The organism is Rhodococcus sp. NPDC076796, assembly GCF_040702765.1.
In the GTDB taxonomy this organism is placed as follows: domain Bacteria; phylum Actinomycetota; class Actinomycetes; order Mycobacteriales; family Mycobacteriaceae; genus Rhodococcoides.
In genome coordinates this window covers 113,434-171,104 of sequence record NZ_JBFBMS010000007.1, presented here as the reverse complement: position 1 = coordinate 171,104, position 57,671 = coordinate 113,434, and the positions used below count along the sequence as shown (strand labels likewise).

Here is a 57,671-nt window from a genome sequence, read left to right as displayed (position 1 = left end):
CCGGCATACATGATCTACACCTCCGGATCGACCGGTCTGCCGAAGGGCGTCGTGGTCACCCACGCCGGACTGAGCAACTTCTGCGAGGAGCAGATCGATCGCTACTCGCTCACCGAGCAGTCGCGAGTGCTGCACTTCGCATCACCGAGCTTCGACGCGTCCGTACTCGAACTTCTGATGAGCATCGGCCGGGGTTCGACGATGATCGTCGCCTCTCCGAAGATTCTCGGTGGAGACGATCTGGCTGCGCTCATCCGCGCGCAGAACGTGAGCCACGCCTTCATCACCCCTGCAGCACTGGCCTCGGTGAATCCGGCCGACACGAACACTCTGCACACCGTCGTCGTCGGCGGCGAGGCCTGCCCACCCGAGCTGGCGAACCGATGGGCACCGGGCCGCCGCTTCTTCAACGGGTACGGGCCCACCGAAACCACGATCATGACCAACATCGGCGGACCGATCGCCGAGAACGAGCGCGTGACCATCGGCGGCCCCATCCGCGGCGTCAGCGCGTACGTTCTCGACGCTTCTCTCAACCCAGCTCCCGACGGGGTGGCAGGAGAGCTGTACCTGGCCGGACCGGGACTTGCCCGCGGCTATCACCAGCGACGTGGACTGACCTCGGATCGCTTCCTCGCCTGTCCATTCGGCGAGGACGGTGCGCGGATGTACCGCACCGGAGATGTCGTGCGCTGGCGGGTGGTCGAGGGCGAGCGAGTGGTCGAATACGTCGGCCGCAACGACTTTCAGGTCAAGATTCGCGGCTTCCGCGTCGAACTCGGCGAGATCGACGCCGTTCTGGCAGCCGACGACAACGTCGAATTCGCCGTGACGGTCGGCCGCGAGACACCGTCGAAGTCCACCGCCCTCGTCTCGTACGTACTGCCGAAGGCAACGTCGGTATTCGATGAGCGAGCACTTCTTTCGGTTGCGTCACAACATCTTCCGCGACACATGGTTCCGTCGATGATCATCGCACTGGACTCGATTCCGTTGACGCCCGTCGGCAAGCTGGATCGGGCCGCGTTGCCCGCTCCGGTCTTCGCTGCAGCAGAGTTCCGTTCCCCATCGACGCCCCTCGAAATCACCGTCGCGCAGATCTTCGGCGAGCTGCTCGGAATGGATCGAGTCGGTGCCGACGACGACTTCTTCGAGCTCGGTGGAAACTCCCTGATCGCAACGCAACTGGCCGCACGTCTCGGCGCTGCGACCGGAACCCGAGTGCCGGCACGCACCGTCTTCGAGTTCTCGACGGTGCAATCCCTCGCCGCCCGCTTGGAGATTGCCTCGTCCGATGGCGACAACGCCGCGAGCCGACCGCAGCCGGTGCTGGCGAAAAGGGATCGGCCCGAGCGGATCCCGCTGTCTTTGGCCCAGCGGCGGATGTGGTTTCTCAACCGCTTCGACACCGCATCGGGAGCGAACAATATCCCGGCCGCCATCGAACTGCGTGGGGTTCTCGACGTCCCGGCGCTGTCCTCCGCGATCGACGATGTCGTCGATCGTCACGAATCTCTGCGCACGTACTATCCGGAGGTCGATGGGGCCGGATACCAGATGGTGCGGGACGCAGTCGAGAGCGGAGTCACGCTCGAGATCGAATCGATCGAGGTCGATGCGGTCGCGCGTCGGGTCCAGGAGCTGGCTTTCGCGGGTTTCGATGTGACTCAGCAGGTCCCGGTGCGGTTGAACCTGCTGCATCTGGGCACCGACCATTACGTCTTCGTGCTGGTTGCCCACCACATCACCGCCGACGGCTCGTCCGTTGCGCCGATGGTGCGAGACATCATGACCGCCTACGCCGCTCGCAGCGCGGGGAATGCACCCGGCTGGGAACCACTGGCAGTGCAGTATGCCGATTACGCGCTGTGGCAGCACGAGGTGCTCGGATTCGATGATGATCCCGAGTCCGTTGCGCATCAGCAGATTTCGTTCTGGAAGAACAATCTCGAGGGGTTGCCGGATCATCTCGACCTGCCGACCGACCGTAGCCGCCCACTCGATCCGTCCGGAGTCGGTCGGGTACTCGGATTCGACATCGACGCGGCGTCGACGGCGGCGATCGGGCGTCTGGCCCGCGAGCACGGGGCCACGCCGTTCATGGTGGTACACACCGCCTTCGCGGTGCTGCTCGCCCGCCTGTCCGATTCCACGGATGTCGTCGTCGGATCGCCGATTGCCGGTCGAGGTGAGCAGGCGCTCGACGACGTGATCGGAATGTTCGTCAACACCCTCGTTCTGCGTACCGCCGTCGATGCGTCCCATACATTCTCGGACCTGCTTTCCCAGGTTCGCGAAGCCGATCTACAGGCGTTCGCGCACGCCGACCTCCCGTTCGAACGTTTGGTGGAGGTGCTCGACCCCATTCGCTCCGGCGACCGGCACCCGCTGTTCCAGGTCGCTCTGTTTTTTCAGAACCAGGCGACAGGCACGCTCGAGCTGCCCGATCTGACGGTCTCCCCGCTGGACTTCGGTGAGGTGGTCGCGAAGTTCGACCTGCAACTGGTCCTGGAGGACCGCGCCGCCGGTACCGAGGAGCACGCTCTCGCAGGCACGTTCACCTATGCGGCAGATCTGTTCGAAGAGGCGACGGTACGTGGAATTGCCGACCGCTTCGTCCTGCTGCTCGCGCGACTCATCGATGCGCCGACACGTCCGGTCGGCGATGTGGATCTGCTCGACGTCGCCGAGCGGGCACTGTCCACCGAACACGCTGCCGTCGATGCAGTAGCGGTGCCGGACCGGTCGATCCTGGACGCCTACGTGCGGCAGGTATCCGCGACGCCCGATTCGCCGGCGGTGACGTTCGAGGACGTCACGCTGACCTACGCGGAGTTCGACTACCGAGTCAACGCGCTTGCGCGGCACCTGATCTCGCGCGGTGTCGGCCCCGAGGTGCTCGTCGCGGTATCCATCAGGCGCTCGATCGACCTGCTGGTGGCGATCTACGCCGTGGTTCGAGCAGGCGGTGCATACGTGCCGATCGATCCTGATCTGCCGAGCGAACGCAGGGCCCACATCCTCGGCACGGCTGCTCCGTTGTGTCTGCTCACCAGCGCCGCCGACATCGAACCCGACGAGACCCGCCGGCACGAGACGGTGCCGGAGTCCATCGCGATCGACACCCTCGACTCGGCGCTCGACGGTTCTCCTCTGCGCGCGAACGGGTTACGCCCCCTGCACACGGCCAGTCCCGCCTATGTCATCTTCACCTCCGGCTCGACCGGAAACCCCAAGGGCGTCGCGGTGTCCCACCGCGCGGTCGAGAACCAGCTGGCGTGGATGACGGCACAGTACGAAGTGGCGGACACCGACGTCTATTTCCAGAAGACCGCAACCACCTTCGACGTCTCGGTGTGGGGCTTCTTCCTGCCGCTGCGTACCGGGGGCCGCATCGTTCTCGCGAAGCCGGACGGCCATCGCGACCCCGAGTACATCTCGGCCTCGATTGCCCGGCACGGGGTGACACTCACGGACTTCGTACCGTCGATGCTCACCGTGTTCGCTGCGCACGCACGCGCCGCCGAATGCGCCACGCTGCGTGACATCTTCGTCATCGGTGAGGCGTTGCCGCCGGAGACCGTTACCGATTTCGGTCGCGTCAGCTCTGCCCGCGTCCACAATCTCTACGGACCTACCGAGGCCGCGGTATCGGTGACTCATCATCGTGCGGAGCCGGATTCGCGCGGCTCGGTACCCATCGGTGTGGCCGAGTGGAACGTCGGCGCGCTGGTTCTCGACCGACGACTGCACCCGGTGCCGGCAGGTGTGCAGGGCGAGCTGTATCTGGTCGGTGACCAACTCGCCCGGGGCTACGTCGCCCGTCCGGATCTGACATCGGACCGGTTCGTCGCCGACGTGAGTGGTTCCGGCACCCGGATGTATCGGACCGGCGACCTGGTTCGACGTCGACCCGACGGCGTTCTCGACTACATCGGGCGCAGCGATTTCCAGGTGAAGTTCCGCGGCCAGCGCATCGAACTCGGCGACATCGAATCCGCGCTGCTCACCTCTGCCGATGTCAACCAGGCCGTCGTTCTGGTGGTGCCGACGGCCACCGGTGATCAGCTCGTGGCCTATGTGGTGCCGACGGTCGGTGCCGCACCCGATCGTGCATCTGTGACCGAGTTCGCCAAGAACTTGTTGCCCGCGTACATGATTCCGAGTGCCGTCGTTGTCCTCGGCGAACTTCCGTTGAACTCGAGCGGCAAGTTGGACCGTCGCGCACTACCGTCCCCATCGATCGATACCCGGCAGTACCGCGCACCGTCGACACCGGTGGAAGAGATCGTCGCGGCATCGTTCGGCGATGTTCTGGGTGTCGACCGCGTCGGACTCGACGACGATTTCTTCGATCTGGGCGGGAACTCTCTGATCGCAACCCGTCTCGTCGCACGAGTGGGCGTTGCGGCCGGATGGCGTGTTCCGGTTCGAGCGCTGTTCGAGGCCTCCACTGTCGCCGCCTTCGCTGCGGCGGTCTCGGCGTTGTCGTCCGAGCGCGCCGTTCCGAAGCTCGAGCCTGTCGAGCGTCCGGCGGAGATCCCGCTGTCGTACGCACAGCAGCGAATGTGGTTCCTCAACCAATTCGACACCACCTCGGCCGCCGACAATCTGCCGTTGGCGATCTCGCTGACCGGCGATCTGGATGTGGCTGCGCTACAGGGTGCGGTATCCGACATCGTGCATCGACACGAGTCGCTGCGGACGCTGTATCCCGAAACCGATGGTCGGGCAAGGCAATCGGTGGTGGCCGACGGTATCGAGGTGCCCGATCTCACGCCCATTGCCGTCGAGTCGAACGAACTCGTCGCGGTTCTGGCCGACGCCATGAGCATGCCGTTCGACGTGACGATCCAGGTACCGCTGAGAGCGTGGCTCTATCGGCTCGGTGAGCGCAAGCACGTACTGGCCGTGGTGGTGCACCACATCAGCGGTGACGCATTCTCGATGGGACCGCTCGCGCGGGATCTTGCGGTGGCATATTCGGCTCGCACGGTGGGAGCTGCCCCGAGCTGGTCGGATCTGGCCGTGCAGTACGCGGACTACACCCTGTGGCAGCGTCGGGTACTGGGTGAGGAGACCGACCCGGAGTCGGTGCTCTCGAAGCAGTTGGACTTCTGGACTCGGACGCTGGCCGGAATTCCCGATCGAGTGGATCTACCCACGGACCGACCTCGTCCACCGGTGATCAGCAACAGGGGAGCGGCGGCTCGTTTCGAGATCGACGCGTCCCTGCACGCTTCCCTCGGCCGGGTCGCACGCGAGAGTGGTTCGACGCTGTTCATGGTGGTCCACGCAGCGCTCGCCGTGCTGTTGGCACGACTGGCGGCCACCGATGACGTCGTGATCGGGACGCCGATCGCAGGCCGCGGAGACGCCGCCCTCGACGATCTCGTCGGGATGTTCGTCAACACGCTCGTACTGCGGACCGACGTGCAGCCGAGCAGCCAGTTCGCGACCGTCCTGAACACCGTGCGGCACGCAGACCTCGAGGCCTTCGCGCATGCCGATGTGCCGTTCGAGCGTCTGGTGGAACAGCTGAACCCCGAACGTTCGCAGTCCCGGCACCCCCTGTTCCAGATTGCGCTCTCGTTCCAGAACCAGGCTACGAGCTCTCTGGCACTGCCCGATCTGACGATCGCCGGTGTCGACATCGAGGACACGAGCGCAAAGTTCGACATGCAGTTCACGCTGTCCGAACAAGCCCGGCCCGACGGCAGCGCCGACGGCATGGCAGGCGTGATCACCTACGCCACAGACTTGTTCGACGCCGACACCGTCGACGAGATCTCGGCGCGGCTCGTGCGGGTGCTGGCCGCCGTTGCGGCCGATCCCGAGACGGTGGTGGGCGATATCGAGTTGTCGGCACCCAGCGAGATGCAGGATCTGCTGCGCGGGCCGGTGGGAACCGTCGCCCCACGAACCCTCGCGGATCTGATGGCCGATGCCGTCGCTGCGAACCCGGACCGAACTGCACTGGCGCAGGGCAGCGACCAGGTCACCTATCGGGAGCTCGACGAGACGTCCACCGCTATCGCGGAGATTCTGCGGGGTCGCGGTATCGGACCGGGCACCACGGTGGCTGTCGCCACCCGCCGCAGCATCTCGTCGGTGACCGCGGTGTGGGCCGTGACGGCCTCCGGCGCAGCCTTCGTGCCCGTCGATCCCGACTACCCGGACGATCGAGTTCGCTTCATGCTCAGTGACTCCGGCGTACGGATCGGGCTCACGACTTCGGATGTCGTCGACTCACTGCCGACCGAGGTGGACTGGATCGTCGTCGACGCACTCGCGCAGCCGAACACCCCAGTAGTACAGCCTGATTCGATCCGCCGTGCGCAGACCGACGACGCCGCATACGTCATCTACACCTCCGGCTCCACCGGAAAGCCCAAGGGTGTGGTGGTCACGCATCGCGGGCTGGCCAACTTCGCGGCCGAGCAGAGTGATCGCTACCGGTTGACCGAGCAATCCCGCGCGCTGCACTTCGCGTCGCCCAGTTTCGACGCGTCGGTTCTCGAACTGCTGCTCGCGGTTGCCTCCGCGTCCACCCTGGTGATCGCGCCACCGCGCACGTACGGCGGCGGCGAGCTCGAGGCGCTGATCACGCGGGAGTCCGTAACGCACACGTTCCTGACTCCGACGGTTCTGGCCTCGATCGATCCTCACGCGGTGACCGGTCTCGAGGTCGTGATCGCCGGCGGTGAGCAGTGCTCGCCGGAGCTGGTGCAGCGCTGGTCCACTCACGTTCGGTTCTTCAACGGCTACGGCCCGACCGAGACCACCATCATGACCAACATCAGCGACGCTCTGAGCCCCGGCGACCTGCTGTCGATCGGCGGGCCCATCCGGGGAATGGCGTCGTACGTGCTGGATTCGCGCCTGCGTCCGGTACCGCTCGGCGTCACCGGCGAGCTCTACCTCGCCGGTGTCCAGCTCTCCCGTGGATATCTCCGACGGCACGGGCTGACGGCCGAGCGTTTCGTCGCGAATCCTTTCGGCGACGCCGGAGACCGGATGTACCGAACAGGTGACGTCGTGCGCTGGCGAAAGAGCAACGGCAGCAACGTGATCGAGTACGTGGGTCGCTCGGACTTCCAGGTCAAGATCCGCGGATTCCGCATCGAGCTCGGTGAGATCGACTCCGTCGTCGCGACATACCCGGGCGTCGACTTCGTGGCCACCCTCGGGCGGACGCTTGCCTCCGGCGGCACCGCCCTCGTGTCCTACGTACGCTCACAGCCGGGAGCTCACATCGACGCCGCCGACGTCCGTGAGCACGTCGGTAGATCTCTTCCTGCACACATGGTGCCCTCGGCCGTCGTCGTGGTGGACCAAGTGCCGCTGACCCCGGTGGGCAAACTCGACCGAAACGCATTGCCGGAACCGGTGTTCGAGACCACCGCAGGTCGCGCACCGTCCACCGACACCGAGCGCGCCCTGAGCGAGGTGTTCGCGGAAGTACTCGGTGTCGACACCGTGGGCGTGGACGACTCGTTCTTCGCCCTCGGCGGTGACAGCATCGTGTCGATCCAGCTGGTCTCGCGCGCCCGAGCCCGCGGCCTGAACTTCGGACCGCGGGACGTGTTCGAGCTCAGAACCGTTGCCGCACTGGCCGAGATCGTGGAATCCGGTGCCGCCGAGGTACTCGAGGAACTGCCCGGCGGGGGAGCGGGGACGATTCCGCTGACCCCGGCCGTCGGCTTCATGGTCGAGCGCGCCGGTGGCTTCGATCGGTTCACCCAGAACCTCGCTCTCGAGCTTCCTGCCGGCATCACCGAGAACCAGATCGTCGCCACCCTCACCGCCGTGATCGATCGCCACGACATGTTGCGTGCGGTGCTTCAACGCGGCGTGGAGGGTGCGTGGGTGCTGCGCACGCGCGAGCAGGGCAGTGTCGATGTCGCAGCGGCCGTCACTCGCACGGCCGTCGATCCGGCCCTCGGTGACGAGGATCGTCTGAACCTCGCTGCGTCGGCACTCGAGGGTGCGCTGAGTCGTCTGGACCCAGCGGCCGGACGAGTCGTCGAGTTCGCCTGGCTCGATCCGGCATCACCCTCAGGAGAACGAACCGACGACACGGGCAGGCTCATCGTCGCTGCTCACCACCTCGTCGTCGACGGCGTATCCTGGCGCATCATCGTTCCCGATCTCATCTCGGCCTGGCTGCAGGTGTCTGCAGGGTCCGTACCGACACTCGATCCGGTCGGCACGTCGTTCCGGCGATGGGCACACGCACTGGTCGACAACGCTGGTTCCGACCTCCGTCGAGCCGAATTGCCCTACTGGACTTCGGTTCTGGATCGGATCGAGGTGCCCGTCGGTACGCGCGCCTTCGACCCAACGGTGGACTTGGCATCGACTGTGCGCAAGGTCCACATCGAGGTGGACGAGGCCACGACCGAGGCCGTGACGACGGCGATCCCCACTGCCTTCAACGCCGGTGTCGACGATGTTCTCCTCGCCGCACTCTCGCTCGCGGTGGCCCGCTGGCGTGAAGAGCGGGGTACACAGTCTTCGTCGGTTCTGATCAGACTCGAGGGTCACGGGCGCGAGGAGTCGCTGGCCCCAGGGGCAGATCTGTCCCGTACGGTCGGCTGGTTCACCGGCATCTACCCCGTCCGACTCGAACTCGAGACCATCGACGTGGGCGACGCCTTCTCCGGTGGCGTCGCTGCGGGTGCCGTCGTGAAGTCGGTCAAGGAGCAGCTGCGATCGATTCCGGACAAGGGTCTAGGCTTCGGATTGCTGCGGTACATGGGCGACCCGGCGTTCGCACCGCCCTCGGCGGCGCACGCGCAGATCAGCTTCAACTACCTGGGCCGTGTGTCGGCGGCCGACATACCCGAGGGCATGGAGAAGGTCGGGTGGATTCCGGCCGGCGATCTCGGTGACCTCACCGGGACGCCCGACGTGGACGCCCCCGCCATGGCTCCGATCGACATCAACGCCGTCGTGGTCGGTGGACGCCTCACCGCAGACTTCGGCTTCCCGACGACCCTGTTGTCGGAGTCGGACGTTCACGCCTTGGCCGAGCACTGGCGAGATGCGCTGACGTCCATCGTCGAGCACGGACGACACGACGGCGCCGGAGGTCTGACGCCGTCGGATCTGCCGCTCGTGCAGCTGACTCAGCGCGACATCGAGCGGGTGGAGGCACAGCTGCCGTCGGTGCGCGACATCTGGCCGCTGTCGCCGCTGCAGAACGGACTGCTGTTCCACGCGTCGATTTCCGAGGCCACGACCGACGTGTACACCACGCAGATCCAGCTGCACCTCGGCGGCGACGTCGACTCGGAGAGGCTGCACGTCGCGGCGGATCGGATTCTCGAACGGTATTCCAACCTGCGCACCGCATACCTGCGCGACGACACCGGCAATGCTGTGCAGGTCGTCGTCGAGTCGGTTCGTGTGCCGTGGCGAACCATCGATCTCACTGTTGCCGAACATGATTCGACGACTGCGGACCAGTTGCTGAGTAATGAACAGGCGCTCGGATTCGATATGACCGCGCCGCCGCTCATCAGGTTCCTGTTGATCCGTACGGCCGCCGATCGGTGGACGCTCGGCGTGACCAGCCACCACATTCTGCTCGACGGCTGGTCGATGCCGATCTTGATGAAGGATCTGCTGGTCCTGTACGCAACTCGCGGTGAGACATCCGTTCTGCCGAGGGTGCGTCCTTATCGCAATTTCCTTGCGTGGCTGTCCACGCGTGACGTCGACGACTCGCTGGACGCGTGGCAACGGGCCTTCGCAGGACTGGACGATCCTACGCTGATCTCGCAGCGTGGCTCTGCAGATGCCCACTCTCCTGAGATCGCCGAGAAGAAGTTCGTCCTCAGCGGTGTGGACGCCGCTCGGTTGTCGGACCGCGCGTCGGAACTGGGCGTCACGATGAACACTCTGGTTCAGGTGGCGTGGGGAGTTCTGCTCTCGCGCTTGCTGACTCGCGACGATGTCGTGTTCGGAACCACGGTGTCCGGTCGTCCCGCGGAGCTCGATGGCATCGAATCGATGGTCGGGCTGTTCATCAACACCGTCCCGGTCCGATTCACCCAGGACGCGAACTCGAGCATCGAGGATCTCGTGCACCGCACGCAGAGGGCGCAGGCGGAACTTCTCGATCATCATTACGTGGGTCTGACCGACATTCAGCAGACGGTCGGCTCGGCAGCAGTGTTCGACACCCTGGTGGTGTTCGAGTCGTACCCGATCGACAAGTCCGGGTTGTCCGCGGCGAGCTCGATCGACGGGATGAGCGTCCTCGGTGTCGACACCAAGGATGCAACTCACTACCCGTTGACTATGGTGGTCGTAGCCGACGCCGAGATCACCTTCACCCTGAAGTATCGGGCCGATCTGGTCGACGCGGACGCGGCGGAATCGATGACGACGAGATTTGCTCGCGTGCTGGACTCCGTCGCCGACGCATCGAAGGGAGTCGACACAGCCGGCACCATCGACATTCTCGAGGGTGCCGAGCGGGCGCAGCTGCTGCAGACCTGGAACGGTGTGACGGAAACCGTTGCAGCCGAGCTTGATTCAGAGGCGTGGGACGAATCGCTGATCTCACTGTTCGAGAAGCAGGTACTGGCCGCACCCGACGCCACCGCCGTGGTCTTCGGTGACGAGCGCGTGACCTATCGCGAGCTCGACCTACGAGCCGAGAAGCTGGTCGGCACGCTTGTCTCGGCCGGCGCGGGGCGGGAAACCCTGGTTGCCATAGCGCTTCCCCGCGGTATCGAGCTGATCGTCGGCTTGCTGGCCGTACTGAAGTCCGGTGCCGGCTACCTCCCCGTCGACACGTCACTGCCGCTCGACCGGGCGCGCTTCATGATCGAGGATGCACGTCCGACGTGTGTACTGACTGACCGTGACGGCACGACGTCGTACGCCGAATTCGGTGTGCCCGTCATCGCATGGGAGGGTGTGGGTGCGACCGAGCAGCCTTCGGCGACCCGGACCGGTACCGCGCGCAGTGGCGCGGATCTCGCCTACGTCATCTACACCTCCGGGTCCACCGGCACGCCCAAAGGCGTTGCGATACCCAACGAGAACGTCGTACGACTGTTCCGCAACACCGATCGGACATTCGACTTCGGACCGAGTGACGTGTGGACGATGTTCCACTCTTTCGCGTTCGACTTCTCCGTGTGGGAGATCTGGGGACCGTTGTTGCACGGCGGCACTCTTGTGGTGGTGGATCATGCCACGTCCCGGTCGCCTCGTGAGTTCGTCGAGCTCGTGGCGCGCGAGGGCGTGACGATGCTCAGCCAGACGCCATCGGCGTTCTACCAGTTCGTCGACGCCGAGCGGGCCGCGTCGTCGTCGCCGACGGCGTTGCGACACATCGTGTTCGGCGGCGAGGCCCTGGATCCGAGGAAGCTCACCGGATGGTTCGATGCGCACGGAGTCGATGCACCGCTGCTGAGCAACATGTACGGAATCACCGAGACCACGGTGCACGTGACACATCACGAGGTCCGTGGTGTCGACGAGAGCGTCCGACACCCGATCGGGACCGCGATCGACGGCCTCGGAACGTACGTACTCGATCAGGGTCTGCGCCCGGTCCCGGTCGGAGTGGTGGGCGAGGTCTACGTCTTCGGTGTGCAGCTCGCGCGCGGGTACCTCGGACGTGCAGAACTGACAGTCGGACGCTTCGTCGCGAATCCGTTCCAGGGCGTCGGTGCGCGTATGTACCGCACCGGCGATCTGGCGCAGTGGACGCCGCAGGGCACCCTCGATTACGTCGGCCGGTCGGACTCGCAGGTCCAGTTGCGGGGCTTCAGGATCGAGCTCGGCGAGGTCGAAGCAGCGCTTCGGTCCGCACCCGATGTGGCGCAGGCTGTCGCCGTCGTCCGCGAAGACGATCACCTCGGATCCCGGCTCGTTGGGTACGTGGTGGCCGACAACGGGTCGGTGGATCTCGATCACGTGCGCGGGCACGCGGCGCAGAGCCTGGCGTCGTACATGGTTCCCGACGCCCTGATGGCCCTCGAGTCGTTGCCGTTGACGGTCAACGGCAAGCTCGATCGTCGTGCACTACCGGACCCACAAGTGCGCCGGATCGAGTTCCGTGCTCCAACGACGGATCTCGAAGCAGAGGTGGCTGCCTCGGTGGCCGACGTGCTTGGACTCGGCGACGTCGGGCTGGACGACAGATTCTTCGAGCTCGGTGGCAATTCGCTCCTCGCGGCCAAGCTTGCCGCTCGGATCCGTTCACGTTGCGGCGCTGCGGTTGCGGTGCAGTGGATTCTGACCGAGCCCACCGTCGAGCTGCTCGCGCGTCGGATCGACGAGGAGGCACGTTCGGAAGCGGGCGGCGCTGCGGCAGATCCGCTGGCGGCGATACTTCCCATTCGTACTGGCGGTGACCGCCCGGCGTTGTTCTGTATCCACCCGATGATCGGGCTGGCCTGGAACTATGCCGCGCTGGCCGAGACCACCGCTCCGGGACGCCCAATCTACGGCCTGCAGCTCCCGCAACTGAGCGGTGGTTCGGCATTGCCGACAACCATTGATGAGCAAGCCGAGTTCTACGCCCGTGAGATTCTTCGTGTGCAGCCGACCGGTCCGATCCATCTGTTGGGTTGGTCGTTCGGCGGCGTGCTCGCCCATGCCATCAGCGTTTCGCTCCGAACATCCGGGCACGATGTGGGAGTGGTCGCGATGCTCGACAGTCTCCCGACTGTCGACGAGGCGGTCTTCGCCGAGGAGTTCGCGGACAACCTGCATGCGCTCGGGATCGGCGGAGCGGGGGAGCTCACCGACTTGCGCAGCGAGGCCACCCGCCGGCAGGTCGTTGATCTCGTGCTGGCCGAACTGGACATGTTCGACGAGCGACAGGTGTCGAACCTGTATGAGGACGCTCTCGCGAGCGCGATGAAGATCAACGGCTATTCGCCGGTGGCGTTCGAAGGGGATCTGTTGTTCTTCTCCGCAGCGCGAGATCACCCGTCCGCAGGCGATGCGGCCTTGCTGTGGTCGCCGTACGTGGGCGGCACCATCGAGAACATCGACGTCGACGCTACCCACGCGAACATGACCTCAGCGGAGTCGCTGGTGGTCGTCGGGCGGGCACTCGACACAGCGATGCACGTCGCCGAGGGGATAACGGTCGACTAGAGACGAAGGGTGCGGTGCGTGATCGCGCCGCGCAGGCGGCCGAGGGCGATACCTGTCAGCAAGCCGCGCTCCTCGGGCGTCGCGCGCGCGACAGCGAGTCCGAGGAGTTCACGGCAGAGGCGAGTGGCCGATTGGGCGGGTAGCCCACTGTCGGGGAACGCATCTGCGAGTCGCGCGAAACTGGTTCCGCGAGACATGCCCTGGCGGAAGCCGGCTCGGAAGCCGACGCGATACCGGTATGCGACAAGTGCCTCGGGCAAGTAGCCCACACGGTAACCGGACCGAACTGCCCGCCATCCGAATTCGACTTCCTCGTTGGCACGGTAGGTTTCGTCGATCCCACCCAAATCTCGGTATGCCGCAGCGGTGCATCCGAAGCTGCAACCCACGACGATCGGTGCAAAGAATTTGGGGGATTGAAAGTTTTCCGGAGATGCGATCTCGGCGATCTTGCGATGCCCTGCGGGGTTGAGGGTTCGTCCTTCGACAGCAGAGGTCACGATGTCGTACCTGCCATCGTGCAGAAAATCGACCATCTTGCGAACCCAATCGGGGTGGACTCGATCGTCGGCGTCACAGAACAGCAGCAGTTCGCCGTGGGCGGCGTCTGCCCCTCGATTGCGGGCGTAGGCAGGGCCGACACCGTCGTGGGCCCGCACGATGCGTACCGCCTGACCTGTATCCGAAATTTCGAGGTGGTCCACCGAGCAATCCGTCGAATTGTTGTCGACTACGACGATTTCGAGCGGACCGTCGTAGTCCTGATGCGCGAGCGCAGACAACTGCACAGCCAGGAGTTCGCCGGCGTTGTGAGCGGGGATCACGACCGAAACGGCTACGGAATCATGCACAAGCAGACCTTTAGGTGGGGGAGGTGATCGCGGATGATCAGCAAGCTGCAGTGTGGGTTGCGGCGTACTCCGGGTCGAGTGCGGAAAGTACCATGTGGTTCGGTACCGGGTCGGTGACGAGCCCGACGTGGGTAGTGGTGGCGGCGGGGCAGACATCCTGCACCCACACGTTGTGCACCGACTCCGTATCACCCGTGCGTAGGAAGGTCAGCTCGGGCGGGGTAGAGATCGTGTCGTCACGAGTGGCGATCACCGTGTAGTCGACTCCGGGCAGCACATCACCACCGGCATTGAGATTGACCAGAACCGGAGAGCCGACGAGTTGCTGGGCACCGGCCATGTTCCACGTCAAGGGTGTGATGGCGTCACCGGGCAGTCCGAGTGAGGTGACGAGCTTTGCCAACTCCTGCAATCCACCGAAAGTTGTTCCGTGGTTTGTCGCGCCCAAGGTGACAAGGCTGTGGACTTTGTTGCGAGCGGGGTCGGCGGGATCTGTTCCTCCGTCGAACTTCATGTACTGCCTGGCTACGATTCCGCCCTGCGAGTGACCGACGATGTCGACCTGTGAGGCTCCTGTTTCGGTCAGAACTCGATCGATGAAGCCGCCGATCTCGCGTGCCGATTCGGGTATGTCGCCCGATCCCCAAACAATCTTGCCGGGTTCGAAGAGCAGTCCGACCGCGCCGTAGTTGGGCGCGAACACGCAGTAGCCCTGTTCGATGAGCTGAGGGGCCAGGATGGTCCACGTCGTGGCGTCCATTTTGGTGCCGTGAATGAGCACGACGGGTCGAGGATGCTCGGGGCTGGGGACGCAGCCGAAGTCGTTGGTCCCCTCGACGGTCGGTAATTGTGCAGGGCTAGCGGCAGGATCGGCGGACGCGATTGCTTGTCCGGAGAGGATCATGGCGAACGTTGCTGCGAGCGCACAGAAAATTCGTGCGGCTCGGGAAGTAATCGCCATAGCCTCTTTCCGATTCGGCTTGCCGTGTCGGACGACCTCGGCATTAGCATGTGGTTGACAGAACCGTAACATTTTTCCGGAGAGCACCCTTCTGGGCAATTACAGAACTACTGGTGGACGAGTTGCGTTTCACGCCGACGTGATAGTGCTCACTTTTCTAGTCGATTCGTTCAGCATCCGAAGGCTCGGTGTTTTCTGTGCCGTGGGCAGTCGACTCACTCGGGTGTAGAGGGCGCGCAACCACGTGCCGGCGTGGTCATCGATGTGGGGTCGGTCCGAAGGCGTCCGTGTGCGGGGCTCTCATCCGTCCGAAGATGCCTTCTTGTAGCCGCGGATTGCGGGGATCAGAAACACAACTGCCATTCCGAGTGACCACGCAAGTGTTTGCAACACCGGCGTCAGGACCGGACCACCCATTGCCAGGTTTCGCATTGCATCGACCGCGACCGACATCGGCTGCGCCGCGACGACCGGTTGAAGCCATGGCGGGTAGGCAAGCACGGGTACGAAGCCGGCGTTGAAGAACATGAGCAGTGTGGCGAAGATCGACACGACCTCGACCAGGGGTGCGTCGCCGGCGACGGTGGCCAGGAATGTGATCATCACGGCGAACCCGATACCGAATACAACCGGTATCAACATCAACAGGATGCCGGCCGGGATTCCCTGCGTGAATCTGAACCCCATTGCCACACCGGCACAGGTGATCACGAGCGTGGTGACGAGCACTCGAACTGCTTCGGCAATCATTCTGCCCAGCAGACCGGCGGCGCGGTGCGTGGGTGTCGTCCAGAACCGTGACAGCAAACCCGATTTGCGTTCGCCTTTGAGACCGACAGCACTCACGATCGATCCGAACATCGCTCCGACGAGAGCGATCATAGGCACCTGGCCGTAGATCGCCGGCGCTCCGGTAGCCGCGGAAATCGAGTTCCCGAGTACGACACGGAACATGACCAGCATCAACGCGGGGTACAGCAACGCTTGAATCATCGTCGACGGATCGCGCATCCATCGCATCAACAGTCGCTTGGCCTGGATGAGACTGTGGGTCCAGAGAGCACGGATGGACTTCTCGCTCAGGACCATGTTGGGTTCTGGGAAGGTCAAGCTGGATACGCGGGTTGTGTTCACCGACGCTTCGGACATCGTCATCTCCGACTCGTCACTCTGGCCTGGAGCTCGCCCAGATGGCGAGCGGTACGAAAAACAGGATCAAGCCGGCCACCCACGCGAGCGACGGCCACAACACCTGGAAGGTGACTCCGCCTTCGGCCATATCGCGCATCGCGAAGGAGAACTGCGAGATCGGCTGGTTGCGTACGAACGGTCGGATGAGTTCGGGGAATCCACTTTCCGGAACGAAACCGCACGAGGCCATACCCAGAATGAGCTGGGGGAGGGTCAATACCTGGCTGGTCGCTTCGGGACTCTTCGACAGCGTTCCGATCGCATCGGCACCGATCGACAACGTGGTGCTGATCAGCATGGCGAGTGTACAGAACAACACGGCCTGGCCGAATCCTGCAGTGAAGCGAAAACCGATGACGTAACCGAAACCGAGGGCGGATACGAGCGAGACCAACGAGCGGACGATACCGCTCGAGATCCTCGATACGAGCGGCACGCCACGGACGACCGGCATGGTCTTGAGACGTGAATTGAGACCGCTCATTGCCTCGGTGGACGCACGCTGCGCAGCCGAGATCGCGGTGAACGCCATGGCCTGCAGCACGATGATCGGCATCAGGAACTGGGCGTAGTCGATGCCCTGCAAGCCCATGACGAACTTGAGAGGCAGATAGAAGCCGACGGTGAAGATGAGCGGGGCGATGACTGCGACCAGCAACTCACCCTTGGTCAGCATGGTCCACAGTGCACGGCCGGTGAGGGCCTGCCACTGCACGAATCCCGACGGCTTCGTCCTCGACCGCCTCTTCGGCTGCTGAGCCGTCGAACCGACATCGGTCCGAGGCACGGTCCTGGCCTGCGAATCGGCCACGCCTCGTGTCGTGGCCGTCATGGTGTGGTGCTCCTCTGCGAGTGCCCGGTGAGAGTGAGGAAAACGTCGTCGAGCGACGGACGGCGGAGGGCGATGTCGGCCAACACGATGCCCTGTGCATCGATCCGGCGCAGAATCTCCGACAGAGTGGCTGCGCCGTCGGGTGCAGGAACGGAGAGCCGGTCCGAGGCAGCGGTGATCTCGGCGTGAACTGCAGCGGGGACCATGTCGCCCAGGGCTTCCGCGGCCGCACGGAGTTGGCCGGGATCGAGGGGAACGACCTCGCAGTAGCTGCCGCCGGTCATGGCCTTGAGATGGTCCGACGTGCCTTCCGCGATGACCGTGCCCTTGTCGATGACGATGATGTTGTCGCTCAGGACGTCTGCTTCTTCGAGATACTGCGTCGTCAACAGCACGGTGATGCCCTGCGCCTTGAGTGCCTCGACCAGCGACCAGACGCCCTGCCGACTGCGTGGGTCGAGTCCGGTGGTCGGTTCGTCCAGGAACACGACCTCCGGCCGCACGACGAGGCCGCAGGCGATGTCGATACGGCGACGCATACCGCCCGAGTAGCCACGCACGGGGCGCTTGCCGGTGTCGGAGAGGTCGAACTCGTCGAGCAGCGCCTTGGCTCGGGCCTTCGCGGCCTTCTTGTCCAGACCCATCAAACGACCGAAGAGCTCGATGTTCTCGCGGCCGGACAGTGTGTCGTCCAGGGCTGCGTACTGCCCGGTCATCATGATCGAGCGGCGTACTGCCGGAGCGTCGGCCGCGACATCGTGACCGGCGACGAAGGCTCTGCCCCTGTCGGGTGCGATCAGGGTGGACAGCACCTTCACGGTCGTCGTCTTGCCTGCACCGTTCGGGCCGAGAATGCCCAGAACGGTTCCCCTCTCTGCGGAGAAGCTGATGCCGCGCAACGCCTGCACATCGCCGAAGGACTTGTGTACGTCCTCCACGTGTACGGCTGCGTGTTGAGCTGACGACATCGAATCTCCGAGCTGTCGGGGGGAGTGGTGGGACCGGGCCCCGTGGAGTCGAGGCCACTACTTGATAGCGAAATTCGCCGTAGATGTTACGTGTGGGTAGGCGCTGCGTGAGCCTCGCAGTCAGTCCCAGTCGATATCGATACTGTTCTCGACGTCGAGTTTTCGGCACAGTGACCGCAACCCGCTGTAGTCCTGAACCAACGCGCGGCGACTCTTGTCCTGCTCGACATCGGCGAGCATCTCTTCGGCACCGCGGATGCCCTCGAGTTCGAGGATGCGTCCCCAGGTGGAGAAGTCGCTGCTCGAGAACGCGTCCATGCCGTCGACGAGGCCGTCCAGGAACTTCTGCCGGTCGGCGGAGCCGAGTCGGTCGAAGACGATCGCAGCCATGTCGTCGGCGATCGATGCATGGCAGTACTCGTCGCGGTTGTGCAGTTTGACGGTTGCCCGGTTGATGGGCTGAATGACGTCGTCGTCCTCGATCAGGTCCAGATACGAGGTGATGGAGATCTCTGCGACCGTCATGAACGCGAGCGAGCTGATCGCGGCCGACCAGGGGTCGTCACTGTTCGCCTGCGCCGCACGCTGCCGGCGCACGGTGGAGCTGAACGGCAATGAACGTTCCGACAGAGCCCAGCCGCGTCCGCGCCGAGTGGCTGCGCTCGCATTGAGGTGCATCAGGGTGTGGTACTGCTCGTCGACCATGGCCTGGGTCACCGCGACCGCGAGGGTGTCACCCATCCCGGTCTCGAACACGTCTTGCGCCAACAGCGCGAAACCGGGATGAACGACATGCTGCTCGACGTCCATCACGTTCTTGTTGAACGCGATCCAACCCCACGCCCGAAGTCGATCCTGTTGCTCGGGAGTGGCACCGGTGAAGGTGTCGTGCTCACCGAAGGGGATCAGGGCGTCGGGGAAATCCTGCTTGGCGAGGTCGAACAAATCGTCCAGCTCGGGCTCGGGCTTCTTGACCGTCGCGCGCTGCGACCAGTTCTTCGCCAACCGTGCGACGACTGCGCTCTCGACGACATCCTCGGAGTCGAATTCCGGCAACGACGGTTGCTCCAACATCGCGTGCCTCCGCTTCCGCACTCGTCCCACCGCGGCTATGGGCTACCACCGCTGCCTCGAACGATACCGAACATCTCCGCACACAATGCTCGATACCGATCGCCGTTCCCACCCAGAGCGGCTTCGGCCTGCGCCAACAGGCGGGCGAAGTCGGCCTCGGAACCGGAAGCGACGGTCTCGCTCACCGTCTGCGTCGCTCGGTGCAGCGCAGCCCTGGCGTCGGCGGCGTGCGGATTGCCCGCCTGGACATCCCAGTAGACCTCGGGTTCGCCGCCGGTGATGCGAGCGAGCACGGACAGCATCGTCGCGTGTGGGGGAGGCGCAACGGCGTCGATGTCGACGAACGGAAGGTCCAGTTCGGCCAGAGCCAGGCCGAACGCCAGGACACTGGCGTGCGTCAGCGCCTGCGTCGCCGCGGCGAGGCGATCATGGCGTGCCGCGTCGAGGTGGACCACTCGGCCGCCCCACCGCGTGATGCTGTCGAGGAAGGCATCCACCGGCGGGCCGGGTCGGTGCACGACGGCGGCGACGGGGCGCCCGGCCATTCCGAGGGACGGGGCGAACATGGGATTGATTCCCACCGCGGCACCGATCGGACGTGCGTCCTGCACATGGCGGGAGAAGCCGGACTTCACCGACAGGGTTTCCACCAGCAGGGTGTCGGGCTGTAGAGCAGACAGGTCCGCCGCCAGCGCCACGGATTCGGGCACCGCCAGAATGACCGTCGCCGCATGTGCCAGCACCGCTGCGAGCTGTTGGTCGGGCGTAGTGATGTCACCGACCGTGACGGGAAAGGCGTCGGCACCGTCGTTGATATCGACGACGGTGACCGAGACGCCGTCACCGCGCAGCAGGTCGACCATCAGACGGCCGACCGCTCCCGAACCTCCGACCACCACTACCGAGTCATCGGACTCCGACCGCGTCACCGAGTTCATCGGTCGAGTATGTCAACGGGACGCCGCGGAGACCCAGATGGTGATGTCCGCGTGCACCACCTCGATGCCCGCGGTGTCTCGAATCGCGACGGGCACGACGATGTCGATGCCATCGGTGATCGTCCCGAAGTCGGGGACCTCGTCGAGTTCTGCGACCGCGCGCAGCGATGTGGTGGCCTTCGTCAGGTACCGAACTGTCATGGACTTGGGGATCCATCGATGGGAAGTGGGGACGGTCGCCTCGGCGAGCATGCCCATGGCGACCTCGGCGAGGTTGCAGGCGGCGATGGCGTGGAAGGTGCCCAGGTGGTTCCGAATGCCGAACCACTTGGGCGCGGTGACCTCGCAGCGTCCCGGCTCGAGCGCGACGACGCGGGGCAGCACGGATGCGAAGTACGGAACCCGTAGGCACATGCCGACAGAGAAGAGGGTGGAGCCGACAGTATTGTTCGGTAGCTTCGACCAGGCTCGATAGGTTGCGCCGGTGGTGTTCTGGACAGTGGTCATGGCGCTACCTTACTGCTCGGTAAGGTAGCGCGGTGGCAATCGATCGGGCCCGAGTTGATCTACTGCCCGGTCTGCGGCATACTGGTCGGGTTGCCTGGACACGGGACGCGCATGCGTGCGGCCTGAAACAGGTGAGTCGGCCGAAAGGCCGACTGAGCAAGAACATGAGACCAGCGCTCCACGTGAGCGCGTCCGGAGCACCAGCTCGATCGGTGCGGGTTTCGTTCGATTCGGATGGTTGAGGCGAAAGTTTCAGCGTAGAAGAATGAGCGGAATCGCGATACGCCCGACCGCGTGGACCGGAGAACCATGACAGATGAAGAGCGGCAACGGAATCAGGCCACGCCTGGTCGTCAACGTTTTTCACTGTCGTGTGTGCACGAAGGCAGTTCGGGTCGATGGGTTTCCCACGGCTCGGGGACTGTGCAGACGAGGTGGAGCAGGCCGAACGGCCCGTTCTACGACCAAGCGGCAAGAAAAGGACACTAAGCGTGGCGGGACAAAAGATCCGCATCAGGCTCAAGGCCTACGACCATGAGGCGATCGACGCGTCAGCGCGCAAGATCGTCGAAACGGTCACCCGTACGGGTGCCCGCGTCGTCGGACCGGTGCCGTTGCCGACAGAAAAGAACGTGTACTGCGTCATCCGTTCGCCGCACAAGTACAAGGACTCGCGCGAACACTTCGAGATGCGTACTCACAAGCGGCTCATTGACATCCTCGACCCGACACCGAAGACGGTGGACGCGCTCATGCGCATCGACCTCCCGGCCAGTGTCGACGTCAACATCCAGTGAGCGCGGAGACAACGATGACTGATAACAAGAACCGGCCTGCGACAGGAATTCTGGGCACCAAGCTCGGAATGACCCAGGTCTTCGACGAGAACAACCGCGTCGTTCCGGTGACCGTGATCAAGGCAGGCCCCAACGTGGTCACCCAGATCCGCACCCAGGAACGTGACGGCTACAGCGCCGTCCAGGTCGCATTCGGTGCGATCGACCCGCGCAAGGTGAACAAGCCCACCACCGGCCAGTTCGAGAAGGCAGGTGTCACGCCGCGTCGCCACATCGTGGAGATTCGCGTAGCCGACGCCTCGCAGTTCGAGGTCGGCCAGGAGCTCACCGCTGCAGTGTTCGAGGACGGCGCATACGTCGACGTCACCGGCACCAGCAAGGGCAAGGGCTTCGCCGGAACCATGAAGCGTCACGGCTTCAAGGGTCAGGGCGCGAGCCACGGCGCACAGGCCGTGCACCGTCGTCCCGGCTCCATCGGTGGTTGCGCAACACCCGGTCGCGTCTTCAAGGGAATGCGCATGTCCGGACGTATGGGTGGCGACCGCGTCACGACGCAGAACCTCTCGGTCCACAAGGTGGACAGCGAGAACGGTCTGCTGCTGATCAAGGGAGCGATCCCGGGCCGTCGCGGCAACGTCGTGATCGTCAAGTCTGCATTGAAGGGTGGTGCACGGGCATGACCAGCCTCGAGAAGAACACCGAGACCAAGCTGACGCTCGATGTCAAGGAAGCCGGCGGCAAGACCAACGGCACCGTCGATCTCCCCGCGGAGATCTTCGACGCTCCGGCCAACATCGCGCTGCTGCACCAGGTCGTCATCGCACAGCTGGCAGCTGCTCGTCAGGGAACCCACTCCACGAAGACTCGTGGCGAGGTTCGCGGCGGTGGCAAGAAGCCGTACCGGCAGAAGGGCACCGGCCGCGCTCGTCAGGGCTCGACCCGCGCTCCTCAGTTCGTCGGCGGTGGCACGGTCCACGGACCCCAGCCGCGCGACTACAGCCAGCGGACCCCCAAGAAGATGAAGGCCGCCGCATTGCGCGGAGCCCTCTCCGATCGGGCCCGCAGCGAGCGTCTGCACGTCATCACCGAACTGGTTGCCGGACAGGTTCCGTCCACCAAGGGTGCGAAGACGTTCCTCGCCGAGATCTCGGACCGCAAGAAGGTCCTGCTCGTCGTCGGCCGCGAGGACATCGCAGCCTGGAAGAGCGTTCAGAACCTGGACGGCGTGCACCCCATTGCACCCGACCAGCTCAACACCTACGACGTGCTCAACGCCGATGATGTCGTTTTCAGCGTGGAAGCGCTGAACACCTTCATCGCTGGGCCTGCAAAGAACGAGGAGGCAAGCAAGTGACCACGATCGCCGATCCCCGCGACATCTTGCTGGCACCGGTCATCTCCGAGAAGTCCTACGGACTGATCGAAGAAGGCACCTACACGTTCCTGGTGCACCCGGACTCGAACAAGACGCAGATCAAGATTGCCGTCGAGAAGATCTTCGACGTCACCGTGACCAGCGTCAACACGATGAACCGTCAGGGCAAGCGTAAGCGGACCCGGTTCGGTTACGGCAAGCGCAAGGACACCAAGCGCGCGCTCGTAACGCTCTCCGCCGACAGCAAGCCCATCGAGATCTTCGGAGGTCCGGTCGCGTAAGCGACTGGGACTCTTCGGATATAGAGGACGAGAAGACTCATGGCAATCCGTAAATACAAGCCGACAACCCCGGGCCGTCGTGGCTCCAGCGTTTCCGATTTCGCTGAGATCACGCGTTCGACCCCCGAGAAGTCGCTGATCCGCCCGCTGCACGGTCGCGGTGGACGTAACGCACACGGTCGTATCACCACCCGGCACAAGGGTGGCGGTCACAAGCGTGCGTACCGTCTCATCGATTTCCGTCGCAACGACAAGGACGGCGTGCCGGCCAAGGTCGCTCACATCGAGTACGACCCCAACCGCACCGCGAACATCGCACTGCTGCACTTCGCAGACGGCGAGAAGCGCTACATCGTCGCACCCAAGGGCATCGCCCAGGGCTCGCCGATCGAGCAGGGTGCCAACGCCGACATCAAGCCCGGCAACAATCTGCCCCTGCGCAACATCCCGACGGGTACGACCATCCACGCGGTCGAACTCCGCCCGGGTGGTGGCGCGAAGATGGCTCGCTCCGCCGGAGCAAGCATTCAGCTCCTCGGTAAGGAAGGCCCCTACGCCACGCTGCGTATGCCGTCCGGTGAAATCCGTCGCGTCGACGTGCGCTGCCGCGCAACCGTCGGCGAGGTCGGCAACGCCGAGCAGTCGAACATCAACTGGGGCAAGGCCGGCCGCATGCGCTGGAAGGGCAAGCGCCCGACCGTTCGTGGTGTCGTGATGAACCCGGTCGACCACCCGCACGGTGGCGGCGAGGGCAAGACCTCCGGTGGACGCCACCCGGTCAGCCCCTGGGGACAGCCGGAAGGCCGTACCCGCAAGAACAAGGCGAGCGACAAGCTGATTGTCCGTCGTCGTCGTACCGGCAAGAACAAGCGCTAGGAGGGAGTTCAGAATGCCACGCAGCCTGAAGAAAGGCCCGTTCGTAGACGATCACCTCCTCGCGAAGGTTGACGTCCAGAACGACAAGGGAACCAAGCAGGTCATCAAGACCTGGTCCCGTCGATCGACAATCCTGCCCGACTTCATCGGTCACACTTTCGCCGTCCACGACGGTCGCAAGCACGTACCGGTGTTCGTGTCCGACTCCATGGTCGGCCACAAGCTCGGGGAGTTCGCACCGACCCGCACGTTCAAGGGTCACATCAAGGACGACCGGAAGGCGAAGAGGCGATGACCAACTTCACCCCCACCGCCAATCCGACTGCCAAGGCCGTAGCGAAGCACGTTCGCGTCACGCCGATGAAGGCACGTCGCGTCGTGGATCTCGTTCGTGGGCGCTCCGTCGAGGACGCCCTGAACATCCTCAAGTTCGCGCCGCAGGCAGCGAGCGAGCCGGTCGCCAAGGTGATCGCCTCCGCAGCGGCCAACGCCGAGAACAACCTGGATCTCGATCCCAGCACGCTGATCGTCGCCACTGCATTCGTCGACGAGGGTGCAACCCTCAAGCGATTCCAGCCGCGCGCTCAGGGCCGGGCATTCCGGATCCGCAAGCGCACCAGCCACATCACGGTGATCGTCGAAAGCCTGCCCAAGACCGGCGGAACGTCTCGCAACCGTCGTAAGGGCCAGGCGTCCAAGGAAGGGGCTCAGTAGTGGGTCAGAAAATCAACCCGCACGGCTTCCGCTTGGGTATCACCACTGACTGGAAGTCGCGCTGGTACGCAGACAAGCAGTACTCGGAGTACGTCAAGGAAGACGTCGAGATCCGCAAGCTTCTTGCCACCGGCATGGAGCGCGCAGGCATCGCGAAGGTCGAGATCGAGCGCACCCGTGACCGAGTTCGCGTGGACATCCACACGGCACGTCCGGGCATCGTCATCGGTCGTCGTGGCGCCGAGGCCGACCGCATCCGCGGAGCTCTCGAGAAGCTGACCGGCAAGCAGGTTCAGCTCAACATCCTCGAGGTCAAGAACGCCGAGTCCGAGGCTCAGCTCGTGGCCCAGGGTGTTGCCGAGCAGCTCAGCAACCGCGTCGCATTCCGTCGCGCAATGCGTAAGGCCATCCAGTCGGCCATGCGTCAGCCGAACGTCAAGGGCATTCGTGTTCAGTGCTCCGGCCGTCTCGGTGGCGCCGAAATGTCTCGCTCGGAGTTCTACCGCGAGGGACGCGTTCCCCTGCACACGCTCCGTGCCGACATCGACTACGGGCTGTACGAGGCCAAGACCACCTTCGGCCGCATCGGCGTGAAGGTCTGGATCTACAAGGGCGACATCGTCGGCGGACGGCGTGAACTCGCTGCCGCTGCGGCTCCGGCCGCCGGTGCAGACCGTCCCCGTCGTGAGCGTCCCACTCGTCCGCGTCGCAGCGGTGCCTCGGGCACCACAGCGACCAGCACCGAGGCCGGCCGCGCGGCATCCGCAACCGAGGCTCCGGCCTCGACCGAGCCCACTCAGGAGGGCTGACGCATGTTGATCCCCCGCCGGGTCAAGCACCGCAAGCAGCACCACCCGAAGCGTTCGGGTGCCGCCAAGGGCGGAACTCAGGTGACATTCGGTGACTACGGCATCCAGGCTCTCGAGCCCGCCTACATCACCAACCGTCAGATCGAGTCCGCACGTATCGCGATCACTCGCCACATCAAGCGTGGCGGCAAGGTCTGGATCAACATCTTCCCGGACCGCCCGCTCACCAAGAAGCCTGCCGAGACCCGCATGGGTTCCGGTAAGGGTTCGCCCGAGTGGTGGATCGCGAACGTCAAGCCGGGTCGCGTGCTCTTCGAGCTGTCGTACCCCGACGAGACCATCGCGCGTGAGGCACTGACTCGCGCCATCCACAAGCTGCCCATCAAGGCACGCATCATCACCAGGGAGGAGCAGTTCTGATGGCTACCGGAACCCCAGCCGCAGAGCTCCGCGAGCTCACCGGTGAAGAGCTGGTCACCAAGCTGCGTGAGTCGAAGGAAGAGCTGTTCAACCTTCGTTTCCAGATGGCTACCGGCCAGTTGGACAACAACCGTCGACTGCGCGTGGTGCGCCACGAGATCGCGCGTATCTACACGGTGCTCCGCGAACGTGAGCTCGGCTTGGCCTCTGGTCCTTCCGAGGACACAGCAGGTGACGCAGCATGAGCGAGGAAAAGACTGTGACTGAAGAGCGCAACAACCGTAAGGTTCGGATCGGCTACGTCGTATCCGACAAGATGGAGAAGACGATCGTGGTCGAGCTCGAGGACAGGGTCAAGCACCCCCTCTACAGCAAGATCATCCGTCGCACCACCAAGGTCAAGGCACATGACGAGAAGGGCGACGCCGGCGTAGGCGATCGCGTTCAGCTCATGGAGACCCGCCCGCTGTCCGCCACGAAGCACTGGCGACTGGTCGAGGTTCTCGAAAAGGCCAAGTAGTACCTGCACACAAATGCCCGCTCCCCTCCTGGGAGCGGGCATTTCTGTGTTTCGGCTGCGCGACCTATCGGCCCAACAATCCGCCGAGCGCCCCGCCGACACCGGCCTGCTCACCGCTGCCGCTGCCACCGATCATTCCGCCCGGTAGTTGCTCCGACGGCTGAACCACGACGAATCCCTGACCTGCGAACTCGAGGGTGAATCGCTCACCGGTCGTGCGACCGATCAGCGTGCCGAGACCGAACGAATCGTTCTTCTTGACTCTCGTCTGTAGGGACGACGACCACGCGACCGCAGCCTGCGGATCGGCGAAGGTGGGCTGGTCGACGTTCAGCACCACCGGAATCCCATCGGTGGTGATGGCGATCCGTCCGCGCCCGGTGAACACACAGTTGAAGAAGCCCGCGTTGCCGCCTGCCGCGGCACCCTGCACACGCTTGACGTCGTAGCTCAGCGTCGACTCGAAAGCCAGCACGTTGGCGCCGTTGATGGTCAGACCGTCGGACCCGTCCAGGTCGATCAGATGAACGTCCTGAGCTGCGTTGGCGAGAAAGAGGTCGCCCTGGCCCGTGACCTTCATCAGCGGGACACCCTCGCCCGAGAGTGCCTGCTTGAGCGCCCGGCCGATACCACCGGACCCCTTCGCCTCGAACTGCAGATTGCCCTGATACGCGACCATCGAACCGGCCCGAGCCATGATCTCGCCGTTCATCCCGATTCGGCACATCTTGCTGCCCTGCTTCTGGATACCCGAACCGGGAACCTCGGCGTGGGCGGGCGCGAACAGTTCACTTCTCATGGCAAGAACTCCTTGGTGGACAGATGAATCGACGGGTGGCGCGATGGCGTCCGCTGACGGCTGGTTCGGAGTGTCGGGCGTAGGTTCGTCGTGCTCGACACTGATACCGAACGCCGTGGCCAATCCCGCCAGGCCATCGGCGTATCCCTGGCCGACGGCGCGGATCTTCCACTGCTCGCCGCGCCGGTAGAACTCCAGGCACACCAGCGCGCTCTCGTCGCCGAGTGCATCGGCAGTGAATCCGACCGATGCTGTGTCCGACGCATCGGACACCGTCACCGTCGTGGGGCCTGCAGCCGCGAACGTTGAGGGTCCCGTTCCGTCGAGGGACGCCGCCACGACCACGGTATCGACGCCGGCGGGGACGGCGGTGGCATCGAACATCAGCAGGTGCCCGGTCGATGTCCGGCGATACTCGACGCCTGGGGCGGAGGGCTGGTTGTAGAACACCAGGTCCGCGTCCGAACGCACCCGGCCGTCCGGCCCCAGCAGCAGCGCGGAGACGTCGACCGACGTCGACGCCGCGAGAGTCACCGTCAGGGGACCGGCCGGAACGGGGCAGTTCTCCCCGCGAGCGAGGGTTTTCATCGAATCCAGTGTGCCACTGTCATGGCGTCAGGACTGCCGCGCCAGCTCGATGACTTCTTCTTCGGTCGGCGGACTCTTCGGATGGTAGGACAGGCACAGGGGAGTGGCGGTGCGTCGGAATTCTGCGCCCTCCACCGCCGCGTAGAACTGACCGGCAGGCAGGCGTCCGACGTCGGGAACCGAGCCACCCTTCACCCGCGCCATCTCCTTGGCTGCGTCGACCTGCGATGGACTGTTGAGCAGGCCGTAGAACTGAGTGGACGCATTGCCCGCGATGCGGTTGTGCAGGCCCTTCGGAGATTGCGTGGCGAACACCAGTCCCAGTCCGTACTTTCGCGCCTGCGACGCCAGGGCCAGGGTGCTGTGGGTTGCCGCAGTGCTCCGGTCGGAGGGTGCGAAATTCTGCGCCTCGTCCATGACGAACAAACCTCCGAGTGGCCGGTCGCCCGCCGGGTTCTTCTTGATCCAGGCGAACAGCCCCATCTGGAGTTGATTGACGAAGCTCTGCTTCTGCTCGTCGGTGGTCAGCCCCGCGAGGTTGATCACCGATACCCGGGCTTTCTTGCCCTCGGCCGGTGTCAGTAGGACAGCAGGGTCGACCGGCGTGCCCGCTCCTGCGAACATCGGATCGTTCGCGGCGGCGGCCTTGAGATTCTCGGCCAGTCCGGCAGCGATGCGCACCGCATCGCGCATCTCGCTCGCGTCCTCGGGGAATTCTTCCAACAGGTCGATGAAGTCCGACAGATCCCCGCCCCGCGAACGGCGACCGAACTGGTCGAGGGCCGACTTCAGCACTGCCCGACCATGTTTGGCCTTCTGTGACGTGCCGAGGACACCCGCGGCCGGCTCGAGCGAGGCCAAGGCGGACTCGACCGAGGCCTCGAACTCGTCGGCGTCGCCCACGACACTGGCGAAGTCGGGTAGCGGCTGGAAGCTGAGCGGCCGACCGGCGGACTTGCGCGGCGTCCACACCACCACGTCGGTGTCGCGCAGGTATGCCGCTGCCTTGGCCTCGTCGCCCGGTGGCCATGTCCTCTCGTCCTCGGGCCATGCGGTGCCGAGCCGAGCCAGGTCGTTGTTGACGTCCAGCACGATCGCCGAAACACCCTGCAGGGCGCACTCTTCCACCAGTCGGCGGATCAGAACCGTCTTGCCCGAGCCGGATCCCGCGAAGATCGCCGTGTGCTTGCGCAGCGCTTCGAGTGGAATGGCGACATCCGCACCGGTGCTCAGTTCGGCACCGACCACGATCGACGGCCGCCGCGACACCGCGGGCTGCGCGGCAACGCTGGGTGTCTCGGGTTCGATGAGCGCGGTGTCGTCGTCGACGACACTCACAGCGGGCAGCACCGCCCCGAAGAGTTCGACATCGTGTGCCGGCTTGCGTGCGAGCAACCAGGATGTGAGCGCGGGGGAGTTCTCGGCCAACAGGATCGACAACGCGGCCAGGGACCTGCGGTCCTCGTCGCCGAGGGGCACCACGATGCCCCCGGCTCGGCGCAGGGCCGCGATCGTCTGCTCGGTCTTCGCGCCGTTGGGCCACGGGTCGTTCCTGATCAGGATCAGCCGTCGCCTCGGCATGTCGATGCGCAGGCCCGCCGTCGTCACTGCCCGCTCGACCCGGGCCAACGCGGCGCGAGCGTTGCCGGACGTGACCGCACGGAAGCACCAGTGCTCCTCGTCGTCGGTATCGGTGTCGACGGTGTGACGCAGGCGGGCGTGCAGCGCCGGCTTTCCGCTCGGCGGTGGGTCCTGAGCCAGACTGTCGTCGGACGACTGATGCTCGTGAATCCACGCGGTCAATCCCGCCGACAGCAGGGCGGGAACGATCGAGTCCTCACTGTCGGGTGCCAACGGAACCGACACGTCCACCTGTTCGCACAGTCGCTTGTATCGATCGTCGAGCGCGTCGAGTTCGTTGACCCGCGCCGTGGGCAGGTCCGGCGCATCGGTAGGACCGGACCGGTCGGTGAAGCTCTCCAGCTCCGACGCGACGCCGGTGTCGAGGCAATGCCTGATGTGCCGATCGACGGCGATGAGAAGCTGGCGCGGAGTGAAATCCGGGGCCTGCTCGAACGCGTCGGGCGCGACCGGCCACGTGGGGTGCGGCGGGATGAACCCGGCTTCGAGGAAACACGCTGCCAGACGTCGTCCGAGAAGCAGCCGTCCGATGTCCGACGAGGGAATCGGCTTGAGAGACTGGGTGACTCGGAAGCGGTCACGCATCGGCGCGACGCCGCGCGCGGCGATCAGTTCCCAGGCGCTCGACAGTGCGGAGAGCACGGAGGCGGTGCGGGGGAGCGTCTCGCGCAACGACATCAAGCCGTGTGCGAGCTGCTCGACGACCTTGTCTTCCTGCGCATCGGCGAACTCCTGATCCGATCCGGTACGAGACTGCGCCACGAGCGTGTCGATCTGGTCGATCGCGAGAATCGTCGGACCGGTGATGGCAAGCAGACGCGAGATGTTCTCGGCGATGCCCTGATGGCCGAGCTCGGCCCGACGAATGCCCCAGGCCGAGAACTCGTCGGGATCGACATCGTCGATCGACTGCAGGTACGCGTCACCCAGATCCTGAACGGCCGAATCGGGGGCGATGGACAGCACGAGCGCGCGCAGCGTGTGCTGTGACGTCCGTCGATGGCGGGGGTGAACCTTGTAGACCGCAGTGACGAAATCGTTCAACGTGTCCGCGTCGATCATGTTCTCGCCCATGATCTTTGCGCGCTGATCCTCGCCGATCTCGCCGATCTCGCACAGGCGTCGGAGCAACAGCCCGAGCTGGCTGTCCGATCCGCGGCCGGACGGACGCATCAGGTCGTCGAGCATCCCCATCAGCGTCGAGCGCCAGAATCCGGCAGCGTCGAGCAACCTGATCAGAAAGAAGTAGCCGCCCTTGAGCTGCACTTCTTCTCGTACCTGGCCGAGCAGATGCGTCTTGCCCGAACCGGCCGGGCCGCGCACGACGACCCCCAGCGGACTGGCGTCATCGGAGGCGTCCGCGTCGTCGTAGGCATTCATCACCTCGAGGAACACACGTTCGTGCATTCCCGGCACGTGCACGTTCGACTGCGAACGCCACACGTCGTCGGGGGTCGGTGCCCAGCTCAGCCGCACCGATTCGAGAGCTCGGATCTGCTCGTTGTCCGTCATCGTCGACTCAACGCCCATCATGGTTCGATCGAGAGAAGGTGGTTCTGCTGATTTCCGACGACGACGGCCGCGGCGCGTTCCTCGTCGGTCAGCGTCTTCTGATTTTCCTCGGGTATCAACGAGACGTCTGCCGCGCGACGCAGGCGCGCGAGGGCGTCGTCCAAATCGCTTCGAGGTATGTCGCGCAACTCGTTTCGCAGCCTGGAGAGTCGGACGGTGCAGCCGGGTTCGCGTGCGAGCCGGGCATACGCCGTGCGAATCGAGCCTTCGATGTCGACGGTCGTGTCGGTCTTCTCGCTTGCCTTGTTCTCAGGCCGCGGTGAGAAGATCTCGGATGGCCGAGATCCAGACTGGTCCAACCACCGCCGTATGCCTGCAAGAACGGTGAACAGCGCGCGATCGGATCCGTTCGATCCATCGACCGGATCGGTGCCCATGAGATCTGTGCAGTACTTCCAGCCTCGGTCGGTCAACTCGACGCTGAGCTGTCTGTTCGACGCGCCAACCTCAATGAGCCCCATATGCGCGAGTTTCTCGCGAGACGCTTTTCCGAGTTGTGGTCCGAGGCGCGCGAGATCCGGGTTGGAAACGGCTCTCGCCTCTGCCATCAACACGAGTAGTACAGCCGCCTCCGAGTTTGTAAGCCGGTCGCCCATGAGTAGCTCCCTCCGTTGTCCGACAGGCGCTCGAACGTACGCCACCAGCCTGTGGGCCGCCGCCAGCGGACACAATCAACGCCCCCCAAGTTGCGACGTTCGACTCTGCAACCTGTCACCGAAAACCGTACATGGCCCGTATGACGTGTATCCCGCGACGGCCGCGCGTGCCGCCGTCGCGGGACTCAGTCCCTGGGGTTCGTTGGAATCCGCCCAGCCCCGGTCGTAGGCTTGGCCAGGGCGATGACTTCTTCCTCTGTGGGAGGACTCTTGGGGTGGTACGACAGGCACAGCCGTGTCTTGGTTCGAACGAACACCGATTCCTCTACGGCCGTGTAGAACTCACCGGCTGGAAGTTTGCCGATATCAGGAACGGTCCCGCCCTTGACTCGGGCTACCTCTTTGGCGGCTTCGATCTGAACCGGGGCGTTCAGTCGCCCGTAGAACTGCGTCGCGCAGTTACCTGGGATCTTGTTGTTGAGTCCCTTTGGGGCCTGTGTTGCGAACACCATTCCCAGGCCGTACTTCCGCGCCTGCGACACCAGCGCCAGTGTGCTGTGTAGGCAGATCGTGGTGCGGTCGGATGGAGCGAAGTTCTGTGCCTCGTCGAGTACGAAAAGCCCGCCCAGCGGCTTGTCCCCGGCAGGGTTCTTCTTGATCCACGCGAACAGCGCCATTTGAAGCTGGTTGACGAAGTTCTCCTTCTGCGATGCCGTCGTCAATCCCGACATGTTGATTACCGAAACCCGCGCGCGCTTACCGGCGCTCGGTGTCAGCAGCATGCCCGGATCAGCCGATGCGCCCGCACCGCCGAACAGGGGGTCCGTTGTCGTGGACGCTTTGAGATTCTCAGCCAGGTCCGAGGCAATCTTGACCCCGTTCTTGAGCGTGCTCGCATCCTCCGGGAAGTTCTCAAGGAGGTCGATGAAATCATCGAGGGTCCCTTGTGATCGCTGGCCGAAGTCGACCAACGCCTGCCGCAGAACGGCCATCATCTGTCGTCCCTTGGCTGTGCGGCCAATTGCCATTGCCTGAGGTGCAAGTGATGCAAGCGCGCTCTCGACTGCCGAATCGAACTCGTCCGGGTCGTCGATGACATCGGCAAAGTTGGGCAGTGGCTGAAAGCTTAACGGTCGACCCGCATTTCGGCGCGGAGTCCACACGACTACTTCACTCCCGTCGAAATAGTCGCGAGCCTTGGCCTCATCCCCATCGGCCCACGTTCGTTCGCCGGTGGGCCATTCGACCCCCAATCGAGACAGGTCGTTGTTCGGGTCGAGCACGATGGCAGAAACGCCCTTCAATGCGCATTCCTCGAGGAGTCGGCGAATGAGAACCGTTTTGCCCGAGCCCGATCCCGCGAAGATCGCAGTGTGCTTGCGTAGGGTCTCCAATTCGACACTCACCTCTGGGCCGCCACCTGCGGGTGTGCCTAGTGGGATCGCGTCGTCCGGCAGGGTGGGTGTGCGGCTCGGTGCGGTTGTGGATGACTTTTTGGACTCGGCCTTCGCCGGACCCACCGCGTTCGATGGGAAGAGGCCGGGTTCGGTGGTCGGCGGCTGGGTGGCCGTCCGTTCGGCTGGGTTGGATTCGCCGGTCCGGTCCGGGAGCACCTCACGGAACACCGCCACCTGATGAGCAGGTCGCCGCGCCACGAGCCACTGTTGTAGGTTCTCTTCCTTCTCGTCCCTCATGGTCCGCAGGGCGGACAAGGTTCGCAGGTCGGCCTCGCTGAATTGGACAACGAACCCGCCCGCCTCCTCGAACGCACTCACGGTCTTGGCTGTCTTGGGCCCGCCCGGCCACGGCGTGTTGCGCAGAATCACCAGACGACGCTTGGCGGTGCCCTGAGTCAAACCTGCTGCAGTACAGGCTTTTTGAATTCTGTTTTGAACCGAAATGGGATGGGTAGCCGCGATCGCGCGGAAGCCCCAGTGTTCCTGATCGTCGGTGATGTCATCGAGAATCCGTCGGATTCGGCCGTGTAGGGCCGGTTTGCGCCCGGGGTCCGCATCGCGCGTGAACTTGTGCTCGACGACACCCGCCTCGGCAATCCAGGCATCCAGTCCCGCACCGAGAATGGCGGGTACCTCGTCGTCCTCGTCATCTGCATCGAGAGCGGCGAGATCGGCATCGGCCCTGAGCTCGGCAAACCGTGCGTCGAGTTTCGCCAAGTCCGTCTCAACCGGCGGCGTTGTAGTCTCGTCGATTTTGACGGGACTCTTGCCGAGGTCGGAGAGCTCAGTGATGTGGTTGCTGCGCAAGCAGTACTGGATGTGGTCGTTGACAGCTCGCAGAAGTGTTCTGGGGTTGTAGGTGATGACGTCATCGAACGCCTCTGGGGCGATTGGCCACGTTGGATGAGGAGGAGTGAAGCTCGCTTCTGCGTATTGTGCGGCGAATCGTTTCGCGACGATTTCGACGCCGATCTCTCGGGTCGGAATCTGACTCAGGTATTCCTTGACTGGGTAGCGGTCTTTGACGGACTCGACAGTGTTGTCGGCAATGAAGGTCCACGCTGCCGGAAGGCAGGAGACAACTGGAACAGTACTGACCAGGTTTTCACGTAACCCCATGAGCCCGTGGGCAATACTGTCCAGTTGTGTTCCCTGCTCAGGAGTGAACGAGCCGGTTTCGGCGTCGGTCTGCTGACGAGATTGGGCAATTAGAGTGTCGATCTGGTCGATCGCAACAATTGTCGGCGCGCTGAGGGACAGCAGCCAAGAAATGTCCCGGGCAACTTGCTGCGACGTCAGCACCGCATTTGGCAGTCCCCAAAATGTGCGCTGCTGGTGGTCGAGCGCGTCGTTCGATCTGAGGAATGCATCGCCGAGGTCTTGGAGGTCGAAGTCCGCGCTGGCGGCCAGAACCAGGGCCCGCAAGATGTGGCGTGTGTCTTTGATTTTCGGGTACTTGCGACGTAACGAATCGATGAACTGCGTAATCAGCTCGGGCGATACTGTTCGTTCGCCCTGAATTGCTCGGCATTCGACTCGACCGAGGCCGGCCAAGGTGCCGAGATCCCATAGAAGTTTCTCGAGCTGAGTGTCGAAGTTCAGTGTCGGCCTCTCCAGATCCGTCAGAATTCCATGCAGCACCGAATCCCAGAATGCCTTCTCGTCCAACAATTCGATGAGAAAGAAGTATCCGCCACGCTGCTGGACTCGCTCGCGAATCTGACCGAGCATGTGTGTCTTCCCAGAGCCCGCGGCACCTTGGATCACAACGCCGAGGGGCTTCGACACCGGTCGTGTACGCGCGCTGTCGAACGACCGGATCACGCTGTCGACGGCTGCTTCGTTGATTCCGTCGACGTGTAGCTCGTTGGTACGCCACACATCGTCGGGGGTCGGTGCCCACGTCAGCTGAATCGAGGACAGGGCGTCGTGCTCCGCAGAAGTCATTGTCATTTGATCGCCATGTGGTTTCGGTTCTGGCCGCCGATATGCAAGGCAGCAGAACGATCTTCGCCAGTGAGAGCCTTCTGGTTCGCTTCAGGAATCAGGTTGATCTTCTGTTCGCGGTAAAGCGAGCTGAGCACGTCATCGACTGCGCCTCGGTCCAGTCCGGCGAGATCGGCCCGGAGTCGGGTCAGCGACACGAATGCCTTCGGCTCACGAGCAAGGCGGTGGTACGCACTGTGGATGCGGGATTCGATGTCGGACGTTGACGGCGGTGTCTTCTCAGTCGAGCCTTCCGCGACCGGCTCAGTGATCTCGTGCTTCACGTCGTCGATCGGGTCCGCGGCCTCCGCTGCCGCAGGAAGGAACACTTCGTTCGGTTCGATCCCGTTGCGATCGAAGTACCGGCGCATCGCGCGCATCAGGGTGTAGAGGACTTTCCCGCCGCTGCGGGCTGCGGCTGACAAGGGGTCTGCGCCGAACTCTTCCCCGGCTCGAAGCCAGCCCTTGTCCGTGAGGTCATGCACGAGCCCGCGACCTTCCTTGTACGAAGAGATCAGTCCGAGGTCGTTCAATTTGGTTCGCGATCCCTGCCCCAGCGCGGATCCGAGCTCGGATAGCTCGCTGTTCTTCACCGGCCGAGATTCCGCCATCAGTACGAGCAATGTGGTCCGTTCGACGAATGTCAGATCGGTAGTCACGGGTGTTGTCCTTCTTTCGCGGCGGTGAGGGCGTTCGTCGTGGAGGTTCGGTTGGAGCGATGCTTGCGGAGGGCGGCCTCTATCTCGTCGATAACTTGCCATATGTCTGCCAACACGTGCTCGTTCGGAATCCGGAGGACGTAGTAGCCCAAACCACGCAGGAACTGGTCGCGTCTCCGATCGCGCGCTCGACGCCACGGCGAAAGATGCTCGTTCCCGTCGAGTTCGACCACGAACATGTCGTCGAGCCAGGCAATGTCGAGAAAATACTTCTCCGCGATCAAGCTGAACTGGAACGGATGGTTCAACCGCCGGCCCGAGGCCCATGCGCGACGGGACAATTCCTTCTCGACCTGTCTTTCGATGGCGCTGCCCGGATGAGGTCTTCCGGCGACGGCCGGAAACTCCACGGTCGATTCCGGCCGTTTTTGGTTGTCGGACTCGTCGACGGCCTGCAGGTACTCGGGCAATGTTATATACACGACGGATATTCGCTCCACGGTTGGTACCGGGTTGTCGACGAGCCAGACGGCGAAGCCGCGGGCCGCAAGCCATTCCGAGGCCGACGCGAGGGCACCCTGTTGAGGTGTGGTCAGCTCGTCGGTGCTGATCACCAGGGCCACTTTCTCTCGTTCCCAGCTAGTGCCGAGGACGCCGGCCAAACCTTCAGCTACCTCGGCGTCGGAGAAGCGACCATGGCGTGCCGTCGGATCGCCCGACAGCGATCGCTGCGCGAGGTCCGCTAGGAACGGCCCGTAGTGGGTGCTCCGCGCCGCTAGGCGTCCTACATGTATCCGAACTGCGGCGTAGTCGAGCGAGCTATGGCCTTGCACGTTCTCCGCTTCGGGCAACCAAGCTGGGAACAGATCGATCGCTGCTTGGGTGAGTGCGCCCAGAATCTGCGCGACGTATCGCGACTGCGTATTGGAGGGTGCGGGGTGGACTCGGATTACCGCGGGCCCTGCGGCGGACAGGTCGTCCAGGGCAACGGCGATCGCATCACCGGGTGCCCCGATGAGACACGCAGCTCGGTCGAGCGGAAGCGGCCAATCGTCGACCCGCGAGTTCTTCATGCCACCTTCACGGTTGGAGAATGGGACGTATCGATAGAAACCATACTGGTGGTTCGTTTCTTATGCGTGTCGCACTTCTTCAGTGCCCACGGCGCGATTTGGATCCCGGGGGTCCGTTCCCCTACACTTGACCGGTTGCCTGTGGCAGCGGTGTGCCTTCGTGCGCCCGCACCCAGCAGCCGACCGCGCGCGTCGGGACGGAAATCCGGCACGTACGTACATCCAGGTCAAGGAGAAGTTAGTGATTCAGCAGGAGTCGCGAGTACGCGTCGCTGATAACACGGGCGCGAAGGAAATCCTTTGCATCCGCGTTCTCGGTGGTTCGTCACGTCGCTACGCCGGAATCGGCGACATCATCGTAGCTACGGTGAAGGACGCCATTCCCGGTGGAAACATCAAGAAGGGTGAGGTCGTCAAGGCCGTCATCGTCCGCACCATCAAGGAGCGTCGCCGTCCGGATGGCTCGTACATCCGTTTCGACGAGAACGCTGCGGTGCTGATCAAGCCGGACAACGATCCCCGTGGAACTCGTATCTTCGGCCCGGTCGGCCGTGAGCTGCGTGAGAAGAAGTTCATGAAGATCGTCTCGCTCGCCCCGGAGGTGCTGTAAATGAAGGTGCACAAGGGCGACACCGTTCTCGTGATCGCAGGCAAGGACAAGGGTGCCAAGGGCAAGGTCATTCAGGCCTACCCCGCTGACTCCAAGGTTCTCGTCGAGGGTGTGAACCGCATCAAGAAGCACACCGCGGTCTCCGCCAACCAGCGCGGAGCATCCTCGGGTGGCATCGTCACCCAGGAAGCCCCGATCAACGTATCGAACGTCGCAGTGGTCGACTCGGACGGCAACCCCACTCGCGTGGGCTACCGGACCGACGAAGAAACCGGCAAGCGCGTTCGTGTTTCCCGGAAGAACGGGAAGGACATCTGAGATGACTACCACCGAAAACATCGCGGGCGAACAGCCCCGCCTCAAGGCGCGCTACCGCGCCGAGATCAAAGACGCCCTGAACACCGAATTTGCATACGAGAACGTCATGCAGATCCCCGGCATCGTCAAGGTCGTCGTCAACATGGGTGTCGGTGACGCCGCCCGTGACGCCAAGCTGATCAACGGTGCAGTTGCCGACCTCGCCGCCATCACCGGCCAGAAGCCGGAGATCCGCAAGGCACGCAAGTCCATCGCACAGTTCAAGCTGCGCGAAGGAATGCCCATCGGCGCACGCGTCACCCTCCGTGGCGACCGCATGTGGGAGTTCCTCGACCGTCTGGTCTCCATTGCCCTTCCCCGAATCAGGGACTTCCGCGGCCTCTCGGGCACGCAGTTCGACGGCAACGGAAACTACACGTTCGGCCTCAACGAGCAGTCGATGTTCCACGAGATCGACGTGGACAAGATCGACCGTCCGCGCGGCATGGACATCACCGTAGTAACCACCGCAACCAACAACGAAGAAGGCCGCGCGCTGCTCAAGCACCTCGGCTTCCCGTTCAAGGAGAACTGAGTCCATGGCGAAGAAGGCATTGGTCAACAAGGCCAACAAGAAGCCGAAGTTCGCGGTGCGTGCATACACTCGCTGCAACCGCTGCGGCCGTCCCCATTCCGTGTTCCGCAAGTTCGGCCTCTGCCGTATCTGCGTGCGCGAGATGGCACACGCCGGAGAGCTTCCCGGAGTTCGCAAGAGCTCCTGGTGATCTGAGGCCTCCGGGCTTCACCACACCACGCTGATGGGCGTGGGTTCCGACAGGAACCCACGCCCATTTCGTGTTTGCTCACCTCTCCCATCTCATACCGACCACACGTCGTTTCGTAGATCGAGTGACCGAGTCAGATCCAGCGCAGCTCGACGGCCGTCGTTGTCGACAACCAGAAGAAGGCCACGCTCGGACATCGACGACGCGAGAGCGTCGATGGGAACGGTTCGACATCCGGGTGGCATACCCGAGACTCCGAGCTCTCGATAGGTATCGGCAATCGCGACCACGTCCTCGACGGTGTCCATTCCCAGGATGGTCACGAAATGGCCTACGCTCCAATCGAATTCGGTCAGTTCTGCGGTGTGTACATTCGCCAGCAGGCCGAATCGGAACTGCACGTCGGTAAGGCGGGCAAGTAGCAGGCGCAGACCCTCGGCACCGGGCCCCATGATCGGAACCACTGCGACGCGTCCTTCGGTCGCTGTCGCGATGCCCGTCGCAAGACCTGCCGCTGTGGTCCCGGCCGTGTCGATCGATGCGGCCCTGGGCAGGCAATCCCACCCGTCGGTGATCCGGGGCGTTCCCGGAGGGCGAGCCGAGTCGATCTCGCCCGGCCAGATCGCAGATCCCGATGCGATCGCGAGTGCAGTGACGTCCGGTGTGTCGCCGACGACGGCTGTCAGCGCTATCGACGCCGAGAACGGTCCGCAGAGTTGATCCGGTTGTGGCAGAGCGATGTCGAGGGCCGAGACGATTGCGTCCACGCCGGGGAACCGTCGCAGCATGTCAGTAGATCCAGCGCAGCGATTCGAGCAGTTCGTCCTCGGTGTGGCTTTCCGCCCACGCTGCATCGGCGTCCCGGCAGGCAATGAATGCGCCCAGAAGGTCTTCGCCCAACACATCTGCGACCAGCGCGGACGACAGCAGGTTCTCCCGTTGTTGCGCATGGGTCGTCGCAAGTGGGGAGATACCGGCGGCGTCGCGACGGGCATCGTCCCAGCCGCCCACATCCTCCTGAACCGGTGGCGACAACTGCGCGTCATCCGCCACTCCCGACAGGCCGGCCGCGATCGTGACGGCCAGCGCCAGGTACGGATTGGCGGAAGCGTCGCACGCCTTCAATTCGACGTTGGTGTGATTCGGACCGAGGAGAGGGGTAGCGGGTACGAGTCGTACTGCCGCCTCGCGGTTCTCGACGCCCCAGAAACCGAAGGCACCGGCCCAGTATCCGGGTCGACGTCGGAGCAAGGATCCCGAACTCGGTGCAGTAACGGCGGTGACTCCCGGCAGCTCTCGAACCAGGCCTGCGATGTACGACTGCCCGGTTTCGGACAATCCATGGTCACCGTCTCCGGTCAGAGCGTTCCGACCGTCGCGAACCAGTGACGTGTGCAGGTGCCATCCGTTCCCCGCATTGCTCGACGACGGCAGGGGAGCGAAGCTCGCCCGCAAGCCGTGAGTTTTCGCCGCCGAGTGGATGGTCTGCCGCGCGAGAACCTGCGCATCGGCCGCAGCAAGTGGATCGAGTGGAGCGAGCGCGATCTCGAGCTGGGAACTGCCGTACTCGGCATGAATCTGACCGATGCTCACACCGTTCGCAGACAGGGCGTTCAGCAGCGATACGACGAAGTCGTCGACATCGCGTAGTGCGTTGGCGGAGTACGCAGGTCCGCGATGAGCGGAGATGCCGTCCGATTCACGGGTCAGGGCGAACTCGATCTCGAATCCGGCCCGCACCTCGAAGCCGGCATCGGCAGCCAGTTGCACCTGGCGCTCGAGAACCGCGCGTTGATCGTAGGGCCAGGGCGAGCCGTCCGCCGAGAGCTGCCTGCCATGTATCCAGGCAAGCCCTGGTTGGTTGGAGAGCGCGACCACGCTCGACGCGCTGTCGATCACCGGAATCAACCGCACATCGCCCGACGGCGTCGACAATCCATCGTGAGCGAAGGTGATCCCGTCGTGCGAATCGAAGACCGCGAACACCGCTGTGATCCCTACTCCGCGGTGTGCGACTGCGGTCAATTCTGCGGTCGGTACGGTGCGCGATCGGACAATGCCGTTGTTGTCGACCCACCCGATCGTCACCCCGGCGATGTTGCGGTCGCGCAGAGTGTGGGTGAGGTGGTCGATGTCGACTGCCTTCGAGTCCGTCATGGTCCGACGTTAGCGAAGAAGTGGACGCCGGGGTGTCCGACTGGACCCGAGCCGTCGCACAATGGTAAGGCGATTTGGTCTTCGGGGGTGCGATGCCTACACTAGAGCGGTTGCCCGGGCTTCGTCGTGCCTGCACGCGAGTCCTTGCAATACAGAACGCAACCTCGAGTTCTCCGTACGTCAGCATCGAAATGCGGAAGCTCGAAACACCTGGCAGTGCAGCGATGCATTGCTTGGAGCGCAACCCCTGACCGGCAACAGTCGGTCAGGACATGTTCACTTCGTTGTAGGCCCACGATGTGACGAGCCAGGCCCGCCGGGTTTTCGAGAATCCAGGGGCACCAGCTCGCGCGTGCTGCATGGGAACCGCTGCGAGAAAGGTGCACAGGTCACACCATGACGATGACCGATCCAATTGCAGACTTCTTGACCCGTCTGCGCAACGCCAATTCGGCGTACCACGACGAGGTGAAGCTTCCCCACTCGAAGCTCAAGGCGAACATCGCCGAGATCCTCAAGCGCGAGGGCTACATCTCCGATTACCGCACGGAAGACGCCGAGGTGGGCAAGACCCTCATCGTCGATCTGAAGTACGGCCCGAGCCGTGAGCGCAGCCTCGCCGGCGTGCGACGCGTCTCCAAGCCCGGTCTCCGGGTATACGCAAAATCCACCAATCTGCCCAAGGTTCTCGGCGGCCTGGGCGTGGCGATCATCTCCACGTCCACAGGTCTGCTCACGGAGCGTCAGGCGGCCAAGCAGGGTGTGGGCGGAGAAGTCCTCGCCTACGTCTGGTAGGGGAGGCCACCACCATGTCACGTATTGGAAAATTGCCGGTACCGGTCCCCGCTGGAGTCGATATCACCATCGACGGCCAGAACGTTGCGGTCAAGGGCCCCAAGGGTGCCCTGAGCCTGACGGTCGCCGAGCCCATCCAGATCGCTCGCGCCGATGACGGCACCATCGCCGTCACCCGGCCCGATGACGAGCGTAAGAGCCGTGCACTGCACGGACTCTCGCGCACTCTCGTCGCGAACCTCATCACCGGTGTCACCAACGGTTACACCAACAAGATGGAGATTCACGGCGTCGGTTACCGCGTCGTACTCAAGGGCAAGGACCTCGAGTTCGCACTCGGTTACAGCCATCCCGTGCTGATCGAAGCACCCGAGGGCATCACGTTCACGGTCGAGTCGCCCACGCGATTCACCGTTGTCGGCATCGACAAGCAGAAGGTCGGTCAGATCTCTGCCAACATTCGTCGTCTGCGGCGTCCGGACCCGTACAAGGGCAAGGGCATCCGCTACGAGGGTGAAGTGATCCGCCGCAAGGTCGGAAAGACGGGTAAGTGATATGAGCCAGCAAACAGCAGACAAGGCGAACGTCGTCAAGCGCACTCCGCGTGGCACCGACGTCTCGACGAAGCGTCGCCTGTCGAAGGCACGTCGTCACTTCCGCCTTCGCAAGAAGATCTCCGGCACGCCCGAGCGTCCCCGCTTGGTCGTCAACCGGTCCTCGCGTCACATCCACGTGCAGTTGATCGACGATCTCGCCGGCCACACGCTGGCCAGCGCGTCGAGCATCGAAGCCGATGTGCGCGCCCTCGAGGGCGACAAGAAGGCCGTCAGCGCGAAGGTCGGCGAGCTCATCGCCAGCCGCGCGAAGGCAGCCGGCGTCGAGGCAGTCGTGTTCGACCGCGGCGGCAACAACTACAGCGGCCGCATCGCGGCACTCGCAGACGCAGCCCGTGAAGGCGGGTTGACGTTCTGATGATGACAATGACTGACAACGGAAGGACAGCCTGATGCCGGGACGTCAACGGCGTGACGGCGGAAGCGGCCCCGCCGGACAGAACAGTGGCCCCAACGCAGGTGGCGACAACAACCAGCGCGGCGACAACCGCGGTGGCGGTCGTGACCGTCGTGACAACGGCCGTGGCGGCAACGCTGCGGACAAGTCGAACTTCATCGAGAAGGTCGTCACGATCAACCGCGTCTCCAAGGTGGTCAAGGGTGGTCGACGCTTCAGCTTCACCGCCCTCGTCATCGTCGGTGACGGCAACGGACTGGTCGGCGTCGGCTACGGCAAGGCCAAGGAAGTTCCCGCGGCCATCCAGAAGGGTGTCGAGGAGGCTCGCAAGAGCTTCTTCCGCGTCCCGATGATCGCCGGCACCATCACGCACCCCATCCAGGGCGAAGCCGCAGCAGGCGTCGTCATGTTGCGTCCGGCCAGCGCCGGTACCGGCGTCATCGCCGGTGGCGCTGTGCGCGCCGTGCTGGAGTGCGCCGGTGTCCACGACGTGCTGTCGAAGTCGCTCGGTAGCGACAACGCCATCAACGTCGTGCACGCGACCGTCGCAGCCCTCAAGGGTCTGCAGCGTCCCGAGGAAGTTGCGGCTCGCCGCGGCCTGACCCTCGAAGAGGTTGCACCCGCCGGAATGCTGCGCGCACGCGCACAGGCAGGAGCGGTGAAGTAATGGCTCAGCTGAAGGTCACCCAGATCAAGAGCACCATCGGCCAGAAGGCGAACCAGCGTGACAGCCTGCGTACTCTCGGGCTCAAGGGCATCCGCCAGACGGTCGTCCGCGAGGACAACCCGCAGAACCGCGGACTGGTCAACACGGTGCGCCACCTCGTAACTGTTGAGGAGGTCTAACCATGACCATCAAACTGCATCACCTGCGCCCCGCAGCCGGATCCAAGTCGACGAAGATTCGCGTCGGCCGTGGTGAAGGTGGCAAGCGTGGCAAGACCGCAGGTCGCGGTACCAAGGGAACCGGCGCACGCAAGAACGTGCCGGCACGCTTCGAGGGTGGCCAGATGCCCCTCCACATGCGGCTCCCGAAGCTCAAGGGCTTCACCAACCGCAACCGTGTCGTGTTCCAGGTCGTGAACCTGCGCGACATCGAGCGTCTGTTCCCCGAGGGCGGTCAGATCGGTATCCCCGAGCTCATCGCCAAGGGCGCTGTTCGCAAGAACGAGCCCGTCAAGGTTCTCGGCGACGGAAACCTGACCGTGAAGGTCGAGATCTCGGCCAACAAGTTCACGGGCTCCGCCAAGGAAAAGATCGCCGCTGCCGGCGGTTCTGCAACCGAGGTATGAGCATCGGTTCGATGTGCTGAGTAGCAGCGCATCGACCAGCAGTTCGTGACGATGGCCGCAGCCACAGCTCTCGCAGCTGAGCTGCGGCCATCGTTGCCTCGGCACCACGTGCCGTGGTCGACCGAACGGACAGGGTCCAACACTGACCGTCGGGCGGTTCGATACGCACTGTTAGAGTTCTAGAGTTCACAGAAGTTCGTTTCGATGCGGGCGACGCATGTCGCCTGCAGTCCATGCTCGTGAGGCTCACGGGAGCGCCGGTTGCGCTCCCGACTAAGCACTCGCAGCGTCAACGCAGTCGTGCCAGGAGGATCTTTGCTTTCCGCCTTCGTGTCGGCCCTCAGGACTCCTGACCTGAGACGGAAGATCCTCTTCACGCTCGGTCTGGTGGCCCTGTATCGCTTCGGTGCCACGCTGCCGTCGCCGGGTGTCGACTACGCCAATGTCCGAGCATGCATCGACCAGGTCTCCGGTGGAGACTCGGCCGGCATCTACTCGTTGATCAACCTGTTCTCCGGTGGAGCGCTCCTTCAGCTCTCGGTGTTCGCGATCGGCATCATGCCGTACATCACCGCCAGCATTATCGTGCAGCTGCTCACCGTCGTCATCCCGAAGTTCGAGGAACTCCGTAAGGAGGGACAGTCGGGGCAGGCCAAGATGACGCAGTACACGCGTTATCTGTCGATCGCCTTGGCCATCCTGCAGGCGACCGGCCTGGTGGCCCTCGCCTCGCGCGGCCAACTGCTTCAGGGATGCCAGCAGGACATCATCGCCGACCAGAGCATCTTCGGTCTCGTCATCATCGTGCTCGTCATGACCGCCGGCGCAGCCGTCGTCATGTGGTTCGGTGAGGTCATCACCGAGCGCGGCGTCGGCAACGGCATGTCGCTGCTCATCTTCGCGGGAATCGCCTCGCGCATTCCGTCCGAGGGCAACTCGATCCTCGAGAGCCGCGGTGGGCTGGTGTTCGGGTTCGTCTGCTTCGCAGCGTTCCTGATCATCACCGGCGTGGTCTTCGTCGAGCAGGGTCAGCGCCGAATTCCCGTCCAGTACGCCAAGCGCATGGTCGGTCGAAAGATGTACGGCGGCTCGTCCACGTACCTTCCGCTCAAGGTCAACCAGGCCGGCGTCATCCCGGTGATCTTCGCGTCCTCGCTGCTGTACCTGCCCAACCTCATCGCCCAGCTCACCTCGGCGAGCACCGCGGTCGATCCGAGTTGGTGGCAGCGCATCATCAACGAGTACCTGGTGAACCCTGCGAACCCGGTGTACATCGCGATCTTCTTCGGTCTGATCGTCTTCTTCACGTACTTCTACGTGGCGATCACGTTCAACCCCGAAGAGCGCGCCGACGAAATGAAGAAGTTCGGCGGGTTCATCCCGGGCATCCGTCCGGGCAAGCCGACCGCCGACTATCTGAACTACGTCCTCAGTCGCATCACGTTGCCGGGCTCGGTGTACCTGGGCACCATTGCCGTGCTCCCGAACCTGTTCCTCGACATCGGAAGTTCGGGTGGAGGACAGAACCTCCCCTTCGGTGGCACCGCCGTGCTGATCATGGTCAGCGTGGGTCTGGACACCGTGAAGCAAATCGAAAGCCAGCTGATGCAGCGAAACTACGAAGGGTTCCTCAAGTGAGACTTGTTCTGCTCGGTCCCCCCGGTGCCGGCAAAGGCACCCAGGCCGTCCTCCTGTCCGAGAAGCTGGGTGTTCCGCACATCTCGACCGGCGACCTGTTTCGGGCGAACATCGGTGAGAAGACGGCGCTCGGACTCGAAGCGAAGAAGTACCTCGATGCAGGCGACCTGGTTCCCAGTGAGCTGACGATCGACATGGTCCGCAGTCGCCTCTCCGAGCCCGATGCCGTCAACGGCTTCCTGCTCGACGGCTTCCCACGTTCGGTGGGTCAGGCCGAGGCACTGGTCGGCATCCTGGCGGATCTGAACGCGAAGCTCGACGCCGTCCTCTCCTTCGTCGTCGACGAGGATGTCGTCGTCGAACGGATGCTCTCGCGTGGACGCGAGGACGACAAGGAAGACGTCATCCGGAACCGACTCAAGGTGTACCGGGACGAGACCGCGCCGCTGCTCGACTACTACGAGGGTCAACTCGTCACGGTCGACGCGATCGGTGAGGTGGACGAGGTCAACGCTCGCGCGCTGAAGTCCATCGAGGACCACGGCAAGTAATGGCGTTCGGCCGTAAACGCAAGGTCGTGCCGTTCCGCAGTGCCGGCGAACTCGACGCCATGGCTGCGGCCGGCGCGGTCGTCGGCGCTGCTCTGGTGGCCGTCCGCAACGCTGCGGTGCCCGGTGTCTCGACTCTCGAGCTCGACCGAGTGGCCGAGGCGGTCATTCGTGATGCCGGTGCGGTGCCGTCGTTCCTCGGTTACCACGGCTTCACCGGCAGTATCTGTTCGTCGGTGAACGACCGTGTGGTGCACGGCATTCCGTCGGCAGACGAACTCCTTGTCGCAGGCGATCTGGTGTCCATCGACTGTGGGGCAGTTCTCGACGGTTGGCACGGAGACTCTGCTTGGACATTCGGCGTCGGCGACATCATCGAGGCCGATGCGATGCTGAGCGAGGCGACGAGGCTGTCGATGGAAGCCGGCATCGCCGCGATGCTTCCCGGCAACCGGCTCACCGACGTCTCGCACGCCATCGAATCCGGAACTCACGCAGCCGAGCAGGCTCACGGCCGCAAGTACGGAATCGTCGACGGGTACGGCGGTCATGGCATCGGCCGTGAGATGCACATGGACCCGTTCCTCGCGAACGAGGGTGCGCCGGGTAAGGGACCGGAGTTGGTTGTCGGATCCACTCTCGCGATCGAGCCCATGCTGACCCTCGGTACGTACGACACCGACATCCTCGACGACGGGTGGACGGTCGTGACCACCGACGGATCCCGGTCGGCGCATTGGGAACACACCGTTGCGGTCACCGAGGACGGGCCGCGGATCCTGACGCTACGACCCAGCTAGGGTCACCAGGCCAACGACCCGTATCGCCGACCTCCGCGGACCAGTCCGAGGTGCGCAGCCACCAGACGTAGCCAGAGTCGAGTTGGCATCTTGGTCACCGCAGTGGGAAGCAGCGGGTTTCGTATGCCGAGCATCAGCAGAGCGACCGAGATCGAGCGTGCCCGGAAGGGCGGGCAGCCGTGTACTCGGTAGAGGCCGCGCACGTGAGCCGATCCGTACCCCAGAGCGCCTGCCTGCTTCCAGTTCTCTCGATGGCCGGTGCGCAGTCGGTACGAGACCAGCGGTTCGGCGATGAAGTGCAATCGATATCCCGCGTGCTGTGCGCGCCACGAGAACTCCATGTCCTCGCTGGCGTGTACGTACTCGAGCATGCCGCCGAGCTGACGGTAGGTCGATCTGCGGCACGCCATGCTGGCACCGATGGCGAACGGTAGGAATGTCGACTTGCCCTGATCCGACGGCGGCGCGAACGGTGTCGATGCTCGCGTGGCAGCGGAGTTCAGGGTCTCCGTCTCCAGGCCGGTGCCCACCAGGTCGTACTCGTCGAGGCCGGCAACGATGCGCCGGAGCCAGCTCGGGTGCACCGCGTCGTCCGCGTCGCAGAAGGCGAGCAGTTCGCTGCGGGCGGCGTCTGCACCCCTGTTCCGTGCGAACGATGCGCCCGGTTGTCCCGCAGCATCGACGTACTTCAGGTCCAGGGCTCCACGGAGGCAATGGTTGTCGATGTGTTCGCGCAGGCCGTCGGTCGAGCCGTTGTCGCTGACGATCACCGTGAAGGGATGCTCGTAGTCCTGTCGAGCGAGAGCTCGTAGTTGGTCGTCGAGAACATCCTTGGAGTTGTGAACCGGAATGATGACGGATACGACCGGGTTGCCGGTGCGCGTGTCTGAGCTCAGGGGGGGCCTTGTGGTCGTCGTCGCGGACATGGCCGCCGCTGCGAGCGCAGGCGGGACGGCCTGAAGTGCGGCTGTGATGCAGCCCAGCAGAACGTTAGCTCAGGAAATCGAACTGGGGCAACCGTTGACCTGGAGCATGGACGCGGGACGCATTTGGCCAGACGTGCATTACCCGGTAACATAGATCGACGGTGCGCCCTGCGTACCGGATGTTCGCGTGCCCTGGTGGCCTGCGAACCGTTCCGGCGACACATCGGCCCGTTGACTCGGGTTGGTCAGTGGGCATCACGGTAACGGAAACAGATGCAATCAACCAGGTGTGAGAGCCAGGATCGCGGAGGATATGGCCAAGAAAGACGGTGCTATCGAGGTAGAGGGCCGAGTTGTCGAACCGCTGCCCAATGCGATGTTTCGCATTGAGCTCGAAAACGGCCACAAGGTACTCGCTCACATCAGCGGAAAGATGCGTCAGCACTACATCCGCATCCTTCCCGAGGATCGCGTCGTGGTAGAGCTTTCGCCCTACGACCTCACGCGTGGACGCATCGTTTACCGCTACAAGTAAGAGCTTCCCCGGCCACGTCCGGTCGGGGAGAACCATGCTCGGGTCCACTGCATGCAGCGGGGCCGAGCTACACACAGGAGATCAACGACGTGAAGGTTCAGCCGAGCGTCAAGAAGATCTGCGAAAAGTGCAAGGTGATTCGTCGTAACGGACGCGTCATGGTGATCTGCGACAACCTGCGTCACAAGCAGCGTCAGGGATAACCACCGAGCATTTCGCACGTCGGCTTGGCAACAGCTAGAAGATGACCTCCCAGCACCAACCGTGACACACGCGTCACGGCATACCCCCGGCACGGAGGCCGGGGCCCCACTGAGTTTGTTGAAAGACGCTTCACACCCCAGCGGTGAGAAGGACACAGGGGACGGACTGGGAGCAGACCTCCGGACAAGAAAAGGAAATGCCACATGGCACGTCTCGCAGGTGTGGATCTGCCGCGCGAAAAGCGCATGGAGATCGCACTGACTTACATCTACGGCGTCGGCCGTACCCGCTCCAAGGAGATTCTCACAGCGACGGGCGTCAGCCCCGACCTGCGAAGCAAGGATCTCGGCGACGACGATCTGCGCAAGCTCAGCGATTACATCAACGAGTCCCTCAAGGTCGAGGGCGACCTGCGCCGCGAGGTTCAGGCCGACATCCGTCGCAAGATCGAAATCGGCTGCTACCAGGGTCTTCGCCACCGTCGTGGTCTGCCCGTCCGTGGACAGCGCACCAAGACCAATGCGCGTACCCGTAAGGGACCCAAGCGCACCATTGCCGGCAAGAAGAAGGCGAAGTAATGCCCCCCAAAGCACGCGGTACCGGTCCGAAGAAGGCGCAGAAGACGCGTCGCAGGGACAAGAAGAACGTCCCGCACGGATCTGCGCACATCAAGAGCACGTTCAACAACACGATCGTGTCGATCACCGACCCCGCCGGAAACGTCATCTCGTGGGCGTCCTCGGGACACGTGGGCTTCAAGGGCTCGCGCAAGTCGACTCCGTTCGCCGCACAGCTCGCAGCCGAGAACGCTGCGCGCAAGGCACAGGAGCACGGCGTCAAGAAGGTCGACGTCTTCGTCAAGGGTCCCGGCTCCGGCCGTGAGACCGCGATCCGCTCGCTTCAGGCCGCTGGCCTCGAGGTCGGCACCATCTCCGATGTCACCCCTCAGCCGCACAACGGCTGCCGTCCGCCCAAGCGGCGTCGGGTCTAGCGGGAAGGAAAGGTTTAGAAAATGGCACGTTATACCGGTCCTATCACCCGCAAGTCGCGTCGTCTGCGCGTCGACCTCGTCGGAGGCGACCAGGCGTTCGAGCGTCGTCCCTACCCGCCCGGCCAGCACGGCCGCGCGCGGATCAAGGAGAGCGAGTACCTGCTCCAGCTGCAGGAGAAGCAGAAGGCTCGCTTCACCTACGGCGTCATGGAGAAGCAGTTCCGTCTGTACTACAAGGAAGCCAACAGGACGGTCGGCAAGACCGGCGAGAACCTGCTGACCATCCTCGAGAGTCGTCTCGACAACGTCGTCTACCGCGCCGGATTGGCACGTACGCGTCGTCAGGCCCGTCAGCTGGTCACGCACGGTCACTTCCTGGTGAACAACAAGCGCGTCGACATCCCCAGCTACCGCGTCTCGCAGTACGACATCATCGACGTCCGTGAGAAGTCGGCACAGACGCTGCCGATCCAGATCGCCCGCGAAAGCTACGGCGACCGTCCCGTCGCCCCGTGGCTGCAGGTCGTTCCCAACCGTCTTCGCATCCTGGTTCACAGGTTGCCGGAGCGCGCACAGATCGATGTGCCGCTCCAGGAGCAGCTCATCGTCGAGTACTACTCGAAGTAAGGCGCGGCACGCATGTGAGTCTCCCCGCGAGGCTCACATGCGTCTTCGCCTCCACACGTGGGCGTCAAATAGCGGACGCCCGTACAGGAGGAACACACAATGCTCATTTCACAGCGCCCGACGCTGACCGAAGAGGTCATCGCCGACAACCGCTCGAAATTCGTCATCGAGCCGCTCGAGCCCGGCTTCGGCTACACACTCGGCAACTCGCTCCGCCGCACCCTGCTGTCGTCGATCCCCGGCGCTGCTGTCACCAGCATCCGTATCGACGGCGTCCTCCACGAATTCACCACCGTCCCCGGAGTCAAGGAAGACGTCACCGACATCATCCTGAACCTCAAGGGCCTCGTGGTGAGCTCCGAAGAAGACGAACCGGTCACCATGTACGTCCGCAAGCAGGGCCCCGGCGCTGTGACCGCAGGCGACATCGTGCCTCCGGCCGGCGTCACGGTGAACAACCCGGATCTGCACATCGCGACCCTGAACGACAAGGGCAAGTTGGAGATCGAGCTCGTCGTCGAGCGCGGTCGCGGCTACGTCCCCGCCGTTCAGAACAAGGCATCGGGTGCCGAGATCGGCCGTATTCCGGTCGACTCGATCTACTCACCCGTGCTCAAGGTCACTTACAAGGTGGAGGCCACCCGCGTCGAACAGCGCACCGACTTCGATCGGCTCGTTCTCGACGTGGAGACCAAGAATTCCATCACCGCGCGGGACGCGCTCGCTTCGGCGGGCAAGACCCTGGTTGAGCTCTTCGGCCTCGCCCGTGAGCTGAACGTCGAAGCAGAAGGCATCGAGATCGGACCCTCGCCCGCCGAGGCCGATCACATTGCTTCCTTCGGACTCCCCATCGAGGATCTGGACCTCACCGTCCGGTCCTACAACTGCCTCAAGCGCGAGGGTGTTCACACCGTCGGCGAGTTGGTTGGTCGTACCGAGTCCGATCTGCTCGACATCCGTAACTTCGGGCAGAAGTCCATCGACGAGGTGAAGGTCAAGCTGCATTCGCTGGGCCTCTCCCTCAAGGACAGCCCCGCGTCGTTCGATCCGAGCACCGTGCCTGGCTACGACGCCACCACGGGCACGTGGAGTGACACCGACGCCGGCTCCTTCAGCGACACCGAAGGTGCCGAGCAGGACTACGCCGAGACAGAACAGCTGTAATCAGCTCGCTGGAGCTCTTACTAGGAGATTCATCATGCCCAAGCCCACCAAGGGCCGCCGTCTCGGCGGGTCGGCGTCGCACCAGAAGGCCATCCTGGCCAACCTGGCGACGTCACTCTTCGAGCACGGCCGCATCACCACCACCGAGTCGAAGGCCAAGCGCCTTCGTCCCCACGCCGAGAAGCTCGTCACCCATGCCAAAAAGGGTGATCTGGCGCATCGTCGTGAGGTTCTCAAGACGATCAACAACAAAGATGTCGTGCACAAGCTGTTCGCCGAGATCGGGCCTTTCTTCGCCGATCGCGACGGTGGCTACACGCGCATCATCAAGACCGTCCCCCGCAAGGGTGACAACTCGCCGATGGCCATCATCGAGCTCGTCAACGAGCAGACGGTGTCCAACGAAGCCGATCGCGCACGCCGCGTGAAGGCTTCGCAGGCTGCTCCCGCCGCAACCGAGGCTCCGGCCGAGGACGCGACCGACGAGAACGTCGTCGAGGCTGTCGAAGCCGACGCGACCGACGCCGAGGTGGCCAACGCCGACGCAGTCATCGACGGCATCGAGGACAACGACGCACACGCGTCGGACGCCCCCGAGGCCGAGGAAGCAAAGAAGGACTAGTCCTTTTGAGCTCCGAGCACGATCGAAGCGGGCCCGCCATTCCCTCAGGGGAAGGCGGGCCCGCTTTTTCGGTACCCACCAGATATCGGCTCGACATCTCCTACGACGGCACGAACTTCTCCGGATGGGCGCGCCAACCGGGTATCCGCACCGTCTGCGGAGTGCTCGAAGAAGCTTTCTCCACGGTGCTGCGGCAACCGATAGAGCTGACCGTGGCGGGGCGAACCGACGCGGGAGTCCACGCAACGGGACAGGTGGCGCACTTCGATGCCGTCGACGTTCCGGACGATCACGACAGACTGGTCCGGCGAATGGCCCGGTTTCTGCCCACCGATGTTCGAGTGCGGGCCATCAGCACCGTCTCCCGCGATTTCGACGCCAGGTTCTCGGCGTACCGCAGGCACTACGAGTACCGATTCGGCACGGCGCTCTACGGCGTCGACCCCCTCGACGTCGCCGGTGTCGTCTCCTGGCCGAGGCTCGTCGATCTGGGCGCGGTGCGCGAGGCATCCGCGGGATTGATCGGTCTGCACGACTTCGCCGCGTTCTGCAAGCGACGTGACGGTGCTACCACCGTTCGGGAACTGCAGCGGTTCGACTGGGAGCGCGACGGCGATCGCCTCACCGCGTACGTCAGCGCCGACGCATTCTGCTGGTCGATGGTCCGCAGTCTCGTCGGTGCTATGCAGGCTGTGGGGGAAGGCCGCCGAACTCCCGACTGGGCGCGGTCGCTGTTGACTCGCCGCGAGAGGGCGAGCGAGGTGGCGGTGGCTCCGGCGCACGGCTTGTCCTTGGTTCGAGTCGACTATCCACCGGCCAACGAGCTGGCCGCCCGGAACGCGGCCACCCGAGAAGTGCGGTCGGCGATCGCCGGCAACGGTTGCTGTGGGGGAGAGGGCTGACCGAGCGCCACCGGGTCTACTGTCGGAGCGATGCAGCCGATACAGCTCGCGATCGTCGTCGGTAGTGTGCGCGCCGGTCGAGTGGGTCCGACCGTCGCCGCCTGGGTTCGAGGTGTCGCCGCCGAACGCACCGCCGTCGAGGTGGTCGACGTCGATTTGGCCGACTTCGAGTTACCGAATTCCCTCGTTCCGTGTGAGGCCTCCGAACGCTTCACCCGGACCGTCGGCGGTGCCGACGCCTTCGTGTTCGTCACCCCCGAGTACAACCACGGCGTGCCCGGTGCGTTGAAGACTGCTCTCGACACGGTGAAATACGAGTGGCGTGGCAAGCCAGTGGGATTTGTCTCGTACGGCGGGCTCGGCGGGGGAATTCGAGCCACCGAACAATTACGGCAGATCACCGCCGAACTGCACATGGTCTCCGTCCGAGACGCCGTGTCGCTGCATCGGGTGCGCAAGCGGTTCGACGAGTCGGGACGCATCGACGACGCAGCCGCCGTCGACGCTCTCGGGCGTCTTCTCGATCAGCTGGAGTGGTGGGCCGACGCAGTGGCCGGCGCACGTGGGCGGGCCGACTACCCCGGCTGAGAATCGGTCATGCACGTACTGCGGGGCGCAGACTCCGTGGCCGGCCGATGAATTCTGTTTCCTGCGGAATCGTGACCAGCGTCAATTCGACGTCGAGCGGACCGGACCGGACTCGAATTCGATCACCCGACGCATGGGGCTGCACGATCGTCAGATCCGGCTCCGATCGCGGCATACTCAGCTCCTGATCGGTGCGGCCGGTCCGCGGCACATGCTCGGACAACGAGATCACCGTGACGCCTGAAAGTCCCTGTTGCGCAGGCGGTGCCGAACCGTCGGCGAAGTCGATCAGGATCACGTCGTACGACGGGCGGGATCGGGACGTGGTGCCGTCGACCAGTAGTCGATCGGGAGCGCCGATGGCGTCGAGAAGCGCGCGCCAGGCGTGGGGGCGGTCGGTGCGGACGAGGACTCTGGCACCGGTGGCGATGGCTCGGAAGAGCAGTTGCTGAGCGAGGTAGAGCTCTCCCACGACTCGAACTCGTGTCAGTCCCGGTCCGAACAACCGCACCGCGACGCCGTGTCCGTGGGCGTCGGATCCCAGCAGCTGGCCGCAGCCGCTCACCGGGAGCATCAACTCGTTCACTGTCGAGACATCGAGAATTCGGCTGGGAGACAACGATTTCGGTACGGGTACGGCGAGTGGAAGCTGTGCGAGGATGCCGTCGCGTTGACTTCCGCTCATCGAGGTCAACGCGCGTACACGAGGCTTGGTGATCGGTGTACGGGCGGCGAATCTGCACGAGCCACCCACGCGCACCGTGCCGGTGTCGCGGGTCGGCTGCAGGTGGAGCGACATCGTCGTTCCGAGGGACGGTGTTGCCCACAGGGTTGCGATGTCCTCGGCAGTGATTGCGCTGCAATCGATTCCGAACACAGTGCTCGACGCACCCGGCAGGGGCGCTGTCGACCATGTCTGGGTCAGATCGTCGGTACCGACCCCCCGGCAGAGGTGCAACACGGCCGACCGGAGTTCGGAACCCGTCAACAGTCGCGAGGACAGACCGTGGGCGTGTAGAGCGCGAAGGACCCTCGTGGTCGCGACAACAGCGGTGCGGGCGCCGCCGGCCCTGCCTCCGCCTCTGGCCTCGATCGCCCGAGCATTCGCGCGCAGGTCGAGAGTGACTGCCACCCAGACGGTTCGCACCGCTACGGCCGGTAGCGGACCGATGAGTCCCTCGTACACCTCGGTGGCGACCGAACCTGCCGAGGTTCGGAAACCGAGTGCGACGACGTCGATCGAGCAAACCTCGATGTCGTGCTGTCGAAGACATGACGCCAACGCGTCGACAGGAAGTGCGTGCTGCGTCTCGGCGCTCGCCCTGCCGAGGACCGTGGTGGCGTGCTCGGGCGCGGCGATTTCGATGGTGCAGGTGACGGTGTCGCGCTGCCAGTGGACCCCGACCGGGCCGTCCGAGGTGTCGGTGTGTTCGGTGGTCACGCCGACATCGGGGACACGATCGGCGAGAAACCGCCAGATGGCCCGGACCCAGTCGACGACCGGTCTGCGCCGAACGGCCACGAACGGAACGAGCGCTACTGCCGCAGCGGCGAGCAGCACCCACCCGGGCCGCACCTGCGCCGCCAACAGAGCCAGACCGGTGGCCACGGCTGCGGTCTCGGCCACGATCACCCGCCGAACCGTTGGTGCGACGAAAGGAACGGCGGCTCGCCCCCGCCCTGCCCAACCGGTACGCGTCATCGAAACCCTCCCCCCGAAGGTCGCAGTGCCCCATCGATGACCGCCAACGCGGTCGCCGAGGTGTGCGGACGAACTGTACTGTGTCGCGTGACCCGAACGGGGATCGGGTCGTCTGCACAATCCTGGGGAGGAATCGTGGCGTCGACGCCGACAACGAAGTGGCAGGTTGGCGGCTACCGCTTTCTCGTCCGCAGAATGGAACATGCGCTGATCAGGCGCGATGTTCGGATGTTGCACGATCCGATGAAGTCGCAGTCGCGGGCACTGCTGGTGGGTGTCGTCATCGCCTGCATAGGCTTGGCGGGATGCGCTGCCCTGGCACTGTTTCGGCCACAGGACAAGATCGGCGACGCGTCGATCGTGGTCGGCAAGGACTCGGCCGCGATGTTCGTGAAAGTGGACGACGTGTTTCATCCGGTGCTCAATCTCGCGTCGGCTCGATTGATCGTCGGCAAACCCGACAACCCGTTGACGGTCAAGGAATCCGAATTGTCGTCACGACCCCGCGGCGCGCTGGTGGGTATTCCCGGTGCTCCGTCTGCGCTGCCGCACGACGGTGACGGCAGCGCGCAATCGTGGACCGTATGCGACACCGTCGACCCGATCGCCGGAGTGACCTCGACGACGGTGCTGGTGGGCGATCCTCGCTACGGTGACAGCACCGCCGCGCTTGCCGATTCCGAGGCGTTCCTCTGGACATCCAACGGCACTGCGTATCTCGTGCACGACGGCACCAAATCACCGGTCGACCTGAACAACAGGGCGGTGGTCCGCGCACTCGGACTCGAGGACGCGACACCGTCCCCGGTCAGTACCGGTCTACTCAACTCCGTGCCCGAATCGCCGCCCGTCGCAGCACCGTTCATTCCACGAGCAGGCGAGGCTCCTGCGTTCCCGTTCGACGGCCGGACGATCGGTTCGGTCGTCCAGGTCGCCGGTCGCGACGTCCAGTACTACGTGGTTCTCGAGGACGGAATCCAAGCGATCAACGAAACTGCGGCACTGCTCATCAAATTCACCGATTCACAGGGCAGTCCGGATATCGCAGCCGTCAATCCCGACCTGCTCGCGGATGCTCCCAAAACCTCATCCGGACTGGAGGTTTCGACGTTCCCGGCGACCACTCCCGCGATCGTCGATACCGGTGAGCGCCCTGTCGGATGCTTGACGTGGGAGCCACTCGCAGTTGCCGACGGCGGACCGTCGGCTCGACTGGTCGAGTCCGCCGGTCGTGGGTTGCCGCTCGAGACCGGTGCACAACCTGTTGCGCTGGCTCAGGCCGATGGCGGCGGCGACGCCGTCGACCAGGTCTATCTGGCACCCGGTACCGGCGGGTTCGTCCGCAGTACCGGTATCTCCACGTCGAGCACGCGTCAGGGCAGCGTCTTCTTCGTGGCCGACACCGGAGTGCGGTACGGCGTCGACGGTGCCGAGGCCGCGTCGGCGCTGGGATTCGGACCGCCTGCACCCGCACCCTGGCAGATACTCCAATTGCTCGGCAGTGGACCCACTCTGGGGCGCGGACAGGCCCTGACGATGCACGACGGTGTTGCTCCCGACCCGCAGGCCGCGGCACTTCCCACGAAGTAGGCCCGGCTCAGTCGGGTCTGCCGCGTCGGCGCAGAGGTACCGACAGCGCGAGCCCGAGTGCCAGAATCACCGCCACCAGCACCGATCCGGTGACCGCTGCGGTCCGCGGGCGATGATCCGGCGCAGGCGATGGCAACGGCGCACTCATCGCAACACTGTCTGCAGGAACCGACAGGGGAGCGGGCGTCACCGAATCGGTCACCGCGGCGAGCGGATCGACGATGCCGTGGCCTACGAGGGGATTCCACCCTTCGGCCGGCGCATGCGCTGTTCGTTCGATCCGGTCCACCACCTCGAGCGCCGACAGTTCGGGCCGGTGGGCGCGCACCAGCGCCGCCACCGCAGCCACCAGTGGTGCCGCAAAGCTCGTCCCGGTCATGGGAATCACGCCATCGGTGCCACGGGTGCCGTTCGCCAGTCCGTTGCCCGTCGGTGACAGCGAGGTCATATTCGAACCGGGTGCTGCGACGTCGACCCACGGACCGGCCAGGCTGAACGAAGAAGGTGTACCGTCCGACTCGACCGAACCGACAGTCAACACGTCGTCGAACCAGGCCGGCGTCGCGATGGTCGCGAAGGAGGCCCACGGGTCCGCGTCGGGCCGAAGCGGGTCGGTCATCGGGTTCTGTGCCTGGCAGGCAGCGCTGCCGAGATTACCGGCTGCTGCAACGACGACGACATTCTTCTCTCGGACGGCGTACTGCACGGCCGCGCCGAGCGGACCGTCGGGCACACCACCTCCCGCGGGCACGCAGGCGACCTCGGAGATGTTGATGACCGAGGCACCCGAGTCCACCGCAGTTCGGATGGCCATGGCCATGGTGCGTACGTTGCCGTAGCCGGCGGCGTTCTCCGGCTCGCCCGCCTGCTCCTCTTCCGGCCTGTTGTCGACGATCTGAAAGACATTGCTGGACTGGCGAATCGACAGAATTCGTGCGTCGGGTGCGCCTCCGGCGAATCCGCTGCCCGGTGCGGTCTGCGCGGCAATCAGACCGGCGACCATCGTTCCGTGCGCGTCGCAGTCGAACAACCCGTCACCGGCGCTGACGTAGTCACCGCCGGCGATCAGACCCGGTAGGCGTGGATGAGCGGTGACCCCGGTGTCGATGACGGCAACCGTTTGACCTGCCCCACGGGTGATGGGCCAGACCGACGTGAAGTCGAGCGCCTTCAGCGCGGTCGGCACGTCCTGAACATCGGTGGCCGCGGACGGAAGGGCGCAGGCGTTCTTCTGTTCCGTGGGTTCGAGAGGGCCGGGAGGACTCGGCGGA

The 57,671-nt window shown here is 64.2% G+C and carries 54 protein-coding genes (2 of these 54 only partly in view); 35 read left to right on the top strand and 19 right to left on the bottom strand.

What is annotated here, in order from left to right; translation table 11 throughout:
• Window positions 1-13,131 carry the 3' portion of an amino acid adenylation domain-containing protein gene (locus tag AB0366_RS20795; RefSeq protein ID WP_366245598.1) on the top strand. 576 nt of this gene lie to the left of the window's left edge, so the window shows 13,131 of its 13,707 coding nt (coding positions 577-13,707); the start codon falls outside the window, past its left edge; the stop codon is at window positions 13,129-13,131.
• Here the strand turns inward: AB0366_RS20795 and AB0366_RS20790 are convergent.
• The 8 genes from AB0366_RS20790 to AB0366_RS20755 form a co-directional block, all read right to left on the bottom strand.
• A complete protein-coding gene (locus AB0366_RS20790) occupies window positions 13,128-13,982 on the bottom strand; it encodes a glycosyltransferase family 2 protein (RefSeq protein ID WP_347875308.1) in 855 nt (284 codons plus the stop codon). The genes AB0366_RS20795 and AB0366_RS20790 overlap by 4 nt on opposite strands.
• A 37-nt stretch (window positions 13,983-14,019) precedes the next feature.
• A complete protein-coding gene (locus tag AB0366_RS20785) occupies window positions 14,020-14,943 on the bottom strand; it encodes an alpha/beta fold hydrolase (protein WP_347875309.1) in 924 nt (307 codons plus the stop codon).
• A gap of 300 nt (window positions 14,944-15,243) precedes the next feature.
• Window positions 15,244-16,098 (bottom strand): ABC transporter permease, encoded by an 855-nt coding sequence (locus AB0366_RS20780; RefSeq protein ID WP_366245596.1) that lies wholly within the window; start codon window positions 16,096-16,098, stop codon window positions 15,244-15,246.
• Between the two features lie 10 nt (window positions 16,099-16,108).
• Window positions 16,109-16,966, bottom strand: coding sequence for an ABC transporter permease (locus tag AB0366_RS20775; RefSeq protein ID WP_366245595.1), 858 nt, complete (start codon window positions 16,964-16,966; stop codon window positions 16,109-16,111).
• The gene (locus AB0366_RS20770; RefSeq protein ID WP_366245594.1) at window positions 16,963-17,934 is read right to left on the bottom strand and encodes an ATP-binding cassette domain-containing protein; all 972 of its coding nucleotides are present in this window, start codon (window positions 17,932-17,934) and stop codon (window positions 16,963-16,965) included. Before AB0366_RS20770 ends, AB0366_RS20775 begins: the two co-directional genes overlap by 4 nt.
• A gap of 120 nt (window positions 17,935-18,054) precedes the next feature.
• Complete coding sequence (locus tag AB0366_RS20765) at window positions 18,055-19,008, bottom strand: diiron oxygenase (RefSeq protein WP_366245593.1); 954 nt, start codon at window positions 19,006-19,008, stop codon at window positions 18,055-18,057.
• 35 nt (window positions 19,009-19,043) lie between these two features.
• Window positions 19,044-19,946 (bottom strand): prephenate dehydrogenase dimerization domain-containing protein, encoded by a 903-nt coding sequence (locus AB0366_RS20760; RefSeq protein ID WP_366245592.1) that lies wholly within the window; start codon window positions 19,944-19,946, stop codon window positions 19,044-19,046.
• A gap of 12 nt (window positions 19,947-19,958) precedes the next feature.
• Window positions 19,959-20,453 (bottom strand): hotdog fold domain-containing protein, encoded by a 495-nt coding sequence (locus AB0366_RS20755; RefSeq protein WP_121870443.1) that lies wholly within the window; start codon window positions 20,451-20,453, stop codon window positions 19,959-19,961.
• A 491-nt stretch (window positions 20,454-20,944) separates the two neighbouring features.
• Between AB0366_RS20755 and rpsJ the strand changes: the two genes are divergently transcribed.
• From rpsJ to rpsQ, 11 genes are read left to right on the top strand one after another with little or no spacing between them, the layout of a single operon-like run.
• Window positions 20,945-21,250, top strand: a complete 306-nt coding sequence (rpsJ, locus tag AB0366_RS20750) for a 30S ribosomal protein S10 (protein ID WP_003938093.1) — start codon at window positions 20,945-20,947, stop codon at window positions 21,248-21,250.
• 14 nt (window positions 21,251-21,264) lie between these two features.
• Window positions 21,265-21,930, top strand: a complete 666-nt coding sequence (gene rplC / locus AB0366_RS20745; RefSeq protein ID WP_027496309.1) for a 50S ribosomal protein L3 — start codon at window positions 21,265-21,267, stop codon at window positions 21,928-21,930.
• Window positions 21,927-22,604: a 50S ribosomal protein L4 gene (gene rplD / locus AB0366_RS20740; RefSeq protein ID WP_008718317.1), complete on the top strand. Its 678-nt coding sequence runs from the start codon at window positions 21,927-21,929 to the stop codon at window positions 22,602-22,604. Before rplC ends, rplD begins: the two co-directional genes overlap by 4 nt.
• Window positions 22,601-22,906, top strand: coding sequence for a 50S ribosomal protein L23 (rplW, locus tag AB0366_RS20735; protein WP_027496310.1), 306 nt, complete (start codon window positions 22,601-22,603; stop codon window positions 22,904-22,906). The genes rplD and rplW overlap by 4 nt, the downstream gene beginning before the upstream one ends.
• 39 nt (window positions 22,907-22,945) lie before the next feature.
• Window positions 22,946-23,782: a 50S ribosomal protein L2 gene (gene rplB / locus AB0366_RS20730; protein WP_008718311.1), complete on the top strand. Its 837-nt coding sequence runs from the start codon at window positions 22,946-22,948 to the stop codon at window positions 23,780-23,782.
• Window positions 23,783-23,795: 13 nt separating this feature from the next.
• Window positions 23,796-24,077 carry a 30S ribosomal protein S19 gene (gene rpsS / locus AB0366_RS20725; protein WP_008718309.1) on the top strand — a complete coding sequence of 94 codons (282 nt, stop codon included), beginning with the start codon at window positions 23,796-23,798 and terminating at the stop codon, window positions 24,075-24,077.
• The gene (gene rplV / locus AB0366_RS20720) at window positions 24,074-24,496 is read left to right on the top strand and encodes a 50S ribosomal protein L22 (RefSeq protein ID WP_037188319.1); all 423 of its coding nucleotides are present in this window, start codon (window positions 24,074-24,076) and stop codon (window positions 24,494-24,496) included. The genes rpsS and rplV overlap by 4 nt, the downstream gene beginning before the upstream one ends.
• Window positions 24,496-25,305, top strand: coding sequence for a 30S ribosomal protein S3 (gene rpsC, locus AB0366_RS20715; RefSeq protein WP_027496312.1), 810 nt, complete (start codon window positions 24,496-24,498; stop codon window positions 25,303-25,305). Before rplV ends, rpsC begins: the two co-directional genes overlap by 1 nt.
• Before the next feature lie 3 nt (window positions 25,306-25,308).
• Window positions 25,309-25,725: a 50S ribosomal protein L16 gene (rplP, locus tag AB0366_RS20710; protein WP_027496313.1), complete on the top strand. Its 417-nt coding sequence runs from the start codon at window positions 25,309-25,311 to the stop codon at window positions 25,723-25,725.
• Window positions 25,725-25,970 carry a 50S ribosomal protein L29 gene (gene rpmC / locus AB0366_RS20705; protein ID WP_032376634.1) on the top strand — a complete coding sequence of 82 codons (246 nt, stop codon included), beginning with the start codon at window positions 25,725-25,727 and terminating at the stop codon, window positions 25,968-25,970. The genes rplP and rpmC overlap by 1 nt, the downstream gene beginning before the upstream one ends.
• Window positions 25,967-26,245 (top strand): 30S ribosomal protein S17, encoded by a 279-nt coding sequence (rpsQ, locus tag AB0366_RS20700; RefSeq protein WP_032397542.1) that lies wholly within the window; start codon window positions 25,967-25,969, stop codon window positions 26,243-26,245. Before rpmC ends, rpsQ begins: the two co-directional genes overlap by 4 nt.
• Window positions 26,246-26,309: 64 nt before the next feature.
• On the opposite strand, the gene AB0366_RS20695 is transcribed toward rpsQ, so the two are convergent.
• From AB0366_RS20695 to AB0366_RS20670, 6 genes are all read right to left on the bottom strand, one after another.
• On the bottom strand, window positions 26,310-27,632 hold the full coding sequence (locus tag AB0366_RS20695; protein ID WP_366245591.1) for an AIM24 family protein: 1,323 nt from the start codon (window positions 27,630-27,632) through the stop codon (window positions 26,310-26,312).
• 27 nt (window positions 27,633-27,659) lie between these two features.
• Window positions 27,660-30,785, bottom strand: a complete 3,126-nt coding sequence (locus AB0366_RS20690; RefSeq protein WP_366245589.1) for an ATP-binding protein — start codon at window positions 30,783-30,785, stop codon at window positions 27,660-27,662.
• Window positions 30,786-30,802: 17 nt separating this feature from the next.
• Window positions 30,803-31,306 carry a hypothetical protein gene (locus AB0366_RS20685; RefSeq protein WP_366245588.1) on the bottom strand — a complete coding sequence of 168 codons (504 nt, stop codon included), beginning with the start codon at window positions 31,304-31,306 and terminating at the stop codon, window positions 30,803-30,805.
• Window positions 31,307-31,626: 320 nt separating this feature from the next.
• Window positions 31,627-34,629 carry an ATP-binding protein gene (locus AB0366_RS20680; RefSeq protein ID WP_366245587.1) on the bottom strand — a complete coding sequence of 1,001 codons (3,003 nt, stop codon included), beginning with the start codon at window positions 34,627-34,629 and terminating at the stop codon, window positions 31,627-31,629.
• 218 nt (window positions 34,630-34,847) lie between these two features.
• Window positions 34,848-35,417: a hypothetical protein gene (locus AB0366_RS20675; protein ID WP_366245586.1), complete on the bottom strand. Its 570-nt coding sequence runs from the start codon at window positions 35,415-35,417 to the stop codon at window positions 34,848-34,850.
• 122 nt (window positions 35,418-35,539) lie between these two features.
• On the bottom strand, window positions 35,540-36,616 hold the full coding sequence (locus tag AB0366_RS20670) for a DUF559 domain-containing protein (RefSeq protein ID WP_366245583.1): 1,077 nt from the start codon (window positions 36,614-36,616) through the stop codon (window positions 35,540-35,542).
• Between the two features lie 241 nt (window positions 36,617-36,857).
• Here AB0366_RS20670 and rplN point away from each other — a divergent pair, with 241 nt between their 5' ends.
• Genes rplN through AB0366_RS20650 form a run of 4 tightly spaced genes read left to right on the top strand, consistent with a single transcriptional unit; the run spans window position 36,858 to window position 38,308 of the window.
• Window positions 36,858-37,226 (top strand): 50S ribosomal protein L14, encoded by a 369-nt coding sequence (gene rplN / locus AB0366_RS20665; RefSeq protein ID WP_032397538.1) that lies wholly within the window; start codon window positions 36,858-36,860, stop codon window positions 37,224-37,226.
• Complete coding sequence (gene rplX / locus AB0366_RS20660) at window positions 37,227-37,544, top strand: 50S ribosomal protein L24 (protein ID WP_366245582.1); 318 nt, start codon at window positions 37,227-37,229, stop codon at window positions 37,542-37,544.
• 1 nt (window position 37,545) lies between these two features.
• A complete protein-coding gene (rplE, locus tag AB0366_RS20655; RefSeq protein WP_008718275.1) occupies window positions 37,546-38,118 on the top strand; it encodes a 50S ribosomal protein L5 in 573 nt (190 codons plus the stop codon).
• A 4-nt stretch (window positions 38,119-38,122) separates the two neighbouring features.
• Window positions 38,123-38,308 (top strand): type Z 30S ribosomal protein S14, encoded by a 186-nt coding sequence (locus AB0366_RS20650; protein WP_008718273.1) that lies wholly within the window; start codon window positions 38,123-38,125, stop codon window positions 38,306-38,308.
• A 92-nt stretch (window positions 38,309-38,400) separates the two neighbouring features.
• Here the strand turns inward: AB0366_RS20650 and AB0366_RS20645 are convergent, their stop codons facing one another.
• The gene (locus tag AB0366_RS20645) at window positions 38,401-39,096 is read right to left on the bottom strand and encodes a hypothetical protein (protein WP_366245580.1); all 696 of its coding nucleotides are present in this window, start codon (window positions 39,094-39,096) and stop codon (window positions 38,401-38,403) included.
• A gap of 1 nt (window position 39,097) precedes the next feature.
• Window positions 39,098-40,465: a glutamine synthetase family protein gene (locus AB0366_RS20640; protein ID WP_366245579.1), complete on the bottom strand. Its 1,368-nt coding sequence runs from the start codon at window positions 40,463-40,465 to the stop codon at window positions 39,098-39,100.
• A gap of 396 nt (window positions 40,466-40,861) precedes the next feature.
• Between AB0366_RS20640 and rpsH the strand changes: the two genes are divergently transcribed.
• From rpsH to map, 9 genes are all read left to right on the top strand, one after another.
• Window positions 40,862-41,260 (top strand): 30S ribosomal protein S8, encoded by a 399-nt coding sequence (gene rpsH, locus AB0366_RS20635; protein WP_008718266.1) that lies wholly within the window; start codon window positions 40,862-40,864, stop codon window positions 41,258-41,260.
• 14 nt (window positions 41,261-41,274) lie between these two features.
• Window positions 41,275-41,814 (top strand): 50S ribosomal protein L6, encoded by a 540-nt coding sequence (gene rplF / locus AB0366_RS20630; RefSeq protein ID WP_032397535.1) that lies wholly within the window; start codon window positions 41,275-41,277, stop codon window positions 41,812-41,814.
• A 1-nt stretch (window position 41,815) separates the two neighbouring features.
• A complete protein-coding gene (gene rplR, locus AB0366_RS20625) occupies window positions 41,816-42,232 on the top strand; it encodes a 50S ribosomal protein L18 (RefSeq protein ID WP_032365631.1) in 417 nt (138 codons plus the stop codon).
• A gap of 34 nt (window positions 42,233-42,266) precedes the next feature.
• Window positions 42,267-42,938 carry a 30S ribosomal protein S5 gene (gene rpsE, locus AB0366_RS20620; RefSeq protein WP_032397534.1) on the top strand — a complete coding sequence of 224 codons (672 nt, stop codon included), beginning with the start codon at window positions 42,267-42,269 and terminating at the stop codon, window positions 42,936-42,938.
• Complete coding sequence (gene rpmD, locus AB0366_RS20615) at window positions 42,938-43,117, top strand: 50S ribosomal protein L30 (RefSeq protein ID WP_008718256.1); 180 nt, start codon at window positions 42,938-42,940, stop codon at window positions 43,115-43,117. The genes rpsE and rpmD overlap by 1 nt, the downstream gene beginning before the upstream one ends.
• Window positions 43,118-43,119: 2 nt before the next feature.
• Complete coding sequence (gene rplO, locus AB0366_RS20610; RefSeq protein WP_032397532.1) at window positions 43,120-43,563, top strand: 50S ribosomal protein L15; 444 nt, start codon at window positions 43,120-43,122, stop codon at window positions 43,561-43,563.
• A 315-nt stretch (window positions 43,564-43,878) separates the two neighbouring features.
• Window positions 43,879-45,201, top strand: coding sequence for a preprotein translocase subunit SecY (gene secY / locus AB0366_RS20605; RefSeq protein ID WP_366245578.1), 1,323 nt, complete (start codon window positions 43,879-43,881; stop codon window positions 45,199-45,201).
• The gene (locus AB0366_RS20600) at window positions 45,198-45,752 is read left to right on the top strand and encodes an adenylate kinase (protein ID WP_094739494.1); all 555 of its coding nucleotides are present in this window, start codon (window positions 45,198-45,200) and stop codon (window positions 45,750-45,752) included. Before secY ends, AB0366_RS20600 begins: the two co-directional genes overlap by 4 nt.
• Complete coding sequence (gene map / locus AB0366_RS20595) at window positions 45,752-46,549, top strand: type I methionyl aminopeptidase (RefSeq protein WP_121870433.1); 798 nt, start codon at window positions 45,752-45,754, stop codon at window positions 46,547-46,549. The genes AB0366_RS20600 and map overlap by 1 nt, the downstream gene beginning before the upstream one ends.
• A 2-nt stretch (window positions 46,550-46,551) precedes the next feature.
• Here the strand turns inward: map and AB0366_RS20590 are convergent, their stop codons facing one another.
• On the bottom strand, window positions 46,552-47,475 hold the full coding sequence (locus tag AB0366_RS20590) for a glycosyltransferase family A protein (RefSeq protein WP_366245577.1): 924 nt from the start codon (window positions 47,473-47,475) through the stop codon (window positions 46,552-46,554).
• Between the two features lie 313 nt (window positions 47,476-47,788).
• Between AB0366_RS20590 and infA the strand changes: the two genes are divergently transcribed.
• From infA to AB0366_RS20545, 9 genes are all read left to right on the top strand, one after another.
• A complete protein-coding gene (gene infA / locus AB0366_RS20585) occupies window positions 47,789-48,010 on the top strand; it encodes a translation initiation factor IF-1 (protein ID WP_005140011.1) in 222 nt (73 codons plus the stop codon).
• Between the two features lie 89 nt (window positions 48,011-48,099).
• A complete protein-coding gene (gene rpmJ / locus AB0366_RS20580) occupies window positions 48,100-48,213 on the top strand; it encodes a 50S ribosomal protein L36 (protein ID WP_025347279.1) in 114 nt (37 codons plus the stop codon).
• 204 nt (window positions 48,214-48,417) lie between these two features.
• A complete protein-coding gene (gene rpsM / locus AB0366_RS20575; protein ID WP_008718227.1) occupies window positions 48,418-48,792 on the top strand; it encodes a 30S ribosomal protein S13 in 375 nt (124 codons plus the stop codon).
• Window positions 48,792-49,205, top strand: coding sequence for a 30S ribosomal protein S11 (rpsK, locus tag AB0366_RS20570; protein ID WP_027496331.1), 414 nt, complete (start codon window positions 48,792-48,794; stop codon window positions 49,203-49,205). Before rpsM ends, rpsK begins: the two co-directional genes overlap by 1 nt.
• Before the next feature lie 21 nt (window positions 49,206-49,226).
• Window positions 49,227-49,832: a 30S ribosomal protein S4 gene (gene rpsD, locus AB0366_RS20565; RefSeq protein WP_032397528.1), complete on the top strand. Its 606-nt coding sequence runs from the start codon at window positions 49,227-49,229 to the stop codon at window positions 49,830-49,832.
• Between the two features lie 99 nt (window positions 49,833-49,931).
• Entirely contained in the window at window positions 49,932-50,996 is a 1,065-nt protein-coding gene (locus tag AB0366_RS20560; RefSeq protein ID WP_008718222.1) for a DNA-directed RNA polymerase subunit alpha, read from the top strand.
• A gap of 34 nt (window positions 50,997-51,030) precedes the next feature.
• Window positions 51,031-51,618 carry a 50S ribosomal protein L17 gene (rplQ, locus tag AB0366_RS20555; RefSeq protein WP_032397527.1) on the top strand — a complete coding sequence of 196 codons (588 nt, stop codon included), beginning with the start codon at window positions 51,031-51,033 and terminating at the stop codon, window positions 51,616-51,618.
• Window positions 51,619-51,656: 38 nt separating this feature from the next.
• Window positions 51,657-52,520 (top strand): tRNA pseudouridine(38-40) synthase TruA, encoded by an 864-nt coding sequence (gene truA / locus AB0366_RS20550; RefSeq protein WP_366245614.1) that lies wholly within the window; start codon window positions 51,657-51,659, stop codon window positions 52,518-52,520.
• A 30-nt stretch (window positions 52,521-52,550) separates the two neighbouring features.
• Entirely contained in the window at window positions 52,551-53,108 is a 558-nt protein-coding gene (locus AB0366_RS20545) for an NAD(P)H-dependent oxidoreductase (RefSeq protein WP_366245576.1), read from the top strand.
• A 7-nt stretch (window positions 53,109-53,115) separates the two neighbouring features.
• Here the strand turns inward: AB0366_RS20545 and eccE are convergent, their stop codons facing one another.
• Window positions 53,116-54,810: a type VII secretion protein EccE gene (eccE, locus tag AB0366_RS20540; RefSeq protein ID WP_366245575.1), complete on the bottom strand. Its 1,695-nt coding sequence runs from the start codon at window positions 54,808-54,810 to the stop codon at window positions 53,116-53,118.
• Between the two features lie 135 nt (window positions 54,811-54,945).
• On the opposite strand from eccE, the gene eccB reads away from it, so the two are divergent.
• Window positions 54,946-56,400 carry a type VII secretion protein EccB gene (gene eccB, locus AB0366_RS20535; protein ID WP_366245613.1) on the top strand — a complete coding sequence of 485 codons (1,455 nt, stop codon included), beginning with the start codon at window positions 54,946-54,948 and terminating at the stop codon, window positions 56,398-56,400.
• Between the two features lie 7 nt (window positions 56,401-56,407).
• Here eccB and mycP read toward each other — a convergent pair whose 3' ends face one another.
• Window positions 56,408-57,671 carry the 3' portion of a type VII secretion-associated serine protease mycosin gene (gene mycP, locus AB0366_RS20530; protein WP_366245612.1) on the bottom strand. It continues 74 nt past the right edge of the window, so the window shows 1,264 of its 1,338 coding nt (coding positions 75-1,338); its start codon lies beyond the right edge, outside the window; its stop codon occupies window positions 56,408-56,410.

Coding starts and splice junctions, on each gene's coding strand:
- rplX (WP_366245582.1), top strand. CDS start 37,227: ATGAAGGTGCACAAGGGCGACACCGTTCTCGTGATCGCAGGCAAGGAC.
- AB0366_RS20640 (WP_366245579.1), bottom strand. CDS start 40,465: ATGACGGACTCGAAGGCAGTCGACATCGACCACCTCACCCACACTCTG.
- AB0366_RS20590 (WP_366245577.1), bottom strand. CDS start 47,475: ATGTCCGCGACGACGACCACAAGGCCCCCCCTGAGCTCAGACACGCGC.
- rplQ (WP_032397527.1), top strand. CDS start 51,031: ATGCCCAAGCCCACCAAGGGCCGCCGTCTCGGCGGGTCGGCGTCGCAC.
- AB0366_RS20690 (WP_366245589.1), bottom strand. CDS start 30,785: ATGACGGACAACGAGCAGATCCGAGCTCTCGAATCGGTGCGGCTGAGC.
- rpsM (WP_008718227.1), top strand. CDS start 48,418: ATGGCACGTCTCGCAGGTGTGGATCTGCCGCGCGAAAAGCGCATGGAG.
- rplO (WP_032397532.1), top strand. CDS start 43,120: ATGACCATCAAACTGCATCACCTGCGCCCCGCAGCCGGATCCAAGTCG.
- rpsD (WP_032397528.1), top strand. CDS start 49,227: ATGGCACGTTATACCGGTCCTATCACCCGCAAGTCGCGTCGTCTGCGC.
- rpmD (WP_008718256.1), top strand. CDS start 42,938: ATGGCTCAGCTGAAGGTCACCCAGATCAAGAGCACCATCGGCCAGAAG.
- AB0366_RS20780 (WP_366245596.1), bottom strand. CDS start 16,098: ATGACGATGTCCGAAGCGTCGGTGAACACAACCCGCGTATCCAGCTTG.
- AB0366_RS20545 (WP_366245576.1), top strand. CDS start 52,551: ATGCAGCCGATACAGCTCGCGATCGTCGTCGGTAGTGTGCGCGCCGGT.
- eccE (WP_366245575.1), bottom strand. CDS start 54,810: ATGACGCGTACCGGTTGGGCAGGGCGGGGGCGAGCCGCCGTTCCTTTC.
- AB0366_RS20560 (WP_008718222.1), top strand. CDS start 49,932: ATGCTCATTTCACAGCGCCCGACGCTGACCGAAGAGGTCATCGCCGAC.
- AB0366_RS20650 (WP_008718273.1), top strand. CDS start 38,123: ATGGCGAAGAAGGCATTGGTCAACAAGGCCAACAAGAAGCCGAAGTTC.
- rplE (WP_008718275.1), top strand. CDS start 37,546: ATGACTACCACCGAAAACATCGCGGGCGAACAGCCCCGCCTCAAGGCG.
- AB0366_RS20680 (WP_366245587.1), bottom strand. CDS start 34,629: ATGCTCGGTCAGATTCGCGAGCGAGTCCAGCAGCGTGGCGGATACTTC.
- AB0366_RS20760 (WP_366245592.1), bottom strand. CDS start 19,946: ATGAACTCGGTGACGCGGTCGGAGTCCGATGACTCGGTAGTGGTGGTC.
- AB0366_RS20685 (WP_366245588.1), bottom strand. CDS start 31,306: ATGGGGCTCATTGAGGTTGGCGCGTCGAACAGACAGCTCAGCGTCGAG.
- rplB (WP_008718311.1), top strand. CDS start 22,946: ATGGCAATCCGTAAATACAAGCCGACAACCCCGGGCCGTCGTGGCTCC.
- rplP (WP_027496313.1), top strand. CDS start 25,309: ATGTTGATCCCCCGCCGGGTCAAGCACCGCAAGCAGCACCACCCGAAG.
- map (WP_121870433.1), top strand. CDS start 45,752: ATGGCGTTCGGCCGTAAACGCAAGGTCGTGCCGTTCCGCAGTGCCGGC.
- rpsQ (WP_032397542.1), top strand. CDS start 25,967: ATGAGCGAGGAAAAGACTGTGACTGAAGAGCGCAACAACCGTAAGGTT.
- AB0366_RS20695 (WP_366245591.1), bottom strand. CDS start 27,632: ATGAAAACCCTCGCTCGCGGGGAGAACTGCCCCGTTCCGGCCGGTCCC.
- AB0366_RS20645 (WP_366245580.1), bottom strand. CDS start 39,096: ATGCTGCGACGGTTCCCCGGCGTGGACGCAATCGTCTCGGCCCTCGAC.
- AB0366_RS20765 (WP_366245593.1), bottom strand. CDS start 19,008: ATGTTGGAGCAACCGTCGTTGCCGGAATTCGACTCCGAGGATGTCGTC.
- rpsS (WP_008718309.1), top strand. CDS start 23,796: ATGCCACGCAGCCTGAAGAAAGGCCCGTTCGTAGACGATCACCTCCTC.
- rpmC (WP_032376634.1), top strand. CDS start 25,725: ATGGCTACCGGAACCCCAGCCGCAGAGCTCCGCGAGCTCACCGGTGAA.
- rplV (WP_037188319.1), top strand. CDS start 24,074: ATGACCAACTTCACCCCCACCGCCAATCCGACTGCCAAGGCCGTAGCG.
- AB0366_RS20785 (WP_347875309.1), bottom strand. CDS start 14,943: ATGGCGATTACTTCCCGAGCCGCACGAATTTTCTGTGCGCTCGCAGCA.
- rplC (WP_027496309.1), top strand. CDS start 21,265: ATGACTGATAACAAGAACCGGCCTGCGACAGGAATTCTGGGCACCAAG.
- AB0366_RS20775 (WP_366245595.1), bottom strand. CDS start 16,966: ATGACGGCCACGACACGAGGCGTGGCCGATTCGCAGGCCAGGACCGTG.
- rplR (WP_032365631.1), top strand. CDS start 41,816: ATGAGCCAGCAAACAGCAGACAAGGCGAACGTCGTCAAGCGCACTCCG.
- AB0366_RS20770 (WP_366245594.1), bottom strand. CDS start 17,934: ATGTCGTCAGCTCAACACGCAGCCGTACACGTGGAGGACGTACACAAG.
- AB0366_RS20755 (WP_121870443.1), bottom strand. CDS start 20,453: ATGACCACTGTCCAGAACACCACCGGCGCAACCTATCGAGCCTGGTCG.
- rpsK (WP_027496331.1), top strand. CDS start 48,792: ATGCCCCCCAAAGCACGCGGTACCGGTCCGAAGAAGGCGCAGAAGACG.
- infA (WP_005140011.1), top strand. CDS start 47,789: ATGGCCAAGAAAGACGGTGCTATCGAGGTAGAGGGCCGAGTTGTCGAA.
- AB0366_RS20670 (WP_366245583.1), bottom strand. CDS start 36,616: ATGAAGAACTCGCGGGTCGACGATTGGCCGCTTCCGCTCGACCGAGCT.
- rplD (WP_008718317.1), top strand. CDS start 21,927: ATGACCAGCCTCGAGAAGAACACCGAGACCAAGCTGACGCTCGATGTC.
- rplF (WP_032397535.1), top strand. CDS start 41,275: ATGTCACGTATTGGAAAATTGCCGGTACCGGTCCCCGCTGGAGTCGAT.
- rpsE (WP_032397534.1), top strand. CDS start 42,267: ATGCCGGGACGTCAACGGCGTGACGGCGGAAGCGGCCCCGCCGGACAG.
- rpsH (WP_008718266.1), top strand. CDS start 40,862: ATGACGATGACCGATCCAATTGCAGACTTCTTGACCCGTCTGCGCAAC.